Here is a 57,671-nt window from a genome sequence, read left to right as displayed (position 1 = left end):
GAACATGAAAGAATGCGCCAAAGGCCGGGTCCCGGTCGTACTGATCCATGGCTGGAACAGTCATCCCGGTATCTGGAACCGCCTCGATCCGCTCCTTGCGGGTGTTTCCATACCCGTCTGGAAATTTGATCATTCCGCTATGAGAGAGTCCGCGGTACCTGAAATTGCGGAAGCCCTTGAGAGTTTTATCAGGGCGATGCGGAACCGGGAAGGATATGGTGGACCGGTTGATATTGTCTGTCATTCCATTGGGAGCTGTATTGCCCGGTACTTCCTTGAAGTGCAGGACGGTACCGTGAAAGGGGAGTCGGTAAGGCAACTCATCTGTCTTGGCCCGCCCAACAATGGCTCAGCCCTTGCCGAACTCTTCAACGATCCGTGCCGCAAAGAGGAGATCATCGGGCAATTGTCAGAGATATTTGTCCCCGTGGGATACGATCCGGGTTCTGACCCCCTTGTCCAGGATGTCCGGCCGGGAAGCACGGTCATGCAGCACCTGAGGGCCGCAGGTACCCGGCCCGATATCATCTACCGGATTATCGTGACCACCAATATCCACGAGGACCCGGCATTCTTTCCCTGGTTTTTGGGAAAGACATGGGAGTACGCCGGCGGGGAAACCTACCGGACAACGTTTGCCGGTGACGGTATCGTTGCTCACACAGAGTCCTGCCTGCCGGGAATATCCCCCGTTGTGATCACCAGCGGAAAGGAAAACCAGAACCCTGCGCTTTCCCCTGCCCGGTACTGCCATATCAACCTGCCCAGGAACCCTGCCGTTATGGAACGAATCCTGCAGTACCTTGTGATGCCCGGCACATGATTCCATAACAGGGTAACGGCAGCGCGGGATGATTTTTTTATGCCGGCAGGCGCCGGCTCTTTTTGCAGTCTTCAGAAAAAATACTTAACTGTTCACCATCCAAATGGGCTGTATATAAAACTGCCGGGTCCTGTATGTACACTGTTCTCTACGTAGATGACGAGCCGGATTTGCTGGAGCTGGGAAAAATATATCTTGAGATGTCCGGTGAGTTCAGCGTAGACACGGCACTCTCTGTTGAGGAGGCCCACCGGATCCTCGCGAAGGCATCATTCAACGCAATTATCTCGGACTACCATATGGCAGGAGAAGACGGGATCGCTTTTCTCAAGCAGGTCCGGTCGACCATCGGCGACATTCCGTTTATCCTTTTTACCGGGAGGGGGCGGGAAGAGGTGGTCATCGATGCAATCAATAATGGCGCGGATTTTTACCTGCAGAAGGGAGGTGATGCCAGTGCGCAGTTTGCTGAACTCATGCACAAGATCGGGCAGGCGATTGAACGCCACCATGCCGTCGATGCCCTGAAAGATTCTGAGCAGCGCCTGACCGATATCATCAATTTCCTGCCGGATGCAACGTTTGCAACCGATGCCGGCGGGAAGGTGATCGCGTGGAACCGGGAGATTGAAGAGGTGACCGGCGTTCCCGCACAGGAAATGCTGGGGAAAGGCCAGTACGAGTATGCACTCCCCTTTTACGGGGACCGGCGCCCGCTCCTCATCGATCTTATCCGGGCACCGGATGAAGATATCAGGCAGCGGCATTATTCCATTGTGAAAAAGGAACGGGGCATCCTGATCGCTGAAACCACCAGTGCCCACCCAAAAAATACCCCGAAAAGTTTTCTCTGCAAGGCGTCCCTGCTCATGGACAAGAAAGGAAATGTGATCGGCGCGATCGAGTCGATACGTGATATCACGCAGCAGAAACTTGATGAGAGCAGACTGAGGGATGCCTGCGGGACCATCGCGTCGTCAGAAGAAGAACTGCAGGAGCAGCTGGATGATCTGGCGGCAGGCCGTGAAGCCCTTGAAAAAGCTGAGCTGCGGTTCAGTAATATTATAAAAAATGCTCCCTTCGGCATGCATTTCTTTGAACTGAAACCTGACGGCAGACTCATTTTTTCCGGCGCGAACCCGCAGGCCGATGCATTCCTTTCCCTTGATCACAGCCACCTTATCGGCAGATCTATTGAGGAGGCATTTCCCGGGATCGGGAAAACAACACTCCCGGACACCTACCGGAAGGTTGCATCCGATGGCAATCCCTGGCACGCCGACCAGGTAGAATTCCAGAGCGGGCAGGTCTCCCGCACGTATTCCGTGTGGGCGTTCCAGACGATCCCCGGCACCATGGTTGCAATGTTCGTGGATATCACCGACCAGAAGCAGCGCGAAGATGAACTCAGGAGCGTGAATGAACGCCTTATCTCCGTAGGCTGTCAGCTCAGCGAGCAATATACTGCGGTTGCAGAGAATCACGCAACACTCCAAGAGATTACCCGGGAACGGAACAAATTTTTCGATCTCTCTTTGGATCTTCTCTGCATCGCGACAACGGACGGTACATTTATCCGTCTCAACCCGGAATGGGAACGGACACTCGGATACCAGCTGGATGAACTGGAGGGAAAACGCTTCCTGGATTTTGTTCATCCCGATGATATGCAGGCAACACTGGACACGATCAAAACCCTTGCCGGGAATACTGAAGTTACCAATTTTGTCAACCGTTACCGGTGCAGGGATGGGACATACCGCTGGATCGAATGGCGATCGTCCCCGTACGAAGGCAAACTGATCTATGCAGCAGCGCGGGATATCACGGAACACAAGAGGACCGAGGAAGCACTCAGGGAGAGCGAGATGCGGTTCCGGAAGATCTTCGAGTATGCCCAGATCGGGATGGCACTTTCGACACCGGATTTCCTCTACCAGTACGTGAACCCGGAATTCTGCCAGATGCTCGGGTATCCGGAGGACGAACTTCTCCGCATGACCTTTGGCAACATCACGCACCCGGACCATCTTGTGGCGGATCGCGAGAATATACGCATGCTTCGTGACGGTGAGATTCCGATCTATTCCACGGAGAAACGCTATATCCGAAAAGATCGCGGGATCATCTGGGCATCTCTTACTATCTCACCAATACGGGATGAACACGGCAGGCTCCTCAATTATCTTGCCCTTGTCGAGGATATCACGGAAAGGAAAGCCTACCACGATGCCCTTGAACAGGTCAACAAGAAACTGAACCTGCTCTCGGGTATCACCCGCCATGATATCCTGAACCAGCTGACGGCACTCACCGGGTATCTCACCCTGTCGCAACAGTCTGAAGATGATCCGGAGAAGATCCACGGGTATCTCGAAAAAGAGCTGCAGGCAGTAGCCACGATTGAACGCCAGATCAGCTTCACCCGGGATTATGAACAGATGGGTGTCAATGCACCGGCCTGGCAGGATGTACGGGGGTGCATCTCACGGGCTGTTGCATCCCTGCCCATGAGAGAGACGGTTGTCCATTGTAACGGAACAGATATTGAAGTCCTGGCAGACCCGCTCTTTGAGAAAGTCTTTTACAACCTGATCGACAATGCCCTGAAATACGGCGGGGAAGAATTGTCGGAGATGGTAATATCAGCCAGGAACGAGAACGGAGATCTTCTCATTGCGTGCGAGGACAATGGTGCCGGGATCTCTGAACAGGATAAAAAAAGATTATTTGAACGGGGATTCGGGAAGCATATCGGGTTTGGCCTTTTCTTAACCAGGGAGATTCTTTCCATTACCGGTATCGCCATCAGGGAAGGCGGTGTTCCCGGAAAAGGGGCCCGTTTCGAGATCATTGTGCCCAAAGGGGAGTTCCGGCCTGCCGGGAAAAAATGACGGGTGTGTGAGGTTAACACTACACCGCAGCATACATGGGTAACAGATTCGGATTCATGCTCTTCTCCCCCAACAGCACTTTTTACAGGTTCCGGGTTTATCCCCGGCCCCCAAAAAGGAGCCGGAAGATGATCGCAAGGATACCCCTGCCAGAACTGCCTGCACCCGGTTTCACCTCATGGCCTCCCGGGATCTTCGTTTCCCGGCCGCGGGTGCTTGTATCCGGGATATTCACAGGAGGGATATCTTTTTCCAATGGACAGGTACCCTGTAACAAGGGAACATCGCTATCCGGAGGGAATCCGTGAGGGGCCTGACAGGCATGCCCGGCAGTGACGTGGTCCGGGCGGGGTTCTGACTCAAAAAGCTCTTCAGGATCGAACGGGACTTTTGCAGGAGTATGTTCCTCCGCAGGATTATCGCCAGCGGCACCATAGGGATCCACTACCGTGTCTGTATCAGCGGAAACTCCCGGGAAAGGATCCGGGCTTCTGGGTATGTCGCCATCAGGATTCCGGGGATCAGATCCCTGTGGAAGATTTGAGTCATCAGGAAATTCTCCTCTGGGATCCTGTGGGGGATTATTCTCATCCCGGGATAGCAGATCATCAACAGGTGTTTCGGGTTCAGATCCGGGAATTGGAAGGTTTCCAAAAGCCATATTCTTCTCTGGCTGTGGAGGGGTCATCAATTCCACAGAATCTGCAGCCGGTGCCATGGAGATCCCGACGTGGTCTTCTGCTTCATTCCTGCCGGGATCGTTCTCAGGGATTCCCGACGCAGAGATCCCGGCGGGCAGATTCCCGGTATCCGCTTCACGGGGTAATGAGGGGGTTTCACACGGGGGTGTTCCGATCATCGCAGCGGGCAGTTCAGGAGGATCGGAATCGCAGGGAAGGGATATGCCGGTATCGTGGAAAAATGACTCTATCAGCGATCCGGTACTGCGGATCCTCTCCTCAAGGACCAGAACCGACGAGGCAAGATCTTCACGTCTCAGTTCCGTAATCGAGGGATGGGCCAGCTGTTTTTTCATGACCGCCAGCAGGCTTGTGTCTATCTCGGAATTTGAAGAGAGGGTAAGGTATTCGTCGATCTTTTCCGGGGGGACGCCACGGGCAGTCCAGCAGGAGAGGGTACGTTTCTTCCGGTCCTGCCGCTCCAGTATCCTTGCAACAGCGGACAGGAGCTCTTTTGGATTGACCGGTTTTGTCAGAAAATCGTCAATCCTGATCCGGTGTGCCTCTGCTTCTTCAAAACTGATCTTTTTTGCCGAGAACATCAGGACCGGAATATTCCGGGTCCGGGGATTATCCTTGATCCGGGACAGGGTTTCCCACCCGTCCATGGGCTCCATCATGATATCGAGAATGATAACGGAGGGTTTCTCGGTCAGGAGGATCTGGAGACATTCTTCTCCGCCAAATGAGGGAATTGCGCGATAGGTTTTTTTGAGCAGGGCTACGAGACCCTCAACAATGAATGTGCTGTCGTCAACGACAAGAACGGTATCAGTCACACGAGCCCTGTCTCCCGGCAGTATGATGATCAGATGTTCCCGGTGATCAGGCCCTTGTACATACCGGAGCCTGGATTACTTCGGAAAACATTCGGATTTTTCCTTCTTATGTATATATTACAAAATGCTGATTAAGTAACCTGCTTCGCTTCATGGGAATCCTCCGGCCCGAAGAGACAGATCTCCCCGGGACAGGTTGATGCGTGAGCGGTAAAAAGAACGGCATCTCCCACTCCCGGCCGTTATGACCGGAAAATCCCATAATTGTTCACAAAAATCCTTCATGCTGACGAAAGGTCCGGGATCTTCAAAATGTTAAAATATTAGTATACCGTGTATTGATTTGAGTGGGGAGCTGAATGATGGCACCATCCGGTAGTTTTGAACTCAGGAAATTCGTTGCACCGGAATTTGTGATCGGGACTGATGCCCGCCTGCTGGCAGGCAGGTATGCAAAAAACCTTGGTGCACGGCATGTACTCGTGGTAACCGGTCCCAATTTAATCCGGGAAGGATGGGTAAAAGGTGTTACTGACTGTCTGGAGGAAGAGGAGATCGATTATACCATTTTTTCCGGTGTCTCTCCCAACCCACGCGATGAAGAGGTTATGAAGGGGGCACAGACCTTCACGGAATCCAGGTGTGACTCCATCGTGGCAGTCGGTGGCGGGAGTCCCATCGATTGTGCCAAGGGGATCGGGATTGTCTCCTCAAATGGGAAGCACATCCTGGAATTTGAAGGTGTGGATAATATCCCCGTTCCTGCCCCACCGCTCATCTGCATCCCAACAACGGCCGGCACCGGAGCTGACGTTTCCCAGTTCGCCATCATCAATGACACCAAAAGACGCGTGAAAATTGCGATTATCAGCAAGAAGATTGTTCCGGATATTGCATTGATCGATCCCCTCCCCCTCACGACCCTGACTCCCGAACTGACGGCACACACCGGCATGGATGCCATCACCCACAGTGTTGAAGCCTATGTCTCCAATGCGAGTTCACCGGTTACTGACATCAACGCCCTCGAATCGATCCGGCTGATGCATGCACATCTTCCCCTGGCCAAAAAAAATCCAAAGAACCTTGAACACCGGTACCAGACGATGCTCGGGAGCCTGCTTGCCGGCCTTGCATTCTCCAACGCCAGTCTGGGCGCAGTCCATGCCATGGCTCACAGTCTTGGAGGTTTCTCGGATCTCCCCCACGGGGAATGCAATGCCCTGCTGCTGCAGCACGTCATGGCATTTAATTTTCCATCGTGCCCGAAACGGTACGAAGATATCGGGAATGCACTGGGCATTGATCTTTCCGGCCTCAGCCTGACGGATAAAAAAGAGAAGATCATCTCCGGTATTACGGCAATGCGCAACACGCTCGGAGTGACGGAGACACTGGGAGATCTTGGTGTCAAAAAACAGGATATTCCGTCACTCGCACAAAATGCGATGCACGATCCCTGCATGGCCACCAACCCGAGACAGCCGACCCGGAAGGATATCGAACGGATTTATGAAGAAGCACTCTGATGAAACATCCGACTGGCAGGGTCAGAGAAACAAGATCATCGGACTCGGAGAGTCGTCCATCCGGAAGAGTTACTATCCCGAGCTCCAGCAGAAGATGGCAGAGCTGGAGAAGAAAAACGAGGCCTTAAATGCGGCATACGAAGAACTGACTTCCAGTGAGGAGGAACTGCGGCAGAATTACGAAGAGCTCAGTGCCAGGGAACACGAACTCCGGGAGAGCGAGGAGAAATACCGCAACCTTATCGAAAATACGTTTGACGGCGTGATCCTACACCGGGACCAGAAAATCGTCTATGCCAACAGGACAGCGGCCAGGCTTTTCGGCAGTACCGGATCTGAGGAGCTGATCGGGCTCTCGATTCTTGATGTAGTTCATCCGGACTATCTTGCCATAATAAGAGAACATGCCACACAGGCGCTGGAAACCACCCAGTTGCCCCGCCACGAGAAATTCCTTCATCGAGACGGAACGGAATATGACGTAGAAGTTGTTGCAACACCAACAACGTGGGAAGGGTTACCGGCAGTCCAGGTAGCATTCCGGGATCTTACTAACCAGAAGCGGGCTGAAGAGGCATTAAAGGAATCTGAAATTTTTTACCGGACATTGTTTGAGACCACGGGGGCTGCTTCGATCATCATTAATGAGGATGCGACGGTCAGCAGGGCCAATGAAGGTTATGCAAGGATAACGGGATATTCCCGCGAAGAGATAGAGGGAAAACGAAACTGGAGGGAGTTTGTTGTCCAGGAAGATCTGGAGCGGATGAACCGCTATCATAGCGAACGACGTACCAACCCATCACAGGTCCCGGAGGTATACGAGTTCGGCTTCCGGGACCGGAATGGAAACATCCGGCGCTGTATCGTCAGTGTATCCATGATTCCCGGTACAACAAAGAGCGTCGCCTCATTTGTTGATATCACGGACCGTGTTACTGCCCAGCAGGAACTGGAGAGGAGGAACAGGGAACTCCATACTGCGTATGAAGAGCAGACAGCAAGCGAGGAGGAACTTAAACAGAACTACGAGGAACTCAGCAAAACTGAGAGAGATCTCCGCAGTGCCAAGGCATTCCTTCAGGCTATTTATGAAGGTTCCCCGGATATGATCATGGTCCACAGCAAAGAGGGGCGAATCGTTGATATGAACGAGAACGCTGTCAAAGGGTACGGTTATTCGCTCGAAGAGATGGCCGGTTTACGACCGGAGATTGCGAGCGGAAGAGGCTGCACTTCCGAGATGGCGATGGCCCGGATACAACAGGCATTCGAACAGGGAGCGACCGATTTTGCATGGGTTGGCAGGAGGAGAAACGGTGAAGAGTTCCCGGTTGAAGTCCGGCTCCGCAGGATAGAATTGGAAACAGAAGCGGGTGTACGCGAACAACGTGTCCTCGCTATCGTCAGGGATATTACCGAACGCCATATGGCAGAAAATGCACTGGAGCAGGCACGGAAAAAACTGGGGCTGCTCAACACCGTCATATTCCAGGATATCCAGAGCACCATTTTTGCCCTGTCGGCATATATGCAGCTGGCAAACAGTGAACGGGAGAGTAGCAAAGCCAAATCCTATGCGGAAAAAGAGGAGTTCCTTGTCCATAAGATCATCAGTTCATTGAATTTTGCCAAGAATTATCAGGAACTGGGGGTTCAGCCATCCCGCTGGCAGAATGTCAACCGGGTATTCCTGTACGCTATCTCGCACCTTGATTCACTGAAAATCGCCCGGAAGATCCAGCTGAACGGTCTGGAAATCTACGCCGACCCTCTCCTGGAAAAAGTCTTTTTCAACCTGATAGAGAACATCTTCCTGCACGGGCAGAAGGTAACGGAGCTCACGTTCACGTTCCGGGAAGAAGCGCCAGGACTTCTCCTGATCTTCCAGGATAACGGTGTGGGAATTCCCGTGGATGAAAAGAAAAAGATTTTCGAGAGAGGGTATGGTAAGAATACCGGTCTTGGCCTCTTCCTTGTCAGGGAAATCCTTTCCATTACCGGAATGTCGATCCAGGAAACGGGGATTGCGGGGGAGGGAGCACGATTTGAGATCCTCGTCCCGAAGGGTGCATACCGGTTTTCCACAATAACGTAAAATCCACTGAACAAAATTTCCGACACACCTCCGGTAAAAAAACCGGGGAACTATGAAATTGGATAAATCCGCGGAACACGGTTTTTTTAAAAAACAATCACAGTTAAACTGTTAATTATTTATTTATAGTCGAAGAATCCAATATGCATTTATGTCAAAATTACAGGAATTTTTAGCTGATTATGATAACCCCTCAACACGGCCTGGTTACCAGTCGGCAGTGTATGCATTCATCAAGTACGTAAACCGTATCAAGTCTACGGGAAACAAGAGAACCACGCCAGAAGAAAAAGAGAGGTATGAGGAGATGATTGATACGTACCTCTCAGAAACGCGCGACAACAAGAAGGATCTGATGGATTTCCGAACCAGTATGAAAGGCCGTCCTCCGCTGTCACAGCGTCAAATTATCAATCTCGTCCATGAATTTTTGGCGTGTAACAAGATAATCATCGATCATGCCGATCTAAAGCGCATACGGCGAAAAATTAAGGGAGGTGTTGTCACAGCCGAGAAGGAATTTGATATTGAAACAATCCGCGCGATATTGCGATACATGGATATCAAAGGTCGAAGCCTCACCCTTACTCTCCTGAGTTCAGGAATGAGAATCGGTGAAACCCTCCAACTCCGGGATAGTGATATTAACCTTAAATCAGTGCCAGCAAAGATTTCCATAAGGGCGGAATATACAAAAACCCAACAGGCACGGATTACGTTCATCACACCGCAAGCCGTGGATGCCCTCAAAGAATGGCTGAGTGTTCGTGAGGACTACCTGAAATCATCGAACGGGAAGAACCTGGGACTTGTCAAGGCTGGTAAATCGAAAGAGCGGGAAAGCAACGGCGATCACATCTTCCCGTTCAGCCCGAACGTTGCCAACCAAATGTTTGAAAATGCCGTCGTCAATGCCGGGCTTATGACGAAAGATGAGAGGACCAAACGGTCACAGATCCATCTTCACATGACGAGAAAATTTTTCATAAGTCAAATGGCACTGCTGGCAAGCTCAAAAGAAATTCCTGAAACTTTAGCTGGTCACGGCGGAAACATGACCGCAGCATATCGGAGATACCCCGTCAAACAATTGGCAGAAGAATATTTGAAAGTCCAACATCTCTTGACTATCACCGAAGAACAGGAATTAAAAGCGATTGAGGCTGGGTTTAAAATTACGTTACAAAAGCACGATGGTGCACTGGCTCATATTGCTGTTGAGAATGAGGAGCTGCGTAAAAACCAGGATGCGCTCCAGCAGGAAAATGCAGCACTCACGATGCGATTGCAACAGATCGAGCAGGCAGCAGAGGAACAGCGCGAAGCCATGGATAAACTCAACAGCCTTGCCAAGAACCTGACCCCCCAACAGGTCGCAGCAATTGCAAAAGTCCTTGCACAAAAAAAGGGTAGCTGCTGAGTGAGATACCTGCGATACTATTACGCTAAAGGGTGGACCCCTTATTCTCCTGCCCCCTCGTCGCAATCTTATTGATAAGTCCCTGATAGTCAATATTACCCTTTTCATCTCTAAATTCCTGAATGAGATTCGGTTCTAGGGCCGCAGAGCACGATGGTTTCTTCTTTCTCTGGTGTTTAAACCGTTCAATAATTATCTCATGAGGATTTGGGCATCCGTTTTCCATTAAAAGTTTCTGGGCGATTATGAGTTGTTCAATTAAGTCATGAATACACGCCATCCTTTCAGCGTAAGCAGACTCCAATCCATCCCGTGAAAATATCCATTCACGCCGGTATTTGGACAATGTTCGGTAAAATGTGGCCTGACGACCTTTTTCGTGAGGCATCGGTTGAGTCTGCTTATCAATAATGAGATCCTGCGATAGATCGGCAATCAGCCTGTAAAATGTTGTTCCGTTTTTAATGAGTTTGCCCTCTCCCACGAACTCACCAAGAAGATCCTTGACCCGGACCCATCCAACCTCTCGTTCTGGTTTTTTTCTGTCAGTATCTTTTTTCCTGACATTCTCCAGGTATTCAATTATCTTCTCGACATATTGTCTTGTATCGGGATTACGGCGACCTTGAAGAAATTTTTGTATTTTTAGGCGAGCCTCGTCTTCTCTGCGCCCCAGATCCCCCTTTTTATCAGACGTCATATGAAGTAATAGGAATTACACACATTTAAATTGTGTGTTAATACTCACATTTGTTAGATATACGTGTACTATTTATCCCGGCAGCAACATAGGACAAACTGTTAGTGAGTGCAGCTCCGTCTGAGCAGCGGCCTGACACGGGATAACAATATGACGAGAACTAATGCCCGGGGCTCCGCAAAGGGCCAACAGCGATACGGAAAAAGCGACGGCATAGAAAAACCGGTCAGCCCGGTCAAAATCCCTCGCCGAGTCGTAGCTGGTCTTCCTTTGCTCTACCGGGCATTGTGCGAAGTCATGGTCCGTGACGGCCTCGTCCAGCTCGTGTCCGAAGATACACTCTCTGACGAAAAAGAACAGTAATGGTGGGAAACTATGGAGATTTTTTCTTCGGGTAAGCAAGATGCGCCCAAAACCCCAGCAGGGGCAACCTCTCCTGTTCATCAGGATAGGACAGTACCGCAAGAGAATACCGACGGAGATCTTCACCTGACGTGCAGGCTAGACCCTGATCACCCCGGTGAATGGCGTTGCACACAAGTTCCCGAGCCGGTCGTACCAAAAGCTAACAATTCCGTGTCCATGCTTTCGGCTGATGCACTTCCAGGTAAGTCCGGCGAGGGGAGTTCATGTACCTCGGATAGTGACGGTGTTGAGGTCTGGAGCCGGAACAACGGCGAGACCATGCGCGTCAAGCGGGTCGAGCATGAAGGGGGTGTGCTCTTCCTGCCCGTCGCTACAACCCCGCAACCGCAACCTGTAGATCCCCAGACTCCCCAAGTGAAGACTGCAAGGCAGGATCATACAGTTGGACGAACCCAGATGTCCCGATGTGGGAGTGGCAGCAAAGGCTCCTGCAAGCTAACTGGAATGAGATCTTCTACCAGTGCAAAGACTAACAGCCAGCCTAGTGGGGGGCCCTGAAGTTTTCCCTTTTTTTCTCAGGAAGTGTGTGGTAATGTCAAGTATAAACCTTAGATCCCTGGATGCCCAGATGTATCAGATCGGTCGGGTCATAACCGTATTTGATCGTCAAGAACCGTGTCTTGCTTTAACGATTTTTAGCATAGGAGAGGTAGGGACAACAAAGGCAATGCACGGCGTGTCTACAGCCATTACCCGCCCCACAAGGAAGAGATACAAAATCACAGCTTCCCAGTATAGATTGTCTTATATCGATTTCCATGCAGATGGCAGTAGAGTTTACGATAGCGATGCAACTGACGATTGCAATACAGCTTGTAAAACGCAACACCGCGTTTTGAATTCGGGAGGGCTATCATGACCAAGAAGGAGTATCCATCACAAGCACGATATCGGCAAAATCATCCGGCAATAACGTTTAGACTGAAGAAAGATGATAAGGAACGGCTTGATACAATCATCAAGGCCACGGGCAAATCCCTCGCGCGATATATGACTGATTTTATTCAAAATGACCTTGATCATGAGGAGGAAATGTCTGAATTAGCTATTATGAATAATACCTTTAAAGAATGGGGATTTGAACTGGAGGCTAAATACAAGGAATTGGAAATGAAAATCAAGGATTTAAAAAATGAAGAGAAGTTTATTCTACCCTGTTCAATTTGCGGAAAACCTATGACCATATCATCCAAGAATGCTAACTGGCAGACGGAGATTTCTCCAAAATTGAAAGACCTGTTTGGCAAACGATATCATATAAAATGCAAGTCCAGTAATTCTCCATCATCGATTAACACAATCAATTCGAAGGAAGACTCGAATGCTCAGTATTCCCCCTAGTTCTGATAACTTGGTGCTCCGACAACAGCTCCAGTACTCTTGCACGAACCTGTTTGTACTAATACTCTGAAGGGGATCGTCTGTAAATTGCGATAGAATTTTTCAGCAGTCCGGGTGCAGGATATTCTCCGAAATTTTCTCGTTTAATTGTAATTAAAGGAACGACGTGAAGTCCAAAGTTCTGGTATTCTCCGGCATCCCAGATCGCCGGAAAAATCGGACCGTAAACCAGGTGGGATAACACTGGCGATAAGTGAATAAAAGAATGGTGATTATTCGGGAGAGAGAAATTATTTTCCTTTCACATAGGATTGTCTCCAAAAAACACAAATCACGACAAGGGCAAAAACTGGTAATAGTATTGGTAATGGAGATAGTTGTTGCAAAAGGGGAAGTCCCTCCCGTGGGGTCACATTTATGAAAAGTGTTGAATTTGGGGTGCATATGAATGAACCTTGTGTCCCGATTACGGTAAGGGAAAATGAATACTTTCCCGGTGACAGGTTGGGATCTGCATGAACCTTGATCATTCCAGGATATTGGCGATAGTTAGGGGTTGTAATAAATTCTGATGGTACGGTAACATTCAGTGGGGTATCTGATACGGTATAGGATACATTACCTGTTCCATAGTCATAAAAGCAATAAGGGCGGTAAAAGTCGATCATTATATCCTGTTCTTCACCAGCTTTTAGATCAAATATCGTATTGTTGAGAAATACAAGTCTATCTGAACACACACCCGGCTGACCTGGGTTTACGAGTCCGTTCTCACCACCATTGACGGCATTCGCAACTCCGCATAAAAAAAGGAGTGAAAACACTACGCAAATCAGAATATAACTTGTTTTTTTCATGAAAACATCACATCTCCCACATCATTTTTGAGTTATCAATTGAACATCCGATGGATTGGTTACGATATTTACATCCAGATGATCTCTTATCGCATTTATCGTACACAAAACATTTTTTGATAACGAGATTGGGACAGAATTGCCGTTTAAATATTTATATGACATATCGTAAAATTCACTGTCATGAATCATCGTTGCTTTACTTGAAATATTATAAGCTTCATACACGCCACCGTATACCATTAAACTCTTATTTGAATTGACCATGTCCGTAGTTATCCTTGAGTTCTTCGAAGTATCATTTTGATCAATTGTTACTATCTCCCACCACTGGTACTTATCGCTCCAAGATATAATACCAATAATAACATCTCCTTCATTTACGGAATACGTAGAACCATAAAGGTAGTCTCCCGCAGGATTATAGGGGCCTGCAACCGATTGGATAGTCCACTGATTGAGATGTCCCCCCTGGCTCCATTCGAGAACTGGTTGAAGTATAGATACATCATCTTTATGGATCGCTTGGGGCCCTTGGAATGCATTGAATAGGAACTGGGTGCGGTACGTAGTGGAAGTTCCTTTGATATCCGGTTTGGAAGGTACTTTCCAATAAGCCGTAAAATTGTCGACCTGATTAGTGTACCCACTTGTTATTGTATTCGCATCTTCCACCCAGCCATTCCATTCTCCAGGAAGGTTCGAACCAAGATTTGTTCGGATCATTCCCTCGGAATGCAAAGTATTTGGCTCGTAAGAAGAAACTTGCGAAGATCCATTTATGGTTAAAATTTTTTCATCATCTAAGTAGACCGTTAAATTTTCGGCTCCGGCTTTTGCAAACGAATCTGAGGGTACCTGAGAAATATGCGTCGCAGGGACGATTGCCCCTGCGGGAACAGGCAACATAGTCGCATCCAGGTCATTTGCCTGATATTGCGAAAACCCACTTGAATTATACACGATTGTCATGGGCACATTCCATTCATCTATAACGTGTTCAATAGTTCCGCCATAGGGAACTGCATTTTTCACCTTCGCCGCACTGGTTAAGTTTCCCGGTTCCATCAGGCTCAGCGGCCCGGTCACCACAATTTCCGGTACCGTCAGCCCGTCCTGCGACAATGGCTGAGTATCAACCTGATCCGGTCCGTTCTCACCTGAAATGCCCGAAAACAGCTTGTACGACGGAGATGATGTGAAGGAGACAGTAGCATTTGCGAAAAATGGTGAGGTGATATTCGAAACATCCCAGACCGCCGGTACGAAATCGCCGGTGACCGTACAGGTAGTCCCGGACGTGCAGGTCGTTGGTTCGCCGGTGAACATCAGCTCATCGCCGGCGGGGGTTATCTTGTAAATTCTCGGAGTTATGGAAATATTCGGTCCTGCAACGGAAGAAATCCCGGGGATATTGTAAGTCCCGGTGATATTATAATGGAGGGCCGCATCCCCGCCAATAACTTCCGCCTTCGCCGTCAGGGCCGCGTTTTGTCCCGAGGTCGTACTGAAGACGTTAAACGTGAGTCCCTGGTTCGGGTTAACCAGGGTCTTATCCAATTGTATGGAAGTAGTATCCGCCGGGTTGGTCGAGCCATTTATGCTAACCGTAACGATATGTGATCCGTCGGACATCTGCTGGACCGACAAGCCCGGGATACCAGTGCTGGTAATTACCGCGGGAGGTAACGGGGAGCTCAGGAAATATTCATTGTTCGTAGTTACTCCCGCACTGCATCCCCCCGAGGGCACATAAACGCCCATCAGTTGCGAGGAGTTGTCAACTTTATTTACGTTTTTGTTGATAGTTTTCAGGACCGTAGTATTGGTTGAGGGATTGGTTACATCGACCCGACCGGCCTCACCCGGTACTGGAGTTACCTGAGAAGCGGAAGGAACGATATATACAAACGATGCCATGATCCTGCCGCCAGTCGAGACATTATAACTCACCGATTCCCAGTCGTTTCCCCACCCGAGTTCCGATCCATCCGGCCGGTAAATGTGGAAATCACCTGGAGTATGGGTGATAGTTGAGCCAAACGGCAGGAACAACTGGTCTGCGGGTATCGTTGCGTTTTCCCGGCAGGGAACCTGTTGACCCGGAGTGAACGGGCCGGTGATCTGAAGGTACGGGCCATCTGGTGTCTCAACGGTAAACGCATTCGGCAGTACAGCGGTGAGTCCGTTCGGGTTGATAACGACGACATTGTACTGGCCGGCGGTCGTGTTAACCAAGTTAAACATACACGTGATATTCCCGCTTGAACTCACGGTTACGTTGGTTCCGGTGATATCAAAGAGACCGGTCTGGTTCAGTATTACTGTAGTCGTACCGGTGGTCTGGAAGTTCGTACCGGTGATATTTGTTGTTATTAGCGGTGTCGTGTTTAAACCGACGGAGGGTGTGATACCGGTCACGGTCGGGGCTGGTGTTGGTGCTGCTATATAGGTGAACTGGTCAGCTGGTGAGGTCGCGGATGTGCCGCCGCCAAACGTGCCATACGTGGTGGTAACGGTGATATTAACGGTTCCTGTTCCGCCTGGTGAAGCCATGGTGATTGACGTTTCATTAATATTATAAAAGTCCATTGTTGGTGCCGTGCCGCCAAAGTTTACTGCAGTGCCGCCAAAGTTTACTGCAGTGTATCCGGGAATAAAGTTCGTCCCGGTGATAGTTACCACGGTCCCACCACTATGAGGGCCGGATGCAGGCGAGACGCCGGTCACGGTCGGGGGTAGTATTCCGGGCGAATAAGATTTTCCGTTTAAATAGATCGAGCCGGGTAGGAGGTTCAATATTGTTGCGTCGTCGTAGTTGAGAATCTTCGCGGCATCATTGATCGCAGTGCCTTTGTCTGCCGAGCAGGCGTTGAATTCTGAATTGCTGATAGTGAGCGTCTTTTCGGTGTAGATTCCGCCACCTGCGGCATATGCCGAGCAGTCGGTGAATATTGAGTTTTCGACGGTGGTCGGCATATCCGCGGTATAGATCGCGCCGCCTGCACTGTTAAGCCTACCAGTTGCCTGGCAGTTGTTGAATGTGGAGCCGGATACGGTGAGGGAGTTATGGAAGGAGTCGACCGCTCCGCCCCATTTTGCATTACAATTGGTGAATTTGGAGTTCTCGATGATGCCGCCACAGTCAGTGAAGATAGCGCCGCCCTGGAATGCCGAGCAGTTGGTGAATGATGAGTTTTCGACCGTGAGCGTTCCCCAGGCATAGATCGCGCCGCCGCCAACGGCACCAGATGCTTTGCAGTTAGTTACGATGCATGAGGTTACGATGACATTTTTGACATTGATCGCGCTGCCTTTGCCACCCTGCGCGTTCTCCAGCGTCAGATTGTCGACAGTGAGACTGTTGCTGCCCGCAAACATCCAATTTTGTTGTGCATCGATGATCGTGTTTGCCGGGCTGCCACCGGCTGACGCGTTTGCTTCGAGGGTAATATCCTTTGAGACCGTGATCTCGTTTTGGTAATACGTCCCCGGGTTGAGAATAATAATATCGCCAGAGGAAGCACCTTTGATCGTTTTTGAGATCGAATCGCTCGAATCGTCAGGATTGACCGTCCACGTGTGTGACGCCGATACCGGTGCTACGACCGTTGACAATGCCGGGGCAGAGACCGGCTTCGGTGAGATTGTAGCTTGAGGAGTACTCGTAACAACCGGGCTGACCACCGGGCTTTCAGCACTCTTATCCCCAAGGGCTGGTTCCTGAATCGCTGGGGTTGTATTGTCAATGAAAGCCAAAGACACACTTGTCGGTGTGGCTGTCGGTACGGATGTGACACTCACGGCCGGGGTACTGTTGCCAGCGGTATCGTTCCCAAGGGAATTCCCCTCCGGGGCTGAGGCCAAAGTATTCTTGACCGTACTATTGTGTGTATCCGCTGCACTGACCGGGCTCATCGCAAAGATCATCAGAGCGATCATACTCAGGAAACAGATCTTCAGGAATACCGAAGTGTTTCCGGAATGAGCGTTTCCGCTTGATAGTGATGTATCCAAATTCATTATTGTGGCCTCATATGCGAAGTAAATACAGGCGGGCGATGCATTCCCGGGAGAGCCGCGGTTACATCGCATCAGAGTCCAGGGAGTCTGCCCGGAAATCCTGAATGCATCTGCATGCATTAAAATGCAGAATGAGGGGTAATAAGCACGTCGTTAACTGAAAAAAAATTGCAGTTATCACCTTGTTTTGTGGGCTCTGTCAAGTCTTCGGGAGGGGGCAAATATTTTTCGACGTAGTATTTGTCATAACTCCCGAAGATTTGACAGAACCAAAAAAATCTCTAAAATTTTGTGTTTTGGGTTTTTTCTTTAATTAGAATTAAAAGAAAAAGCACACATGCCAACGGCTTTGTACCTAAAGTCATTTTTTTGACCCGACATTAGATGCAACTTTATTATCTCACACTTCCACTCAATTTTATGAGCTACAGAAATTCAGTTACAAGCGTTCCCGGTTTTTGGGAACTTGTGCTCGGTTTAGGGATTCTTTTATTTTCCACAATGTATGTTGGTTTTGAAACCGGCGGTATAATTGGAAGTATATCTGCGGGGTTACACGCAATATATAACATCATTTACGGCTGTATCTTTGTAACTTATCTTTGGATGATTATTGCATGGATTTTCGATAAATGGGAGATAATAACCGCAATCGGAATTCCAATTACCTTATTTATTTTGAGCGTTGTATACCATAAAAGAAGATAGATTAGAGCCATTTTGGTCGTTGTTGCGCTCGTTGATCAGTTAAAAAATTGGGCTAAATATTGGAACGAATACCATTAATAGGCTCTGTCGAAATCCTCGAAGAAGCACAATTCCTTCTTCACAATCTCCGGCAAATACCTCTCCCCGGTATTAAAAAAAGATTAATTCCCGTTTTTCCGGAACAGGAAGATCGCACCGCAAACGACAAGTGCTCCCACTACCGGAATAGTGTCAAGCCCGGCCCGGGGTGTCGTCGTAGTAACCGGTATCGGGGTCGGCGTTTGTGTAAGTGACAAGGGAGCAAATGTCGGGGGTTCAGTTGCCGGTGATCCCGCAAGGTCACCGATGGTCAGCACGGTTGGTGAAGGTGTCGGATCCGGTGAACCTGCAGACCGGGTGGCATTTCCGGTGATCGCAAACCGGGAGAACCCGGGGGTCGTAGCAGTGAAATAATCTTCGCCATTTTCGCTTTTAACAAAACTTGTCACAAGTGCCTGCCACCCATTCCCGGTATTATGGTACAGTACGATATCCTGCGGGGTGAACTTGTTCTCATCCAGCCATGACTGCGGTACGGTAAAGGAGACCTGTGCCCCGGTGATCGTGCCGTACGCTGCCGGCGTGATATCCATGTACTCATAGACCGTTCCGGGCGGCAGGGGAACTCCGGTGCCGGGTCCATCAGCCTGCGTGGAGGTTACGACCAGGTCACCGAGCCCGGTCCCGGTGACTGATGCCGAGGAAATGGGCGTTGTGCCGCCGACATTTACCGAGACGGTGCTTAGCTGACCCTGTATAACAGGTGGCGGGCTGTTGTCTCCTCCGGAGATCGCTCCCGTGGCAGTTGTCGGGATTGCGGTTGGAACGATAACCGGGACTGCATTCACGGTAATATACCCGGCCCGGGTGAGTGTATAGGGCGTTCCCCCGAGGGTCACGGTCAGGCTCACGGTGAAGGTCCCGGCACCGGCATAGGTATGAACCGGGTTTGTGGTAACAGTATTATTGGACCACTGGCCGTCGCCAAACGACCAGTTCCACATCGTGGGCGATCCGGTCGAGGCATCGGTAAATGTGACAGGGAGCGGAGCCGTCCCGCTGGTCGGGCTGCCCGTGAAGGCCGGACCGGTTACCGTGACCGGCACGGAAACGGTCTGCCCGTCAACAGTTGCGGAGATCGTGCTGGTCCCTCCACCTGATGGTGTGAACAGGGTCGTGTTCGCTGCGGATACCATGGACCCGGAGGTAGGCGCAACGGCGCCGCTCGTGGATGAGAATATAACCGGTATGCCGTCCGGGACTACACTCCCCGGCGCCGGGATATGATGAGTCCCTCCCGAATCATACGTCAGGTTGGCGTCGATTGCTGAGTTCTGGGCCGTGGTGATGGATACGGGGGTGGCGCTGGTGCCCAGCATGAGCCACGGGGTGTAGTCCGATGAGGGGCCATGATAATATGCCGACGGCTCGGCATTCGTGCCCCACCAGTTGTTTTTTATGTCAAATGTTCCAATACCAAAATTATTCACCGCGATCCCGGCATTACAATTTACTATACGGCAGAAATGCATACTGGCTGAAAAAGGCAACGGCTCAATATCAATCGCGCCGCCCTGATTTGCCGAGCAGCCGGTGAATGTGGAGGATGTGATGGTCAGGGATGTGCCAGAATTATTGATCGCGCCGCCATAAGTTGCCGTGCATCCGGAGAACGTGGAGGATGTGATGGTCAGGGATGTGCCAGAAGTTTCGATCGCGCCTCCCATATCAGTTGCCGTACATCCGGAGAAGGTTGTGGATGAGATGGATGTGATCGTGCCGCGATTCTCGATCGCCCCTCCGCTGGGATTGCTGGCGATCGAACCTGTTGCCGTACATAATGAGAAAGTGGAGGATGAGATGGATATGATCAAGCCGGTGTTATAATTTTCGATCGCGCCGCCATGAGTTGCCGTGCATCCGGAGAACGTGGAGGACGTGATACCGGTGATGGTGCCGGAATTTTCGATCGCGCCTCCATAGTTTGTTGCCGTGCATCCGGAGAACATGGAGGACGTGATGGTCAGGGTGCCGGAATTGTGGATTGCCGCACCATTCACGGCATTCCCATTCTGCAGGGTCAGGTTGTCGATGGTGAGGGTGACCCCGCCATTCACGGTCATGATCCCTGCTGCGTTCCCACCATCAATTATCGTATCAGTTGCGCTGTGGCCGTACGAGGTGTTGGCCCGGATGATAATGTTCCTGTCCACCGTGATCCCGTTCTGGTAGTACGTCCCGGGGTTCAGGATCAGGGTGTCACCGGGACTGGCAAGCGAAATGTTTGCCTGGATAGAATCAGTCGGGTTGAGTGTCCAGTCCGTTGCCGCAACCGGCGCCGCCAGCGCAATAAGCAACAATCCTACAAGAACCAGACCGTATCGTTTCAGACCTATCATTGCCAACCCCGTTCACTCCTCAACAACAACCCGGGGTGACGCATAATTCCTGCGGATGCGGTGTGCTAATCCAAAAAGCCTGCACACCCCGATTGAAAAGATATTGGGAAAGTAACGTGATAAATATTGGTAAAAATATTTGACAATTCGTCAGATCTGTCGAAACCCTGAACTAAACTAGTGTTGTACCGGCGACCGAAAGAGCTAAGGTACAGTGCCTCCTTACATTGTTATGCTGACAACCATAATGGAGACGGGATAATGCCAGCAAACCGGTATGTCAGGTTTGTTGAATTGTCGTCAGGACTGATCAGAGATTCCCGAATCCCCCTATTCTCGTCGAAATTCTCACGCCAAACCTATACTCAGCACCAGTTACTCATTCTGCTCCTTTTAAAAGAGTACCTATCCGAAGATTACCGGGACACGGTCGAGCTTACCGAGATCATGGACTCTCTCCGGGAGAAAATCCATCTCGACGAAGTGCCTCATTTCACGACGATCCATAAGTTCTGTCAACGGATTCGGTCCTCGACCTTCTCCCGGCTACTCAACCGGCTCATTAAACAATTCTACGATTGGGGGGAAAGAATCTCTTGTACCGCGATCGATTCGTCGGGGTTTACCAGCTCCTATGCCAGTTCGTATTATTCCTGGAGAACCGGGAAAACCCGAAAACGATTCCTGAAAACCTCGATCTCAGTCGATACTGACCGGCAGATCATCACCGGGTTCAAGATCTCCCAGCAACCTGTTCATGATATCCCTCACGCTGAAAAACTCCTCGTTCAATGTCATAGAACGAGAAAGTCTGATACCTACGTCCTCGATAAAGGATACGATTCGGAAGATATTCACCGATTGATCAGAGATGACTTGAACGCGTATTCGCTTATCCCGGTCAGGACCAGAAAACGAAAACGGATATTCGGGGCCTATCGACGAGAACTCGTCGTGTCTTTCGATCTGTCCGCCTATCATCAACGTAATAAGGTTGAAACTGTATTCTCCGTCCTTAAAAGAAAGTTCGGGGAAGCCCTGAAAGCACGTAAATTCCAAGCACAGGTTAAAGAACTCAAAATCAAGTTGATCCTCTACAACATCTCGAAAATTATTCGCTCCATCGTTGTCCGGATCGGTTACTGAGGAATTCTACAGAGCCCATTAATAGGACATTCATGGCGGAAAATGGTTGAAATAAATCAAGATGCGGGGTTAAAGGCAGCTATTGTGGGTTTTTGCTTGGTTTTTGCAGGGGGACTCATTGTAATTATTTGTCAATCATATCAAGTGCTTCAGGAGTTCAATTCGATTGGTTATGGTATTATCGTAATTGGATTGGGTGCAATCGCTGTTGGACTGGTCGCTCTGGGTATCCATTATAGTGGACAAATAGATTGACCGTTGAATACCAGATTTATTCGTGCACCGCTTCATTATATTCGTCCTATTGAACAAGATGTGAATAATAAGATAAAATGCATTTTTCCGACGAAAGCTTTATGAAAAGTTGTTCAGATGTAGGTACTGAGCGAGCTAACAAATGCCGCTCAGGAAAAGAAACTATGTTTGTCGCAATTGAGGCAATCGAATTCCTAATAGAAATATCTGGTATTGTTTTTGGGTTCAAAGTAATTTTCAAATAAGGATATTATTCTCCATATCAAAATTATAGGATTTCAAAATTTAACGATTAGCCGCTAGACATAGCATAGCGGCTAATCGACTTTAGGTGCAAGTAGGGGGTTTAGGTGCAAAGCCCATGCCAACACATCCTTTAAATATAACAAATCATTTCATTTTCAGTCTTCGCTTTCCGTCACTTTATAAGGACTGATTCCTAATGGAGATTAGTGCATTTTGGACTGAATGTAAATGCGAAGATAAAAAAGAACAAAGGAAGATTATAGTTATCAATCTATTCGAAGATAAGCGAATATTTCAGGGATTAATATGGGAAAAAAATATTCCAATGAGTTAGTAAAAATTGATCAAACACTCAACTGGGCTTTAAATGAGCCTATTGATTTTTTGGAAAGTTTTTTTGATAGATCCTATAATTCTCCTCTAATTACTATTGGTTCTGGAGGTTCATATTCAGCCGCATGTATGGCAGCATTACTACACCAGAATTATGGAAATATGGGAATTTGGGTATCCCCATTGGAATTTACTCATGCAAAAAAGACCGTAGACTCTTCAAATGTGTTGGTAATTAGCTCTGAGGGGCATAATACTGATATTTTATCTATTTTTGAGTATGCCGCAAAGATGGAACCCCTTCAATTAACAGCACTTTGCATGAAGAAGAAAAGTCCTCTTGCAGATTTATGTAAAAAATATCAATTTTCTGAATATTGTGGTTTTGATATCCCTTCACAAAAAGATGGTTTCTTAGCAACGAATTCTTTGTTAGCAACGATGATTTTGTTAATCCGATGCTATCAGAATATTTTCCAGAACATTCCAAAATTTACAAATAATATCCATTTATCCGAAGAAAAACTAAAAAAAATCCATGCGGACTCTCAAAAGATATTAAATCGAGATACCTTGGTTGTTCTATACAGTGGCTGGGGTTACCCAGCTGCCATCGATTTAGAATCCAAATCTACAGAAGGAGCGATAGTAAATGTTCAACTTGCTGATTACCGAAATTTCGCTCACGGAAGACATAATTGGTTAGCAAAGAATGGTGGCAATTCTGGTATTATTGCATTAATTACACCAGATGATCTCGAACTCGCCGAAAAGACATTATCTTTGATCCCTGATGAAATTCCTATCTTACGGATAACCACTCAAGAAAATGGGCCTACTGGAACGATTGAGATTTTAATTAAAATTTTTCATCTCGTTCAAATACTGGGCCAGTCTAAAAAAATTGACCCTGGAATGCCAAAAATACCAATTTTTGGTCGAAAAATTTACCACTTAAAATCAAAAGGCTACATGTGGGAGAAACAATTTCCAAAAGCTGTTGATCCGTTGATGGCTATTGCAATAATTAGAAAAAATGGGTGCGCTTCTTTTGGGGAAATTGTCGATTTGAATTATTGGAAAAATGCGTATAAACAATACAGGGAAAGAATTGAATCAACATCCTACGGATCATTGGTTTTTGATTACGATGGAACATTATGCGATGCCAAAGAAAGATACTGTGGCCCTTCGAATGAAATTTCATCAATGTTAAATTATTTGTTAGAGAGAAATGTAACTATTGGTATTGCAACTGGAAGAGGTAAATCTGTACGAACAGATTTACAAAAAATTATTCAAAAGAAATATTGGGATAAAGTAGTTATTGGATATTACAACGGATCGGATATTGCCCTTTTAAATAACAATAATCATCCGGATTTAGATCGAAAAGGCTCGAACGAAATCGAAGAACTTACTGATTTGATTAAAAAGCAGGATAAATTATTAACAATTTCAAACATTAAATTCCGTCCTCATCAAATTTCTATCGAGCCAAAAAAGAAAATATATTGGGCCCGAATATCGCAAATAATAAATCAATATATCAGTTCATACCGGAAGTTCAATTTACGTCTCTTCGAATCAAGTCATTCTTTTGATATTGTCGACAACTCTGTTTCCAAAATTAACTTAGTAGATGAATGCAAGAAGATAGCTGGTAAAAAAAGTCATTCGGAAAACGTGCTTTGTATTGGTGATAAAGGTAAATGGCCAGGAAATGATTTTGAATTGTTATCCACACCATATTCTCTTAGTGTTCATACCGTTTCTTTAGATCCTACAATCTGTTGGAATCTAAGTCCACCCGGATGTAGGGGTATTCAATCAACGTTGTATTATACAAAATTAATTAAAATAAATGAAAGTGGGGAATTTGAATTATTTTTTAATAAACAACCGGGAGTTGTATAGTAATGCAGACAAATTTGGCCGAACAGTTATTCTCTAAAATAATGACTTGGTCTGCTGAAGATTTAACTCGTGAAATGCCTAAAATCGAGGCATTGGCCTTATTTAAGTATGATCAGTATGAGCAATATTTTTCTGGAATGAAATACATCGAAAGTCTCGCGCGATGGCTAGATCAGTTTAAAACGCAAGATGAAAAAATTAAAGCATTTGAATTTATTAAAAAACATCTTATTTTTATATCTTCTACGGAATTAAGCCATTTTGTAGCAATTTCTTTTCCTGATGTGATTCGACCGTTTATTATTAAAAAAGCTGCAGTTCAAAATGGCATTCCGGAATATAATGTAAATACCATCATAAAGTCTCAAGAATACCAGACTCTACTAAGGCAAAGTTTATTTCTTGGTCTTAGTGATGGAGCACATACAGATATTTTCCGTCGATTTAACCCAGAAATTAGTAATGAACAAATCTATCAGTCATACGAAATCACAGAAAAAAAAGCAAAAGATATGCTCAAAAAGTTAAACCGCGGATTATCAGATCTTCACGACGGAAAAAAATATTCTGATGACCAAAACAGATTTCGTCTTCTCTTTTTATTAGATGATTTTTCTGCAAGTGGAATAAGCTATTTGAGATACGAAGATGGAGACAAAGATTACGACGGTAAAATTTTTAGATTTTATAAAAATATTACCGATCCGAAAAATCCCATGTATCAGTTGATTGATCACTCCAACTGCCACATTTGTGTAATATTGTATATCGCGACGAATCAAGCGATTGACCATATTCAAGAAATGATAACGAAAATCTTTGACCCAGCGAAGATAAAATGTGATATTTTCTGTGTTTATCGATTGAATAATTCTAATATCTCAAGTTTTGCTGCCGATCCGGAATTAATTAAAATTCTTGAACATTATTTTGATGAAGATATCATCGATGAGCATTATGAGAAAGGGAAATGTACTCGTCCTTATTTAGGCTTTGATGAATGTGCATTACCATTGATTCTGAGCCATAATACTCCAAATAATTCAATACCACTATTATGGTTTGAAGAAAATCGAAAGTATTGGGGCTTATTTCCGCGTGTCAGTAGGCATGGAGGTGTAAAAAATGGAAATAAAAAATCCCTATAGATTGCGCACCTCGGAAAAAATCATCGATGATGATTTCTTTTTACGCCTTTTTGGTATAGATGCTTTAAATTCATTACCTAAGGATGATTTATGGAGATCAATTCAACCATTCCGGAGTTCTCCTGGTGCGGGGAAAACAACATTATTCCGACTTTTCACTCCGAAGACACTATCTACACTCTATCAAATGAGAGCGGATGAGGATATCAAACCATTATTTGACGCATTGAAAGAAATTGATGCGATATCCGATAAAGGCCCAAAGGTCTTGGGAATTTATCTGTCTTGTGCAAAGAATTATGCAAATCTTGAAGATATTAATCTGCAAAGACCTCAAAAAAACCGACTTTTTTTCGCTTTAATCAATGCAAGAATAATTATCGCATCATTGAGAAATGCATTGTATCTGAAAGGACTCGATTATCCGAATGATTTAGAAAAATTGCAGATAACCAAATGTTATGATCGTGACATTTCTCCGATATTGCCCATTCCTTGTGACGCTGGGAAGTTGAACGATTGGGCATCAAAAATTGAAGTTGAAGTAAGCGCAGCAATTGATAGTTTTTCTTCTGAACCAATAGATTCACTATCTGGTCATGATACTCTTTATTGTTTGAATATTTTAAATCCTAAAGGACTGTTGGTTGATGGGCAACCCATTGCAAATCATATATTATTGATGTTAGACGATCTTCATTCGCTTTCTCCAATTCAAAGAAAGAATTTGTATGGTTCCTTATCGGAATTTCGTTTACCATTAGGTGTATGGGTGGGCGAACGTTTATCCGCTTTGAAACCCAGTGAATTTTTCAATCCTGGTGACATCATTGGAAGAGATTACAACCGGCCAATAAACCTAGAAATTTTTTGGAGAGAGTTTAAAAAATTTGAAAAAGCGATGGATAATATTGCAAACCTTCGATTGAAATCAGCGAAGGATGTTCAAAGTGCAACATTAGCTTCTTTATTAGAAAATTCTCTTGATGGCATGAATTGGTACGAACCATATTCTACTGCGTGTAATGTTATTTCAGAACGAGTGAAAAAAAAGGCAGCTTCAAGTAAACTCTATGATGAATGGATTAGCACTAACGAAAAACTTCAAGGAACCCCACGAGAAAATGCAATTAAATGGAAAAAACTTGAAATTTTGATTGAACGTGATAAAATAAGAGGACAACAGAGGTTATTTGAAGACCTACCAATTCCGGAAGAGACCCTTGAAAAACAAGAATCTGGGGCCGTAAAATCGGCAGCAGAATTTTTTATTTCAAAGGAATTCAATATACCTTACGTTTACGGTTTCTCAAATTTATCGACGCTGGCATCAAATAATATTGAACAGTTCCTCGAATTAACGGGAGATTTATTTGATGAGATTATCTATTCAAAAAGACTCAAAAAAACTGGATACTTAGAAGCAAAGAGACAAGAGGCAATTCTAAAAAAGAGTGCAAGTAAGCGTTGGAATGAGATTCCGCGTCGAGTTTCAAATAATCAAGATGTAATAAATTTTTTAAAAGCATTTCATCAAATGGCGACTGATGAAACTTTTAAACCGAATGCCCCATACGCACCAGGTATCACCGGAATCGGAATATCCGACGAAGATTTTCAAAAAATTGTCTTATCTGACACCGAAAAAAACAATGAAAAATTTCAACCATTAGCTAAAGTGATTTATGTCTGTATTTCACTGAATTTGCTCGAAGATTTTACAGAAATCAATCAAGGGAAAATAAATCATACGTGGAAGGTATTGTATTTAAATCGATTACTCTGCTTACATTTTGATTTACCTCTTCAGAAGGGTGGCTGGAAACCAAAAAAAATCGATGAATTAGTTGAATGGATTGAACGTGGGATACCAAGACCCGCGAAGAAACGAAGTGGGAGGAGATGAAATCAATGTTCAACCCTTCTAATCTTCACTGGTCAAATTATTTTTTGAAGAAGGGGGAGGATTTTCAACCCTTTTGGAAATTGTATTTGGAAGAAAAAGAGAGAAAATTATTGTACGTAATCGGAATTGGATTTGATTTAAGAATGTGTTTAGGTTTAGATGCACTTGTAAACTCAACTCCTTCCATAAATTGTGATTGCATTTCCATTGAGTATCACGAGGGTGCATCTTCTCCGTCAAAAAAACACGCTGATAAACTTGAACATAACAGGGGAAAATTAAATGTTCTATTAAAAAAATGTCGAAAACATACCCCTAAAAAAATATCAATGTGGTCTGATGATGGAAGACCTATTGGGGATATAAAATCTAAAGATATTATATCCAACATTGGTGAATTGTTAGATTATACTGATATTATTGTCGACATTAGTGCTTTACCGAAAAATGTCTATTTCCCATTAATTGGAAAAATTCTCTATTTAATAGATGATTATCGAAAAGATGACTCCACAAAAAAAGTTCCAAATTTCCATATTATTGTCGCCGAGAGCGCAATTATAGATCGAAAAATAATTGAAGTGGATCTGATCACGGATGCTTTTTTCTTACGTGGATTTACATCAGGTTTAGAGAACGAATCAGCACAAAATATTCCAACTATCTGGATACCGATTCTTGGTGAACAAAGAAAAGAGCATTTAAAAGGGATACTTAAAAAAGTCACCCCCGATGAAATCTGGCCTGTTTTGCCATCCCCATCAATAGATCCCCGACGGGGCGATAATCTCCTATTAGAATACCGTGATTTTTTATTTGATCAAGAAAACGTTGAGCCTAGAAACATAATCTATGCTTCTGAAAAAAATCCGTTTGATTTGTATCGCCAAATACACCGTATTATCCATTATAATAACGAAGCGTTAAGGCCATTAGGTGGTTGTAAAGTAGCGATCTCCCCCTTGTCAAGTAAATTATTATCAATCGGTGCACTTCTAGCAGTTTATGAATTGAAAAAAAGTGAGAATAATGTGGCAATAGCACTTATTGTACCACAAGGGTACAATATTGAAGAGATCTCTGAAGAGGAGTCAAATCAGATTGAAATTTTTTCTCTGTTATTGATTGGTGTTTAAATGCAGAAAATTAAAAAAGTGAATAAATCCGCCTCGCCAGTGTGTATCGGATCGGGATATTTTGCACTCGATGTTGTGTTTAATGATATCCTCGGGGATTCACCAAATTATTGGGCTGGGGGGTCATGTGGAAATGTCCTTACAATTCTTGCCTATTGGGGTTGGGAAGCATTTCCGATTTCTCGCTTAGGAAAAGATCTTGCTTCCAAATATATTTTGAAGGATATCAAGTCTTGGGGTGTCAAAACAAAATATATTTTTAATGAAGAGGATGTTGATACTCCAATTGTTATTGAAAGAATAAAAAAGCAAAAAACGGGAAAATTAAATCATAAATTTGAATGGACATGTCCATTTTGCGGATCGAGATTACCACATTATCGGCCACTTCAACAAAAAGATGCTTCAATAATTGTGAATACTCTACCAAGAGCGAATGTATTTTATTTTGACCGGATCTCAAAAAGCACATTTGATATAGCAACCCACTTAAAACGCCAAGGAAGTATAATATTTTTTGAACCCTCTAGTGTTAAGAAAAGTGAATTGTTTGAAAGATGCATAGCCATCTCTGATATTGTCAAATATTCAGATGAAAGAATTGACAATTTTCCGGATGATCGAAATTACCAAATCCCACTAGAAATCCAAACCTTGGGGGAAAAAGGAATCCGATATCGACAAAGTTCTGTTAAATCTGGTGTGAAAAAATGGTCTGTCATAGATGCATATGAGATTGACAATTTTATTGATTCTACAGGTTCTGGTGATTGGTGTACTGCCGGAATTATTCACCAATTAGGAAGATCTAATTTATCCGGATTGAAAAAATTTTCAAAAACTCAAATAAACATGGCATTAAATTATGGTCAAGCTTATGCTGCTTTAAATTGCAACTTCGAAGGTGCAAGAGGACTCATGTATTCGAATCTATCGCAAACAGATATTGAAAAAATTATTGAAAAGATAATGAAAAAACAACAAATCACAAAAGAATTTGAGAATTACGAAAACAATTGTACCAAATTATTTGAAAAAGAAATTTGTAAGAATTGCATTCACTAGGCTCGTAAAATCCTCGTGAATGAAAAATTCTCCTCGTGAATATTCTCTTCAATCATTTTTTTGTATTATTCGAAATTCACCAACATATATTTTCCAATAAGATCCGTATCTTTCTGTTATTATCCTGGATAAAAAAATACGTAATAATTTAACACATTTTCTCCCTCTAATTATTCTGGGGTGTCTTCGAAATTTTACAACTGATTTTCATTAATTACCGATGATTTCCAAAATTCTCGTCGGCAACTCTACCTCGGATTTTTTTAATTGGAACTAACGAGAAAATAATTCGGTTATACCCCGTTTTCTTTTGTTTACATAAAAGGAAAAATTGCAGCAGATTGTTCAACTCAAAGTAGTTTGAATTTTTTAATTCTGATTAAAAGTTGTCCTAGCGAATTATCTGCCAGGACTAGCGATACATCTTACTTCCAAGAAATCCGAGGTATAAACCGCCGGCTATTACGGTTAATGAGGTAAAGCCCGCAAGAAGAACTGCGAACCATATTATTCCTCCGCCAATTATTTCTAACTCATTTTTTATCTGCTCATCCATGTGAGAAGAACCACCATTTAGAATATTCCATTAATGTTATTTGTTCCACTATATATTATGATAATTGGTATAGTTAGATCAATTCAAAAATCGTCACAAAATAAAACCGGAATGCATTTAACGCTATAAAAATACAAAATTAGATTAATCCGAGATAATCTGGTGTGGCCATGAAACAGGAAAGCGTCCAATATTTTACTGAACAGGAAGAAGAATTCGCCAATTTGTTGATCGAAATTGGAACGAAGAAAAACGTTGCAACGGTGCTGGTGTTCCTTGCGAGCACACCGGAAGCAACCTCCCGGGCAATCGAGCGCGGGACTGATATGCGGCAGCCCGAAGTCAGCATTGCCATGAAGTACCTGATTGATCAGGGTTGGATCAGAAGTCGCGAGAACTCCACCAAGAACAAAGGTCGACCGATGAAGGTCTACGAGCTGGCAAAACCCATAACTGCAATAATGGATAATATCGAAAGGGAAAAGAAAAAAGAAGCCAATAATCAACTCGCTCTCATCAGGAAATTACAGAATTATCTTCCCTGATACCGTCTAAACCCCCCAGCGTGGGTACCATTAAACCCGACCTTTTTTTATTTGCCACTTGCCACTTATACGATCATCACCCATGAGATCCGCCACCAGACGCGTAATAACGAGTACTGCCATCAATGTTGGACAGGAGATCGCCAAGTAGCAGCCTTCCAGGATACAACACTCTTTTTCACGGCCATGATGATAGCATGCCTATGTTTTAGTAAAAGGGGATGGTCTTCAAAAGATTTCGCCAATAACATTCGGAGTTCATTTTCCTGTTCCAACACTATTGAGCACTAGGGTGAAATTAAATTGAACCTTTTACGACGTCAATCTTTATGTGAATAAATTTTCCAGAAATGTATTGAAAATTTGACCCACGTTTATTTATCAAACCTATGGAATGTCATTGGGAGATGGATAGTTTCCAACTAATTTTATAAAATGCCGAATCGGAGCCAAATACAGGCTCCGATGGCACTAGTAGGTTGACCAAATTCATAAATTAGCACCGAATTGAGGAAATTCTGACCCAATGCAACGAGCAATTGGTTTTTGCTCAAAACGCGAAACAGGCGAACAACTTTAACCCTTTCAAAAAAATCAAATTGATTCGACCAAGCATTGTGCTAGGATTTCCTCATCTCCTTCTAAAACTCAGCGATTTAAGGATTTTCTAAAATTAAAGTTTGTCTAAAGTGGTGTAATTTTGAAAACGGAGCCCAATTCGTTGAGAGAAAATCGGACGTATATATAATCCCCAAATCACGTTTTAAAGACCAATTTGAGACTTAACCTCGAAAAAACCTTTAAAATCGTTCCAAAACAAAATTTAGATAAATTTATTGACACATATCCTCGTGAAAAAACGGTGGACGTCATATGTTCGACATTTTACGCCAGGATTGATTTGAATCAGAATTAAAAAAAAAGCATACATCAAAATCTCCAGGGCGTGATTTGAAAAAATTTACAAGGTGAAATAATTGGCGATCAACCGTATATGCAACAACATCCAATCATGGTATAAAACATTACAATTCCGTTTTCCGGGATTTTTTATACAACCCAGCGGGAATGTGTATCTCGAACCGGGCTCCCGTTCCATAGTTTCCCGTTTCCTTTATCGAGGATTTTGTCATGGCAAGGATCTCGCGTATCAGAAAGAGACCATAACCGGTATGTTCTCCGAACCCACGCTCGAATATCCGTTCTTTATCTTCCATTTTCACGCCAGCGCCATCATCTTCATACAGGATTACGAGATCCTTGGACCTGAATTCACAACGGATTCTTATCTCCGATACGTTTTTTCCGTGTCGCAGGGAATTATCGATGAGATTATGAAATACCTTGATGAGAAGGGGATCCGAAAAAACCCTGATATTCCTGCAAAGAGGATCCCGGATTATCCTGATGTTTTTCATTTCAATGGAGGAACATGATTCGAGGAACACCTCGTCCAGATTTTGCCAGACCGGGGATTTGATGCCAATATCCTGGTATTCCCGGGTGAATTGCACGACCCGCTGGATTCTTTCGGTCGTTGCCAGAAGTTTTTTCACCATCGTATCTGCTGAAGGCGAGAGCGATGACTCTGCAAGAAGGGCGAGGTATCCGGAATAAACGGCCAGCATATTGTTTATATCATGTCTGGTCACGCTGTTAAGGAGGTTCATTTTTTTGTTTGCTTCCCGGATCGCGTCTTCTGACTGTTTACGCTCGGTGACGTCCCGGAGGATACCCCCGGTCAGAAATCCCTGCAGGGTCGGTACCGAGAAAAGGCTGGCTTCAATGTATCGTACGCTCCTGTCATTCCGTCGTATCGAAAATTCCTGAACCGAACTGAGCAAAGGCGATAACCCCGTTCTGGAGAGCTGTGCGTACTGATCCTCAGGAAATACTGGTATTTTCTCGGGTGAATCGGGTCCGGGCGCCAGCCGGTTTAAGGAAAGATCCCAGAGAAAAACCGCAACCGCATCAGATCGCCGAATGCCTGTCATCAGCTCCAGCGAAAGGTTCCATTCGATAATCCGTCCGGATTCGTCGAGAAGAAAAATCCCGTCCTTTGATTTCTCAACAATAATCCGGACTTTTTCTTCGCTTTCAGAGAGTTCTTCTTCAACTCGCTTCCAAGTGCTGATATCACCTATAAGCCCGGTTATCCCGGTTACTTCGCCATTATGATAGACTGGACTCGATATTGACCGTACATGAACAATTCTCCCGTCCTTATGGACAAGCCGGTAATCCGTGGGCCGAATGTTACCGCCCATCACTGCCCGTACGCGCTGGCAGATATATTCCCGTTCATCGGGAGCTACATAGTCGGAAATGCATTTCCCAATCAGTTCACCGGGAGTATATCCGAGCATCGGTTCGACCGCCGGGCTGATGTAGGTCATCCGGGAATATTTGTCAGTTTCAAAAACAACTTGGTTGATGCCTTCAATCAGCATCCGGTATTTTTCTTCCGAAACTTGAGAGGTTGTCTCCTGAACAGGTTCCTGCATACAATCACCATGGTGCCGGCAGGGGATGGGACTATTAGCAAAAAAACCCGAGGAGCCGGATCTGATTATAACAAATAATGACCGTAGTTCAGGATAAATCATTCTTTTTTGGCTCTACTGAATTTCTGACGATAATCATTTTCACTAGAAATTGTTGGGGATACAAAGCCTCTTTAATTCTAATTAAAAGCATCATTACTGGGCCAGAAAATAAGATTGTTTGTTGGTAAAAAACCTGCAAGCTTCGCCTATTAATTTCTTGAATATCCAAGACAATTAACTAATTAAATTCATTTCACAATATTTATAAACGAACTAAAACAAAAATAATTCTGTTGTAAAGATTCAATCTTTACTATATCGGCAAAAAGCAGAATGGACTTCAATAATAATCTGGGTTATTTATTGGTTCTCGCTGTTTTTAGGTCGGAGTGGACATATTATGATTGGAAAAAAAATTCATCAATTTGCATGTGTGCTGCTTGTTTTGGCAATGGTTGCAATTACAATGTCACCAGTATTGGCAGCAGATTCCGGGAACAGCAGCGCGAACGCAACGAGCGGATCCAATGCTCTAAAAGTATTAACGAGCAGTCCGCCTCCCGATAACAAGACGCTTATCTCTCAAGGTGGCCTTTCGCAGGTTTCGCACAAGGCGCACCTGGCAACTGCTGCGTCGGCATCCGGTTCCTGCGTTGGAGATGGCTATAACCAGGGCCTCATGGAAATCCACGCTCCTCTGGGTTCGGGATGGGCAGCAGGGGGACCCTGGGGATGGTTCCATGGTATTGCCAATGGAATTCCAATTTTCACTCCGACAGATCTGAGTGGAGTGACATGCGTTGCGGTGGATGTGTGTGGATGGATCGGCTCACAATGGCAGATCGGGGTCATGTTGCCTGACGGGACTCCACAATATAGTCCGATATTTGATTTCTCCCAATATGCGGCGCCTCCAGGCAAGAATGCGCAATGTTATTACTTATATGATGCAACGTTAGGTTTGCCCTCGATAAATGTACAGTCATTGTTTGGCTCATCCAGCCAGTATTCCAGATCTTCCAATGAGCCGATTAATCTGGCAACAGGAAATTATTTTTACCAACATCAGGACCTGTCCATCCCGGGTCGCGGGTTACCCCTGACAGTTGCCCGTAATTACAATTCCCTGGATTCCTATAGCGGGCCTTTTGGCACTGGCTGGACGTTCAATTACAATATGAACCTGACTGTCATCGCCGGCAATGGAAATATACTGGTGAAAAGAGAAGACGGCCGGAGGGATCTGTATATTCTTAATCCCGATGGTACATATTCTCCCCCGCCGAGTGTGTATGATACGCTAACCAAGAATGCAGATGGTTCCTATACCCTTGAAATGAAAAATCACATTACGTATCATTTCACACCTGCCGGTCAACTGACCGGTATCGTGGATAACAATGGAAATACCATAAGTCTCACCTATACCGGTAATTATCTTACTCAGGTGACGGATTCTTCCGGCAGGAAACTGACCTTTACCTACGATGCAGCAGGACATATCATTTCAATCGCCGATCCAACAGGCCGGACTTCGAAGTATACCTATGATACAAATGGCAACCTGGTCCAGTTTTCCGATGCCATGGGCGGGGAATACAGCTATACGTACGATAACAACCACTGGATGACCTCAATAACGAATCCAAACGGAATCCAGATCATGCATAATACCTATGATGGAAACGGCCGCGTGATCAATCAGAGCAACGCCCTGAATGCTGTATATAACTTCAATTATGATATCAATAACCGGATAACAACCCAAACCGATCCTTTAGGCAGGAAGACAGTTTACACTTTTGACAATAATGGTTGGGAACTCAGTGAGACTGATGATCTGGGCAACACCATCTCGTACGCGTATGATAAGGGAAACAGAATCAGCTCAACTGATGCGAATGGCCATACATCACATTTCACCTACGATGCAGTTGGAAATATAATCCAGGTTGTTGATCCATCGGGGTCTAGCACGAGTCTGACTTATGACTCAAATAATAACCTCGTCAGCGGGACAGATGCATTAGGACGTCAGATAACATTCACCTATGATGCAAACAGCAACCCGGTTAAGGTTACCAATGCAATAGGATCAGTTACAACGTTTGCTTATGACCCCTATGGACAGGTGATTAGTAATAAAGATGCCAACGGGCATGGTACCAGCCTTGCATATGACAACAATGGCAACCCGACTGCCATAACCGATGCCCTTGGTAATAACATCATGCTCTCGTATGATGGTGTCGGGCGCCTGGTTGGCACAGTTGACGCCAAGGGCGGCGTCAGCACATTCAGCTATGATGCACTTGATCATCTGGTTACTGTTGTTGATCCGTTAGGTCAAAGCGCGAGATTTAGCTACGACGCTGCTGGTAACCGGATCAGTTCTACTGATGCTCTTGGGAGAACAACGAGCTATTCATATAATTCCCTGAACCAGCTCACGAAAGTCACTGATGCCTCGGGTGGAACCGTGAATTATGCCTATGACACGGTGTTTAATCTCATAACAATGACCGATGCAAACGGCCATACTACAAATTACGCCTATGATCCATTGAACCGTCTGACCACCATTACCGACCCATTGGGACACAGTACCAGTTACCGCTACGACGCAGTTGGCAATACGCTCAGTATGACGGACAATAATGGAAATACCACCAGTTTCACGTATGATGCGTTAAACCGGCTCACCGGCATATCATACCCTGACAAAACATCGGTGAGTTACACCTACGATGCCATTGGTAACCGGGTGTCGATGGCTGATGGTTCGGGGACAACGAGTTATGCGTATGACGGGATTAATCAGCTGACAAGCGTTGCCAATCCCGGCGGCCGAACGGTAACCTATGGCTACGATGCAGTTGGCAATACCCTCAGGATGACCTATCCTGATGGAAAGGCCGTCTCGTACACCTATGATGGCCTCAACAGGATCAGTGGCGTAACTGACTGGACCGGTAATGTCACAAGTTATGTGTACGATGCGAACAGCAACCTGGCAGGGATGACGTATCCCAACGGGATTAACACCGAATACAGTTATGACAAGGATAACCGGTTGATCAACCTGGTCAATAAGGATAGAGAGGGGATAGTCTCCAGTTATGAGTATACGCGGGATGCTGTCGGGAATCGCGTTAACGTCAATGAAAAGTTTGATCAGAAACATTCTGAAGAATCGCCAGAACAAGGAATTGATAAATCAGAAATCGGATTAAATAACGCATCAAAACAGAACGATAAAGGATCAGACAAAGACAATTCTTTAGTTACCACCTACGGATATGACAACCTTAACCGCCTGAACAAAGTGACCTACCCTCTTGGTAACACAGTGACATATACGTATGATCCCATGGGTAACCGCCTGAGTATGGTTACCGGTGTTGGTAAATCGAGCTCAACAATCAACTACAATTACGATGCAGGTGATGAGTTGTTGCAGGCGGGCAGGACCACGTATACCTATGACAATGACGGGAATCTTATTAAAAAGAGTGAACCGGAATGGACAACCTCCTATAGGTATGATGCTGCCAACAGATTGAGCACGGTATCTATCTCATCCACGTCTCCCATACACGAGCCTGATTCCAAAGATTCCCTGAATGGGAAAGATGCAGATATTGCCAGGAATTCTTCATACGATAAAAATGAAAGTCTCATTGTTCAATTTGCCTATGACGGAGATGGTAACCGTATCGGCAAATCCGTAACCCTTGATAAAAGAACAGACTCTACCCAATACCTGTGGGATGTCAACATGGGTCTGCCACAGGTTCTTACCGAATCTGAGGGAAAAGAAACAGCTCTTTACACGTATGGCCTACAACGAATCTCCACGACTGATCCAGATTCTCGCGGAGGACAGATCTATTATCTGTACGATGGACTGGGAAGTATAGGCAGTTTGAGTGACCGCAAAGGGAACAGTGGAGCCGCGTATTCTTATGATGCATTTGGCGAGCTAAATCCTGCATCAGATCATAATGATCATGATTTCTATTTCAGTGCGGATGATCACTCTGATAATGATTTCCTTTACCGGGCTGAGCAACAGGACCCCGAGACTGGATTGATATTCTTACGAGAGAGGTACTATGATCCCAGTATTGGACGTTTCATTACCAGGGATTCATTCCCGGCTGACAAATATATAACTCATGATATCAACAAATACGTCTATACGGGAAATAATCCTGTGAACCGGATTGATCCAACAGGCAGAATTGAGGGGGACGATGATCTGGCGGTTCTGATCGCAGGAGGCATTGGGGGTTTAACTGGCGCATATATAAACGACCTTAGTGATAATAATCAGGCAGGAAAAACTGGTTTGAATGTATTAATGCCGACTTCGAGTCCGGTGGTTTACGGAGTAGATATAGTAGGTAATGCTGTATCTGCAGACTTAGGATACAATGCCGGACTCATATCAGCAGAATTTCTAGGAGCCTATGGAGGATTCGCAGAGGGAAGTTCAGTTGCAATTGAAGGTACTACTTTCACAAATGTTGGTGCCGAATATTTAGGAGGAAAGCCGATCAATTGGAATGTGGCTGCATGGGACGCTACCATTAGTGTAGCGAGCGATAGGCTCTGGAGTGGAATACCAACAGGCTCCCCCGGGATTACCAGTCAATCAATACAATCAATAGGTAGTACTTTCACGAGCTATGGTGTAGGGCAGGTGGGTTTTTCAAACTATAATTCAAATAATAACCAAAATGCGTGCATGTATTAATAAAATAAATAAAATGTGCTTAATTTTTTATTTATCTAAGAAATTTACGAAAAATACCAGCGAATATGATAAAATTCAGATCCTATCTGAGCGTGGGGAAAATTCGTGTCACACCACATTCAGTTGTAGGATGTATATGTTTTTTACTGAATGTTTAAGGAGAATTTATTAGATCTCTAAATTAATTTATCTCTATGAGTTATCTTACAGAAAAATACAAAGTAATACTTGAAAAAGAGTTTGAAAAAAGTGTTAATCTTTTACCTAACGAGAATATTGAATTTAAAAATAGAGGCATCCTTTTTCGAGGAAAATTAATTGTACAATCTCCTGGTATTGTTGTTTTGACCAATAAAAGAATAATTTTTTTTATTCATTCTTCTTTTGGTCCAAGCGAATTTTTATACATTCCACTAAACGCAATATCAAGAATGAATTTCAAAACCCTCGGGTTCCTTAGAAGCGGTCAAAGAGCAATAAGCCTTGAATATGACAACAAATCAATTTTATTTTCTATAACTTATGTTCAAAAATATTTGACAAGCATTGGTGGACCAAAAGAAACATTAAAATTTTATATGTTGTTAAAGGAAAAACTACCCGAATTCATTGTTGATGAGACTAATATTTCGATAAAAGCCTGGGATCATTATTTGCTTTTGGCGGGGCTTCTGGCTGGGGGGTTGATTGGATGTTTTTTTGCCGGAATTGGTGGAATTTTGTTTAGCTTGCCAAGCGCCGGATTCGGATTTTTACTCGGTAAAATAATCAATAAACTAACAAAATAGGAATATCTCTGCCGAGCTCTTTTTTGCTTCACTGACTCGGTTTTCTTTTAAAAAAATTTTACTATGCCCTCCCTGCTCCCGATCACCATCTCGCCTCGTCGGTCCCGCAAATCTCCAGGTGTGCCGTGCCCGTTATCGATCCCCGGTCCCGGCCACAGCCACGGCGCCGGTGGGGATGCGGTGTCGGCCCAGGTCGCGGGGAGCCGGGCCGTCCTTACCCGGGAGAAAGTGGGGCTCGGGAAATGCCTGGCGCCGGATGAAACGAGTATAAATTCACACAATGAAAAAAAATTTTATTATTGGACCGCAGCACCCTGCTGGATTTCCCCCTGCTCGTACACAAGGGTAAAGTATCGGTCTGTAAGGATGAGGAAGAATGGATTGATAATCATGATAAGAATCCAGCCTACAAACGGGATAATAGACAGGCACGCACGGATAATCCAGAAGGCCGCATAGAGTACCACAAGAACGATGAGCGCGGTGATATATGAGAGCCACCCCATCGTCCTGATAACCTCCGAGATCTTCGAAAATCGTATTCCCTCCCGGATACTTCCGGTTCGGGCGAATCGTATCGATCCCAGAACTGCATAAAGGAAAAAAACAATAAGAAAAACAAAGGCAAGGAGGATCATCAGGATCATGGTGATTACCGAAACTACAGCAACAATACCGGTCGAGCCTTTCGCTATCTCTGTATCAAAGAAAATAATCCCAAGTCCGGCGAGTATTGTGGCAATAATGGGCAGGAACCAGAGGAGTGTGACGATGCTCATTTTCAGCCCATCAATAAAGAGCTTTTTCCAGTTGTCAAACTCCGGAGCTGGTTTTATGCCCCGGTAAATCCGGACCTCGTATCCGGCGAAGAAAATCATAAGAAGCAACCCGGCGACAATGAGGATTGCAATCTGATCCCAGTGGACGAGCTCCCAATGGAACGTTTTCGTTGTCTTGTCAATGATCTTTTGGGGATCAAATACAAAATTAATCAGAGCGAAGGGAAGGCTGATAAGGATGAAGATCATCCAGCGACCCCACTTTCCCACAAGAGCCTCTTTTGCGTATTCGAACGAATCCGTTATCATCGCGCCGTAATCCATGTAATCACTAAAATAATCTTAACTGCAAATATATTAAATGATTTAAAACAAATTGTGCTATCTCTTCTTTTGTTTACCTAATAGCGATTTCCATGATTATGTAACGCAAGAGAAAGCGATTTTTCTACTTTAATCACAATTAACAATATATTAGTTTCCTTTAATTACAATTAACGGAAAGACCAAATTGGGGAAATTGACCCCTTGAAGGAATTGGTTTTCGCTATCGTTAGCCCCACATAAGAAGACTGTCCGATGCAAATAGACATTGGAAAAATTTTGATGAACTGAAATATTGGTCATATAGACCTCTGTCAAGTTGTCGGCAATTCTTGAGAAAGTTATCCCGAAGAAAATGGGTTGGCTGCCGAAGAATTGACAGAACCGTAAAAATCTGCGAATTGAGATAACTTTTTTATTTTTTCTTCGCTGCGATCCTTTTCAAAATTGTCTCTATATATTGCTCTCCGTCATCGGATTTGAGCCATTCAACGACCTGATCTTTCGGGGTTTTATCGCGGTTATCAAAGTAGAAAGTAATTGCAGTATTGATTAAGGCTGAAATTGACGATGCTTCTCCGGCTTTAACTGAGTCATGCATTTTTTTGAAGGGGGCAGGATCACAACTAAAACTGACCCTCTCCTTCGATTTTCCGGAGATTTTCGGCATGATAAATACAGAGTAGTGAATGCATATTTTGTTGGTTGGTTAAAGATACTGAATAGATACATACTTTTTTGTATTGTAAGGCGGAATTAAATCTATTGATAATAGTCATTGCATTTCGGTATCCGTTGGAGGAATAACTTGGCAAAATTTTGTCCCGAATGCGGCAATCCGATTGTAGAAAGTAATATGCCGTTCTGTCCTAAATGTGGAGCGAAACTTCCGATTCCTTCAAATGAATCGCAAATACCCGCAAATCAACCACCCCCCGTTCAGCAACTACCACAACTGATAGAGTACGTGCCACCGGTAAGCAACAATTCGTATGGTGCAAACCTCGCGAAAAAACCAACTCCAACTATCGCTGACAGACAGATTGCTACGTTCATCCTGTTGAAAGAACATGAAATTCGACTGCTGCAAGAAAAGTTCAGTAAGGAGAATTCCCATATCGGGCTAGACTTCCTTAAGATTGCGGGAGTTATTTTAGCATTTTTTTTCTGGATCGCAGCCGGTTACGGAACCCCGGGGTTTGTGATAGGTGTATTGATTTTTTGTAGTGCAAACATTTGGACCTACTTAAAATCCGAGGCAGCCAAGAAGACAGAAATTAAATTAAATTCAGCAAAAGCCGAATTGGAGAAGATGAAGAATGCGTAACGTAACCTGGCTAATTTTGATAACCTTGCTCCTCAGCGTAATCCTAGTTGCAGGATGTACAAGTCTTGTCGGTCATAAGTACGAAGTTCGAGGGCAATACTACGATTCCGACCCATCGGTTCCTTTAATACAACAAAATCCTGATGTAGTCGGCGCAATTATTCAATCGGGAGGAAATATCAAAAACTACAATGATTATCAAGATCTGTATAATCAGTATAATTATCAGTGTATTTCATTAAAAAATGAAGGAACTGCGGCGTTCACCACCGCCCAATCCGCTGCTGCTGGAACTTCTAGCACAGAACAATTACTTAATTACTACTCGATGGCAAAAGATGCAATTCAAAGAGAAGAGAATTGTCAGGCGTCAATTCGTGTTATTCAAGAAGATCAATTATCACTTGCCTTATATCAAAATATTCAGATCAATACCGATGAATTGAATCAGAACATGCAGATCAGTCAAAGTGACGAATCTAAAGAAATAGCTAATTATAACAGCATTGCTTCAAGTTTTAATAATGCAGTAATCAGTTGTCATAATGACAATCAAGTGCTTGGAAATGATGGTTTATGCCATGACATCCGTGAGGCACCGAATATTTATTTTGCGTGAAGTTTGTGAAAATGATATGCATCTTATTTTTTCCGTCTCAAGTAGCTAAATTCGGTTGGTATGAAAAACTCCAATAACGCCCGATCCCGGTACGGGTGCCTGCGTATCCTTGCAAGATCGATGGTTCGCGGTCACCATGCCCCCCAGTTTGGCGATCTCGGTCCAAACGTGTCAATGTATACCCAGGTCGAAAAGAACCTGCCTTTTGCCGTAGGGTAGTCCGCTGTCCCGACCAAGATGGGCAGTTATCATATCGATCTCCTCCGGCGATCCGGTCCGGAATTCTCTGGCGGTTTTGTCGGTATAAAATTTTCCAAAATTTTGTATTTTATGTCGTTCCTTTAATAATAATTAAAAGCTGTCCGCTAGGATTATCCGCTAGGATTGCCAAATCTGGCGTTTATTTGAACCCGGAAAAAATTGAGAAAATTTTCGTGGGAAAAAACCGGAACCGGAAACCGGAGATCCGGAACCGGATCGCCGGATAGGCAAGATCACAAAAAATATGCCCCCTTACGACAACTACAATATGTAAGAAAAAAAAGACTGAAATTTAACTATATACGACGCACTTATGCATATATCACAGTTAACTGTGATTGTTTTAAAAAAAATATTTGAAAAAATCAGGCTTTTTTTCCGCCACTCCTCTTTTCCTCCTTCCTGGTACTGCCGGGGCCCTCACTCTCATTCTCCATCTCAGCCTTTGCCTTGAGCAATGCCTCTTTCTCTTCCGAAGTGACTGTCGGGTATGCCAGATGAAGGCGGTCAAGTGTCCGATGAATTACGGAAACGACGGCAAGCCGGGTGAACCATTTATGATCGGCGGGGATGATGTACCAGGGAGCGTGGATGGTACTTGTATGGTTGAACATATCCTCATAGGAATCCATATAGTCTTCAAAGCAGGCCCGCTCACGGATATCTGCGGCCGAAAATTTCCAGTTCTTATCCGGTTCATCGACACGCTGGAGAAACCGTTTCTTCTGTTCCTCTTTTGAAACATACAGGAAGAATTTCAGTACGATGATCCCGTTATCCGCCAGGTATTTTTCAAAGTTATTGATCTCTTCAAACCGCCGGGTCCAGATATTCCGGTCACGGAGTTGCGGGGGCAGATGCTGGCGATCAAGAAATTCCGGGTGGACCCGGACGACAAGGACTTCCTCGTAATATGACCGGTTGAAAATGCCGATATCGCCCCGGCGGGGGAGGGCAATACAATTCCTCCAGAGATAATCGTGATCGAGTTCCTCAACGCTCGGGACCTTGAAGCTGGTGACCTGGACACCCTGAGGGTTCACACCGGACATCACGTGTTTTATCGTGCTGTCTTTCCCGGCAGCATCCATGGCCTGGAATATAATCAGCAGCGCGTACGTATCCTGCGCATACAGCTTATCCTGCTGGAGGGACAGGAGAGATATACCTGCAGCAATAGCTTCCCCGGCATCTTCCTTTGACATGAAATGGCCGATATGGCCGGGATCATAGTCGTTCCGGAGATCAATCTGTTTCCCCGGGGGAACGATAAGGGAGTCCAGAAGGTTATCCATCTTTTTTGTCACGGTATGCACGCTCAGTTTTGATCATTGTCAGTAATCCCGAATGAAACCTCCGGCTTGATCCTCCGTCCATCGATCCTGAATGGTCCCAAACCGGGGATCGCCATCACTATCTTTTCATGCCAGGTATCACGACAGTAATTGTCACACAACACACCGGAAACGGACGTACAACGCAGCATCAGGATTCCCGTAACAACAGAAATATGCCATTACTGGAGACTGACAAACCATACCTGCTCCTGAAGGGATCTGATCAGACGGAGCAGGAATGCCCGCTTGTTCATACAATACGTTTATGTGGGGCAGCGCACGAACTCCATTACAGGTTATAGCACCCTGAACGGGGATCCGGGTCAGGGGTACTGGGGGTCTGATATGAATTCATATGAGATATCTGCACAAGAGGGAACTCATGCGGATTTTATTTACAGAATCCTCACAATCGCTTGTGGAACAGGAACCGCACTGATTGGTATTCTCGGTATTGCCGGCATAATTCTCACGTTCCCGCTGGTTCCCGCGATCGGTTCAATAAACCTGCAGATAACCTTCAGTGCGGCACTCACCTGGCTCTTTCTGGGAAGTGTTCTTGCATTCCATGCACACCGGCCACTTCAGGGAGGAATACGTGCAGCCGGTGCGGCGGTTCTTGGCTTTCTGGCGATCGGGGCCGCTCTCGAATTTCCCTATGCATTAGCCGGGAGCCACTTTATTTTTGGGGACATATTGGGACAGGTGGGTTCCCTGATCTCCGGATACCAGGTCACTCCATTATCACCGGTGACGGTGGGACTCATTATCCCTGTTTCTGTTATCTTACTTGTCCTTCTTTTCGTGCCCGATCTTTCCGACAGGCATCACAATCTCCGTGACCTCGTCGGGATCATTGGTATAATCACGTCATTCATCAGCATCGTCTTCATCCTCTCCTACCTCTACCAGGCCCCGATATTTTCCGGCTCGTCGATCAGTCCGATCACATTTCTCTCAGCCTGCGCTCTCTTTCTCATCGGATTCGGCCTGATGACAGCCGTCGGGCCCTCCGCTGCTCCCCAGGCATATCTTACCGGAAACTCGACCAAGGCCCGGCTTCTTCGTACATTCATTCCCCTCACCCTGATCATCATCCTTTCCACAGAACTGCTCCAGATTTATTTCACTTCAATCATCAGGACCAGCAGTGCCATCGGGCTTGCATTGATCATCCTTGTCTTCACGCTTCTCACCGCATTTGTCGTGGGAAGCATCTCCGGCAGCGTAAGTACTGAGATCGATCGGGCAGAACAGAAACGAATGGAGGCCGAGGAAGAACTCCGGAAGACCTATAACCAGCTCGTGGCAAGGGAAGAAGAACTCCGGCAGAAATATGAGGAACTTCGCAGGGCGGGATTTGAGCTCAGCACGAATGAGAAGGAGTACCAGTCAATTCTCAGGACGGCAATGGACGGGTTCGGCGTTGTCGATATAAAAGGGGGATCGTTTGTCGATGTCAACGATACATTCTGCAGGATGCTGGGGTATACCCGGGACGAAATGCTGCATATGTCACTCCATTCCATTGAGGCTCAGGAGACCGCGGAGGAAATTTCCCGTCATACCCGGGAAATTCTCGAACGGGGATTCGATCGGTTCGAGACAAAATACCGGTGCAGGGACGGCAGGATCATCGATGTGGAAGTCAGCGTAGTATATGCAGGGCCCCAGGTCGGCCAGTTAATCACGTTCCACCGGGATATAACCGAGCGAAACACGCGGGATAATGCTCTGGAACAGGCAAAAAAGAAACTCAGTCTCCTCAACACCGTGACCTTTTCCGATATCCAGAATGCACTCTTCACCCTTATGGCCTACCGCCAGATGATAAGAGAGAAAGTAACCGATGAAAAGATCGTTTCCCTTATGGGGAAGGAAGAAATTTCAGTCCAGAGGATCTCCGATTCACTGAATTTTGCAAAAAGTTACCAGGACATTGGGATCAAACCACCTCAATGGCAGAATGTCAGCCATGTGTTCCTTCTTGCCATATCCCATCTGGATTTCCTCAGGATACGGCATACAATACAGCTGGACGGGCTTGAGGTTTTTGCTGATCCGCTGATGGAGCAGGTTTTCCAGGTGCTTGCCGATAACATTCTGAAACATGGCGTGACGGCAACAGAGGTCACGCTCCGGTATCGGGTAATCGACCACAAGCTGATGCTCGTTGTCGAAGATAACGGCATGGGTATTCCGGAGAACCTGAAAACTACCATTTTTGAAAGGGAGTTCCAGAAAAAACGGGGACACTCCTTGTATCTTGCAAGGGAAATTCTGGGCATAACCGGTATGACTATCCAGGAAACAGGGGAGCCGGGAAGAGGTGCACGATTCGAGATTCTGGTTCCCGGTAATGGTTACCGGTACAGCAAACCCTAGCTGAAGGGTTGACAGAATTCCCGAATACCCGGAGGGCCCGCATTCCTTCCGATCCGGTTAATTATTTTTAATCACTCCGTATCAGAATCCCTGAAGTAAATTAACAATGCTTATCACGAATTGCTGATAATTTCCCCTTATCGGATCACCCCGGGGATTCCTGATGTATAAAATCCTGTATGTGGATGACGAACCTGATCTGCTCGAGCTGGGACGGATATATCTTGAATCCTGGGAAGATTTCACGGTCGATACCCGCACATCTGTATCAGACAGCCTTCCCCTATTGGGTGATATGCAGTACGATGCAATCATCTCCGATTACCAGATGCCTGGAACAGACGGTCTTGAATTCTTAAAAAAAGTCCGGGCGGACTACGGAGATCTTCCGTTTATCCTGTTCACCGGCCGGGGCCGCGAGGAAGTGATCATTGAGGCCATCGATAACGGTGTTGATTTTTACGTCCAGAAAGGTGGGGAACCACAGGCCCAGTTCAGGGAACTGGCCCATAAAACGAGAAAGGCGCTTGAACGCTGGCGGGCGATGGATGCCCAGAAAAAGGCTCATGAGATCATTCATGCCCTGTTGAATACCCCCCCGGAGGTTTCCCTGCTCATTGACACCAACGGGAAAATCCTTGGTCTCAACACTGCAGCGACAATCCGTTTTGGCAAGAGTGAAGAAGAGCTTGTCGGATCCGATGCTTACAATCTGTTTTCAACAGGCCTTGCGCAATTCAGGCGCGAGAACGTCCAGGAGGCGATCCGTGCAAAAAAGCCACTCGTATTTTACGATGGCCGGACAGGACGAATGTACGAGAATCATATCTTCCCTATTATCAGTCCTGAGGGGGAAGTACGTTCGGTTGCCATCTATTCGAGGGATACAACAGAAGCGCAGCAGTCCCAGAATGAACTGAGATCTGCCTACGATCAGCTCGCCGCTGCACAGGAGGAACTGCGATCCCGGTATGACGAGCTCAGGCAAAACCGCGACAATCTCAAGGAAAGCGAGGAAAAATACCGGATACTTGTCGAACATACTCAGGATGGTGTATTCATTGCACAAGATGGGAGACTTGCATTCGTCAACGGTTCATTGGCGCAGATCATCGGGTATACCGAGGAAGATCTGGCCGGTCGGCCTATAACGGATGTGATCGCCCCTGATGACCGGGAACGGGTTCTTACACGGCACCGGGGAAGGATAAGGGGGAAATTCCTGCCGGAAACCTACGAGTTTTCCCTGTTGCACAAGGATAACAATACCCGTATACGGGTCAGAATGAACGTCGGGACCGGTACATACCTGGGCGGTCCGTCGACTATCGGTACCGTCCATGATCTGACGGCAGAGAGAGCGCGGGAAGAAGAACTCCGGGAGAGCGAGAGGAGGTTCCGGAAGATTGCCGATGCCACGGTGGAAGGCCTCCTGATGCACAGAGAGGGAATTATTCAGGAAGTAAATGCAAGCGCATGTGCCCTCTCGGGATACACACGGCAGGAGTTGATCGGTAAGAATATCATGGATCTCTTTGCGCCGGAATCCAGAGAACTCGTAACAGAAAGGCGTCTCTCGCGATCGGAAGAACCGTACGAGGCGTTTGCAGAGCGCAAGGACGGGAGCAGGTTTCTCGGGGAGATGCGATCGCAGAATATCATATACCATAAAGTGGCGATCCGGCTCACATCAATCCGGGATATCACCGCACAACGACAAGCCGGGAATTCCCTGCGGGAGATCAATAAGAAGCTCCATCTCCTGTCCGGGATCACGCGCCACGATATCAAGAACAAGCTGACCTCGCTCCTTGCCCTGCTCGATCTCGCCCGGAATGCGAACGATAACCGGAAGATGCGGGAATATATCGATCGACTGATCTCCATCACCGAGACGATCGACAACCAGGTAGAATTCACCCGCGATTACCAGGAACTGGGAATCCTGCAGCCGGCCTGGGCGAACGTACACGAACTGGTCAGAACTGCGGCAGCGGGTGTGGATCGGGGAAAGATCCGCCTGATCAATACACGGGACAACCTGGAGATTTTTGCCGATCCGTTAATCGAGAAAGTCTTTTACAACCTGCTCGATAATGCAGTGAATTACGGGGATACTCTCACCCGTGTCACCATCCATTCAGAAGAGATGCCTGACGGGTTCAGGATTATTGTGGAAGACGACGGGATTGGGATAAAGGACAAGGAAAAGGACCGGATCTTTGAACGTGGGTTTGGGATGAATACCGGATTTGGCCTGTTCCTGACACGGGAAATTCTTGCCATCACCGGCATGACCATCAGGGAAACCGGTATACACACGCAGGGAGCACGATTTGAGATCAGCGTACCAAAAGCGGCCTGCAGGGTAAAATCTGCCAGGAAAAAACCAGGAAAGAAAAAACCCTGACAGGAGAAAAACCTGATTCTCTTCAGGGTGAACTGGTTCTGCATGCAGGACAGTTCAGCCCGTAATCATGGTAGATCTCTTCCCAGGGTGCAAATCCGATACATACCGCTGGTTTGGTATTGTGAATCCGACAGTACACCTTCCCATCTCCGTTCCTGAAATAAAACGGACAGTGGTGCAGGGTACGGCCTTCCGGATCCACCCAATATGAGATCTGAATAACATCCGGGAGATCATCAAGCGATATCTCCGGGACATTCCTCCCGCGGCACTGCCTGCCATCGCGAAACCGGATTGCTACGTGCTGGAGGATATCGGAGCGCCGGGCAATGATCCAGGGAACAAGGTCTTCAACAATCCCCTTCTGGTCCCATCCCCACTTCTCGCAGCATGTGCCGCACAGCGGGCATTCCTGATCCCCGCCCATGGCTTCTCTTCCGGGAATATTGGCCCGGGAGGAGTATTAGATTTTGGTCAGGATCAGCGGGAACGGGGAAGGTGAAAAACACTGATCGCGGATACGCAGGAAACGTGCAGACCCGGAGAGATCCGGGGGCGGGTATTTTTAGCAGGATTTTCCTATCCCTGAAGTTTTCCTGCGATATTGAATGAGATACAGATTTCACGTGGTAAGATCAGAAAGCATATATAACAAAATGTCAAATAAACTTTACAAATACTTGTGCCGAATGGCACAGGTATTGCAGTACAGCATAGAGAACAACAGAACACGAGCAGCAAGAACACCTGTGAAACACCGGTTGCGGGATGCACACCCGCAACCGGGTATTTTAGAAATGTCCACCCTCCAAAGGATATGGCAGGGCAATCCTCATACCAACCCGGACCGGTCCGTGCGGAATCACGTGCGGGCCGGTTTTTCATCACTTCCTGTCGGGCAGACCGGTGTCGGCATATGATGCCCGAAGGTCGCGGATTTTGCACCAGGCTCAAAGAGATATGGCCGTGAGTCCAGAGACGGTCCTGCGCGATCTCTGAAAAATCCCCGGGATATTATCCAGCCGGATTTTTTTGTTTTTTGTTTTTTTGTTATTGATAGATCCCGGGGAAAAATCATATTGATTATATATCCTCAGTATAAACAACAATTATAATTTTTTCACTCACAGGTAATACCATACCAGAATGTATGCCATATGATGCAGGATTACCAGCATGTACTCGGGCAGATCAGGGAACTGCTCAAGAAAGACCCGGATGGCATGAGTGTAACCGATCTCTCAAAAGCCCTCGGGAAGAATAAGAATACCGTTGGGAGATACCTGGACATCCTGCTCATCTCCGGCCAGGTGGATATGAGAACCTACGGAATGGCCAAAGTGTACACCCTGTCGCAGAGAGTCCCGCTCTCGGCCATGCTCAGTTATTCCCGAGAATTGATCATGGTACTCGACGCAGACTCCCGTATCGTGGATATCAATGATAATTTCCTGAAACTGTTGCACCTTTCCCGACAGAATACCGTAGGAAAAAACCTCTCGTACATCAGTCCCCCGGATGTCGATGTGCACGAGATGCTTGAAACGCTTTCTACCGGGTTTCCGGAACATGACCACCAGATCACCTTCAGTCTTAAGGGGAAAGGGGAGCGGTTCTTCCGGCAGAAATCCGTCCCGACGGTCTTTGAAGACGGACGCAAAGGCCTCACCGTCATATTGGAAGATATCACCGGGCGGATCATCGCTGACCGGGATATCCGGGAGAGCGAGGAGCGGTTCAGGATGATGGCAGAGAACATCCAGGACGGCCTCCTGATCATCGAGAATGACAGGCACATCTTTTCCAATAACCGGATCACCGAGATCACCGGTTATTCATTTGAGGAACTGAAGACGATGGAGCCCCTTGCCATCGTGGCACCCGAATGCAAGGAAAACGCCGAAAGCCAGATTAAAAACCTGAAGGAAAATCCTGAACGATGCGGTGAACTCCAGATGTGGATCATTACAAAAGCGGGTGAGCGCAGGTTTGCCTATGTGCGGGTCACTGCGGTCCGTCACCACGAAACCTATTACCATTTCATTATTTTTACCGACCTCACCGAGCTCAAGCAGCAGGAAGTCCGGCTGCGGGAGAGCGAACAGCGATTCAGGATGATGGCAGAGAACATTTCAGACGGCCTCGTTGTTGCGGAAAACGGGAACGTGGTATTTGCAAACCGGCGCATCTCCGAGATCACGGGGTACTCCCACGAAGATCTCATCAGGATGAAATCCACAGATCTCGTGACACCGGAAGATTACGAACGTCTTGATGAGATCATCCACAATACGCGTCCTGATTCAGGGACACCCTCGCAGTTTACGGTATGGATTAAATGTAAGGACGGTAGTCGCCGCTGTATCCTGGGAAGGGTCACTGCTGCATGGCAGGAATCGATCATGAGTACCTATATCACCATGACCGATATTACGGAGTCCACAGAGCGCGAACAAGCCCTGCGGGATCGTCTTGCCGCACTCCAGCAGCTCCTCACGTGATTTTGTGAGTTTTCGTCCACCCTTTTTTGCAGATGGTTATTTTCTGACACCCGCTAATAACGTAAAAATCCCCAGGATTCCCGGTTATTAAACTTCAGTATGCCGGTCCGGTTATCTGTAATAATTATGTATAATCAATAAAACAGAAGTTTACAGATTTGTCTGCCACGTCATACCAGAAGAATCCCTGCTATGGACAAGGCAAACCGGAATGAAAAAATGATCTCATGCGATCAACCGGGCAGCTGACCGCCGTGATTTTGATGATATGGATCCTGGAGTGTAATGGATCAAAAAATGCATTGTCGGCTGAGTTACATAAATAATATTTTATCCACATTGAACAGGGAGAAAATACCCATGATGTGGAAGACCATAGTAAAAAGCGCAAGGCTAAAAATGACTAATAATTCGCAGATTCCCGATCACGGCCGCGGAAAATCCGATTGCGAGAGGGGAAGATTTGTATGATTACCCATCAGATAACATCGCAACCATGATTCCTGCGGATATGTCACGGACTGAGAGGATGCTCCTGATCGTTGCGCTCCTTTTCATCATTGTCATTGCAGTGAAAATGACCTCTTATATTGTCAGCCTCTTCCTGATGGCGTTTGTCATAACAATGCTCGCCCTGCCGACGATGAACTGGCTGAAATCAAAGGGGTTTTCCGATTTCTTATCGGTGATGGTAATCACGCTTCTGGCCTGTCTCATTGTCATCGCTTTCATTGCCCTCACTGCTCTGTCATTTCATACCCTGATCACTGATCTCCCCCAGTACCAGAGCGACCTCAACATGCGTCTGGCAGATATAACGAAACTCCTCGCTTCTGTGGGTTTTGCAAATGCGATGAGCACTCTCCCGACATTCAATATAAGCGATATAATGAACATGGGGATCTCCGGTGCCATGAGCATTGCCGACACACTCATGTTCCTCTTCTTTGTGGGAGTGACGTCGTTTTTTATGCTCCTTGAAGCCCCCCGGCTGACGCAGCGCGTTGAAGAGAAGTTCGGCAGGGATTCAGAAACCGTAAAGAAACTCTCCCGTATGACGGGTTATGTTGCCGACTTTATCGTCGTGAGAACAGAAACGAATTTCATTCACGGATTCCTGTTTGGAGGTTTCCTTGGGATAATGGGAGTCCACGGTGCTATATTATGGGGCGTCCTGACATTCCTGCTTGGCTACATACCGTACTTCGGCCTCATTGTCGCTGCAGTCCCGGCTCTCTTTTTCGCATGGCTCCAGTTTGGTGTGCCGGGAGCAGTTGCGGTTATTGTCGCAGTCGGGTTCCTCAACCTTGTCGTGGAGAACCCGGTCTACTCATTCCTTACCGCCAGGAAATTCGAGATGCCGGCGCTGATCGTGATCCTGTCCGTGATCATCTGGGGCTGGCTGCTGGGTCTCGTCGGTATGCTCTTTGCCATCCCGTTCACCCTCATGCTTCTCCTCACTTTTGAGCTCAGTGAAGATCTCCGCTGGATCAATGTAACGCTGGGTGTCAGCCACCTGTTCGAAGATGGATATACATCAAAAAACCAGGAAACATAGTTCCTTAAAAAACAAAAAATTTACTGGATTTCCTTGACGGCTACTGCAAAATCGCCATCCCAGGCAAGAGTTACCTGCGAAGTCCCGAGAACTGTACCGGTATCGGGATCCTTTGCCACGACCGTGATGATGACCGGCGCAGCCGTCGAAGCGGATTTATCGGTGAAGGACCAGTAGAGTTCTTCCCCATGGTTTGTTACCGGGTTCTTCAGCGGATTGACTTTATAATCCGGGGCATTCCATGAGAGAAATTCACCATATGTCGCATTCCAGGAGAATATCGCATCCGCAGCAGTAAATCCGGATGTTGTTATGGTCAGGCCGACACCGGGAGTAGAGGACATCAGCGGGCTGTAGCGCTGAGGTGTGGCCGTGATGTGGATGGAGGTTGCATTCCCGGGTGATGGATGAGCAGACGGGGCCGAAACAATGCTGCAGGTGCCATGGACACATCCGCAGCTGCCTGCCCCGCAATCCAGCGGCCCGGCACAATTCATGGTACACATTTCATTACATACGCCCTTGTTCTCTGTGCTGGTGCAGCCGGTGGGATGGCAGCACTGGGCGGGCACGCAGTCTTCGTCCCGCGTACAGCCCGACACTGCCGGGGGTGGGACTGTGGTAGTACTTATAACAGGTGGCGGCGGGGCACCGGATGCCGGGGCGGTGCTCCCCACGGGCTGTTGCTGTACGGTACAGCCAGCGATCATTACTGCAGCGATGCAGACCAGAATGAGGGCTGGAAATCTCTGATCCATGAGAGAACCTTGGTGAATGAAATAATAAAGCCAGCGATGGGTGCGAAAACTTTTGGAGTCAAAGATATTTTATTACCCTCGTGGAAGTAATCTATCTATCATGAAAGTCCCACCCCAATGGCAGAAGAACACCATGATTGTTGCCGGGCTTCTGGTTATCATGGCATTCCTCCTGGTTGCCACCGGTTGCACGCAACAGGCCCCGTCCACGACAACGACAACACCGGTGCCGGTAAGCTCATCGACAGCGGTTGTTCCGGGCACTACTATCCAGCAGACACTACCCGCATCAGATGGGGGAAAAATGGTCACATTTACAGAATCAGATAACGGCGCAACAAAAGAGATTGCAGCCCCGTCACAATTTGCGATCCAGCTCATGGAAAATCCGACCACCGGGTTCTCATGGAATGCAACAGCCAGCCCGGGCCTTGAGATCCTCTCTTCTGATTACAAGGAAAATTCCCATCCGGATGGCATGGTAGGTGTTGGCGGAACCCATACCTGGATCCTTATATCGAACGATTCAGGGACATACACATTCAATGCGGTCTACAAGCGGCCATGGGAAGCCACGACCGGCAATGAGAGCGGATACAATCTTACCATCAACGTGGTTCACGCTTAACACCATCTCCCAATTTTTTAGTTCGCGGATTTACAAAAAAAAGGGGGGGGTTCCCACCAACCTCACCCTGCCCGTATGGCAGGATACCACGATCAGGGCAAAAAGTCCGCATCGGTCCGGTAATGTCCGGAACAATCCCCATCAAGCGTTGTATCGAACGTCCGGGATTCCCCGGGCCCGATCGCGCCGACATACAACGTCTTTGCGTCCCGGATCGATCCTGTATCCGTATCGATAAGGGAAAGACTAAGACTGACCGTATCCCGTGTCGTATTGCCTGAATTATATGCATACCCGGAGACACGTTCGTAACAACCAAGTCCGACCGAGAGATCATCAGAGGATGAGTAATGCGCATGGAGATCTCCGGAAACGCTGTCCCGTACGACCGTATCCACGCAGCCGGAGCCCAGCAGGAAAGCTGCCGTGAGAACAAGAGCCACAATACCGTATGATTTCATAGGACTGTATCCCGCCGGGAACACCGGCAGTATTTTATAAACAGATTTGTCCCCCCGACGATTCAATGGTTTCCATCCCATCAAGATGGTCGGGAGGATCGATTGGCATCGTTCGCTATTCCGGTAACTATGGTTTTTATGTGACCTCGATGAAACAGGGAAATACCCTGGCATCCATCCCTTCGAGAAGTAATGTTAATACAATCCGGCACCGAACGCTTAAACATATGAAATATATTCCTGTCACAATACCGCATTATGCTTGTGCGCTCTGCCTCTGTGTTGTACTTGGCCTGATGATCATTGCCTGCGGGTGTACCCAGCAACAGTCCTCTCCGGCCCAGAACACATCTGGAGTGACGGTCACCAAGCCGGATAATACCCATATCACCGTTGCGTTCGTAGGTGCACCCGGGATGGACAGCCTTCTTGAACTGGAGATGACGGTAACGGACAGCAATGGAAAAAGTGTGACCATGTCGAAGGGGTCCCGGCTTGCTACAACACCTATCCAGATCCACGCGACCCAGACATTCACGGGATCCTATAGTGGAAAGAATCACGTATTCATCACGGGATACTTTTCCAACGGTACCCACAGCGTAGTCGTTGACCAGGACATCTGAAGCCCGGCCAATTCTTTTTTATCTTCCGGTTTTTTTCACAGGGGGGTTTTCTCGGTATCAATAACCTCGTCGACAAACGTTGTCAGCTGGAGGAGGACATCCGGGTCAAGTCCCTTTTCCACGGCAAGGAAAACCCCGGAAAAATGCATCAGGCGCAACCTGTTTGTTATGAAATGGATGAATTTTGTGATGTTCTGCGAGGAGATGTAGATCAGCATGGAATTTACCGAATCCAGTAACACACACATCTCCTTTCCCTGCAGTTCTTTGAGAGTTTCGGTGATCGCAATCCCGATATCAGTCAGGTTTGCCGGATTGTTCACAAAACGGCAGTTTTTCACCGGCTCCGGGTCATGGCCCAGAGCATATTTTGTCACGGCATCCACGATATAGACATTATCGATGGCAATCCCGTTTTTTTCATAGTTTTTTCTCAGGATATCGGACAACTGGTTGGTTGTGATAACCAGCACATAATAATTCTCATCGGTGAGATTTTTTATGAGCTCGATATTCCGGTGCCGGATCTCCGCAGGCGAAGACATGATCAGAAACAATTCTTTTTCCTTTAGGTTTTTCAGGGAGAATGTCACTGGTTCTCACCTATTCCGTGAGGAATTTTTTCGTCGACGCCGGAACATCCCCCAGGCCTTCAACGATAGTCTTGTTAAGATGAATGATATTGTGCCGGATCTGGTCGAGATTCTTAATCTGGAGCATGAGCGGGGGGACCACATGATCCCGGTTTACCTCTCCACCCTCGATATCACCTACAATGACCGAAAGATTTTCACTCACTACCTCCACAGGTGTCTTCAGCCTCATGGCAGCTTCCTTGATGTATGACAGGTACCGTTCGTGGCTTGTCTTCACTTCGGCCTCAGCTCTCTTGAGGTCAGAGATATCTACGAGGGTTTCGACAGCACCAATAAGGGTTCCCCGCTGATCACGCACCGGTGTGGCAGTGAAAAAAAGGTACGTCCCGCCTTTCAACATCTCCGGGAAAAAGTCAACCGCCTCGTAGGCTCCTTCGACAAGTTTGGATTTCCGGATCTTTCCTTCATACCATTCAGGCAGTTTCTCAATTGCGCCATCAACAAGGAGATCGGCAAGGCACGGGCGTTCCTTGGAATAGAAGCCTTTCCAATGATGAGATGTTCCGACAACATCCTGTTCCTTCACCCCGCTATATTGTTCAAGTACACGATTCCAGGAGATCACCCGGTGGTTTGTATCAATCACAAATTGCAATACCGGCAACCCATGGATGATCGAGTTCAACTGAGCCTCGCTCTTCCCGACTGCGGCCTGAGCTTCCCGTAATGCCCTGAGGGGGAAGAACGAAATGAATACTGCACTTATACCCGCAGCGAGGATAGTTACCAGGATCGATTTCCAGATCCCGATACCTGACAGGAATACCAGATTAATGAGTTCGAATATCGCCATGAGCGAGAACATCCCCATAAAGACGAGGACCAGTGCAATCACCGGATTCTCGCTGAAGTTCTTATGCAGCAGAATCGTATTCATTTTTCCCCCGTAATCGGTTCATTGACCAACGTGAAGTGCTGATTATGAAGGTAAATATATTTTGATGGAAGATTTCCAAAAACCTCACAGCTAATACCTCTGTGGCAGCATGAGGCAGGATTTATTCCCGCACATATCCCATGGATAAAAGAGCGTATTACCGCGATCTCACAAGGGGATTCATTATTTCTTCTTTGACGCTCTTTTCTTTCCATCCCCGCCAGGCGCGGCTTTCTTTCTCAGTAACCGGTTGTACGAGATGGCGAACCGGTGCGCTTCATCCCGGATCTCTTGTACGTAACGGAGCGCCATGCCTTTCTCATCCAGCCGCCGGGGCAGCGTCTCCCCCACCACAAAGATCTCTTCTTCCCGTTTGGCAATCGCAACGACCGGGATCGTAAGATCGAGTTCACGAAGGATCTCATCGGCCGCAGAGAGCTGCCCCTTTCCGCCATCGATGATGATCAGGTCCGGAAGCGCGGTATCCTCGCGGATGAGCCGGTTATACCTGCGCTTAACTATCTCTGCGATTGACGCAAAGTCGTCAATCCCGGTCACGGTCTTGATCTTGAATCTCCGGTAATTCTTTTTGTCCGGCACCCCGTTGCGGAACTGTACCATGGAACCGACCATCGCGGTGCCGGAAAGATGCGAGATGTCAAAACATTCGATCACTTCGGGAAGGTCCACAAGGTCAAGCGATGCCTGGAGATCCTTCACTTTCAGTTCGTTTTTTAAGAACGCATATTCGATATTCTTCTCGACCAGTTCGAGCAGCTTCTTCTTCTCGCCGATCCGGGGCACCGTCACCTGGACAGCTTTGCCCTTGCGCTCCCCAAGGTATTCCGACATGGCTTCACCTACCTCTGCCGGTACGATCAGCTCTGACGGGGGAGTACGATCCGCGTAATACTGCACGAGGAATTCCTCAAAGAAATCTTCGCCATTGTCAAACGAATATTCCTGTTTGCCGGCCAGGAGCCCTTTCTCTACCGAGAAGACCATCAGGTACACCGTATCATCGGAGATGGTGTAAGCGATC

Annotated in this window: 46 protein-coding genes (2 of these 46 cut by a window edge); 30 read left to right on the top strand and 16 right to left on the bottom strand. The window is 46.4% G+C overall.

Annotation, left to right across the window (positions count from 1 at the left end; all coding sequences use genetic code 11):
- The 3 genes from ABSE13_RS03745 to ABSE13_RS03735 form a co-directional block, all read left to right on the top strand.
- On the top strand, positions 1-2 hold a 2-nt sliver of the coding sequence (locus ABSE13_RS03745; RefSeq protein WP_424027153.1) for a PAS domain-containing sensor histidine kinase. 2,683 nt of this gene lie to the left of the window's left edge; only 2 of the gene's 2,685 nt are visible here; its start codon lies off the left edge, out of view; the stop codon is cut by the window's left edge — 2 of its three bases fall inside, at positions 1-2.
- 2 nt (positions 3-4) lie between these two features.
- Complete coding sequence (locus ABSE13_RS03740; protein ID WP_424027152.1) at positions 5-823, top strand: esterase/lipase family protein; 819 nt, start codon at positions 5-7, stop codon at positions 821-823.
- A gap of 134 nt (positions 824-957) precedes the next feature.
- Positions 958-3,717, top strand: a complete 2,760-nt coding sequence (locus ABSE13_RS03735) for a PAS domain-containing protein (RefSeq protein WP_424027151.1) — start codon at positions 958-960, stop codon at positions 3,715-3,717.
- Positions 3,718-3,814: 97 nt separating this feature from the next.
- Here the strand turns inward: ABSE13_RS03735 and ABSE13_RS03730 are convergent, their stop codons facing one another.
- A complete protein-coding gene (locus ABSE13_RS03730) occupies positions 3,815-5,236 on the bottom strand; it encodes a response regulator (RefSeq protein ID WP_424027150.1) in 1,422 nt (473 codons plus the stop codon).
- A gap of 359 nt (positions 5,237-5,595) precedes the next feature.
- Here ABSE13_RS03730 and ercA point away from each other — a divergent pair, with 359 nt between their 5' ends.
- The 3 genes from ercA to ABSE13_RS03715 all read left to right on the top strand — a co-directional run bounded on the left by ercA (position 5,596) and on the right by ABSE13_RS03715 (position 10,283).
- On the top strand, positions 5,596-6,765 hold the full coding sequence (gene ercA / locus ABSE13_RS03725) for an alcohol dehydrogenase-like regulatory protein ErcA (RefSeq protein WP_424027149.1): 1,170 nt from the start codon (positions 5,596-5,598) through the stop codon (positions 6,763-6,765).
- The gene (locus tag ABSE13_RS03720) at positions 6,749-8,863 is read left to right on the top strand and encodes a PAS domain-containing protein (RefSeq protein ID WP_424027148.1); all 2,115 of its coding nucleotides are present in this window, start codon (positions 6,749-6,751) and stop codon (positions 8,861-8,863) included. The genes ercA and ABSE13_RS03720 overlap by 17 nt, the downstream gene beginning before the upstream one ends.
- A gap of 151 nt (positions 8,864-9,014) precedes the next feature.
- Entirely contained in the window at positions 9,015-10,283 is a 1,269-nt protein-coding gene (locus ABSE13_RS03715) for a site-specific integrase (RefSeq protein ID WP_424027147.1), read from the top strand.
- Between the two features lie 25 nt (positions 10,284-10,308).
- On the opposite strand, the gene ABSE13_RS03710 is transcribed toward ABSE13_RS03715, so the two are convergent.
- Complete coding sequence (locus tag ABSE13_RS03710; RefSeq protein ID WP_424027146.1) at positions 10,309-10,983, bottom strand: hypothetical protein; 675 nt, start codon at positions 10,981-10,983, stop codon at positions 10,309-10,311.
- 150 nt (positions 10,984-11,133) lie between these two features.
- On the opposite strand from ABSE13_RS03710, the gene ABSE13_RS03705 reads away from it, so the two are divergent.
- Positions 11,134-11,346, top strand: coding sequence for a hypothetical protein (locus ABSE13_RS03705; RefSeq protein ID WP_424027145.1), 213 nt, complete (start codon positions 11,134-11,136; stop codon positions 11,344-11,346).
- Positions 11,347-12,264: 918 nt separating this feature from the next.
- On the top strand, positions 12,265-12,750 hold the full coding sequence (locus ABSE13_RS03700) for a hypothetical protein (protein WP_424027144.1): 486 nt from the start codon (positions 12,265-12,267) through the stop codon (positions 12,748-12,750).
- Between the two features lie 290 nt (positions 12,751-13,040).
- Here ABSE13_RS03700 and ABSE13_RS03695 read toward each other — a convergent pair whose 3' ends face one another.
- Positions 13,041-13,607 (bottom strand): hypothetical protein, encoded by a 567-nt coding sequence (locus ABSE13_RS03695; RefSeq protein WP_424027143.1) that lies wholly within the window; start codon positions 13,605-13,607, stop codon positions 13,041-13,043.
- 21 nt (positions 13,608-13,628) lie between these two features.
- The gene (locus ABSE13_RS03690; RefSeq protein ID WP_424027142.1) at positions 13,629-16,988 is read right to left on the bottom strand and encodes an IPT/TIG domain-containing protein; all 3,360 of its coding nucleotides are present in this window, start codon (positions 16,986-16,988) and stop codon (positions 13,629-13,631) included.
- A gap of 148 nt (positions 16,989-17,136) precedes the next feature.
- On the opposite strand from ABSE13_RS03690, the gene ABSE13_RS03685 reads away from it, so the two are divergent.
- From ABSE13_RS03685 to ABSE13_RS03675, 3 genes are all read left to right on the top strand, one after another.
- Positions 17,137-17,265 (top strand): hypothetical protein, encoded by a 129-nt coding sequence (locus ABSE13_RS03685; protein ID WP_424027141.1) that lies wholly within the window; start codon positions 17,137-17,139, stop codon positions 17,263-17,265.
- Between the two features lie 90 nt (positions 17,266-17,355).
- Positions 17,356-17,595 carry a hypothetical protein gene (locus tag ABSE13_RS03680; protein WP_424027140.1) on the top strand — a complete coding sequence of 80 codons (240 nt, stop codon included), beginning with the start codon at positions 17,356-17,358 and terminating at the stop codon, positions 17,593-17,595.
- Positions 17,596-18,050: 455 nt separating this feature from the next.
- On the top strand, positions 18,051-18,338 hold the full coding sequence (locus tag ABSE13_RS03675) for a hypothetical protein (protein ID WP_424027139.1): 288 nt from the start codon (positions 18,051-18,053) through the stop codon (positions 18,336-18,338).
- A gap of 161 nt (positions 18,339-18,499) precedes the next feature.
- Here the strand turns inward: ABSE13_RS03675 and ABSE13_RS03670 are convergent, their stop codons facing one another.
- Positions 18,500-20,776, bottom strand: a complete 2,277-nt coding sequence (locus ABSE13_RS03670; RefSeq protein WP_424027138.1) for a PGF-pre-PGF domain-containing protein — start codon at positions 20,774-20,776, stop codon at positions 18,500-18,502.
- 261 nt (positions 20,777-21,037) lie between these two features.
- Between ABSE13_RS03670 and ABSE13_RS03665 the strand changes: the two genes are divergently transcribed.
- The 7 genes from ABSE13_RS03665 (at position 21,038) to ABSE13_RS03635 (ending at position 29,928) form a co-directional block, all read left to right on the top strand.
- The gene (locus ABSE13_RS03665; RefSeq protein WP_424027137.1) at positions 21,038-21,922 is read left to right on the top strand and encodes an IS5 family transposase; all 885 of its coding nucleotides are present in this window, start codon (positions 21,038-21,040) and stop codon (positions 21,920-21,922) included.
- 42 nt (positions 21,923-21,964) lie between these two features.
- Complete coding sequence (locus ABSE13_RS03660) at positions 21,965-22,177, top strand: hypothetical protein (protein ID WP_424027136.1); 213 nt, start codon at positions 21,965-21,967, stop codon at positions 22,175-22,177.
- 552 nt (positions 22,178-22,729) lie between these two features.
- Positions 22,730-24,673, top strand: coding sequence for an HAD hydrolase family protein (locus ABSE13_RS03655; protein WP_424027135.1), 1,944 nt, complete (start codon positions 22,730-22,732; stop codon positions 24,671-24,673).
- A 2-nt stretch (positions 24,674-24,675) separates the two neighbouring features.
- Positions 24,676-25,821, top strand: coding sequence for a phosphoribosyltransferase-like protein (locus ABSE13_RS03650; protein WP_424027134.1), 1,146 nt, complete (start codon positions 24,676-24,678; stop codon positions 25,819-25,821).
- Positions 25,799-27,727: an ORC-CDC6 family AAA ATPase gene (locus tag ABSE13_RS03645; RefSeq protein WP_424027133.1), complete on the top strand. Its 1,929-nt coding sequence runs from the start codon at positions 25,799-25,801 to the stop codon at positions 27,725-27,727. Before ABSE13_RS03650 ends, ABSE13_RS03645 begins: the two co-directional genes overlap by 23 nt.
- The gene (locus ABSE13_RS03640; RefSeq protein ID WP_424027132.1) at positions 27,724-28,863 is read left to right on the top strand and encodes a hypothetical protein; all 1,140 of its coding nucleotides are present in this window, start codon (positions 27,724-27,726) and stop codon (positions 28,861-28,863) included. The genes ABSE13_RS03645 and ABSE13_RS03640 overlap by 4 nt, the downstream gene beginning before the upstream one ends.
- Complete coding sequence (locus tag ABSE13_RS03635; RefSeq protein ID WP_424027131.1) at positions 28,864-29,928, top strand: PfkB family carbohydrate kinase; 1,065 nt, start codon at positions 28,864-28,866, stop codon at positions 29,926-29,928. It abuts the gene before it with no gap.
- A 412-nt stretch (positions 29,929-30,340) separates the two neighbouring features.
- Here ABSE13_RS03635 and ABSE13_RS03630 read toward each other — a convergent pair whose 3' ends face one another.
- On the bottom strand, positions 30,341-30,484 hold the full coding sequence (locus ABSE13_RS03630) for a hypothetical protein (RefSeq protein ID WP_424027130.1): 144 nt from the start codon (positions 30,482-30,484) through the stop codon (positions 30,341-30,343).
- Positions 30,485-30,654: 170 nt separating this feature from the next.
- Here ABSE13_RS03630 and mreA point away from each other — a divergent pair, with 170 nt between their 5' ends.
- The gene (gene mreA, locus ABSE13_RS03625; RefSeq protein ID WP_424027129.1) at positions 30,655-31,029 is read left to right on the top strand and encodes an MreA family transcriptional regulator; all 375 of its coding nucleotides are present in this window, start codon (positions 30,655-30,657) and stop codon (positions 31,027-31,029) included.
- A gap of 1,025 nt (positions 31,030-32,054) precedes the next feature.
- Here mreA and ABSE13_RS03620 read toward each other — a convergent pair.
- Positions 32,055-33,533, bottom strand: a complete 1,479-nt coding sequence (locus tag ABSE13_RS03620; RefSeq protein ID WP_424027128.1) for a PAS domain-containing protein — start codon at positions 33,531-33,533, stop codon at positions 32,055-32,057.
- A 442-nt stretch (positions 33,534-33,975) separates the two neighbouring features.
- Between ABSE13_RS03620 and ABSE13_RS03615 the strand changes: the two genes are divergently transcribed.
- Together ABSE13_RS03615 and ABSE13_RS03610 are read left to right on the top strand one after the other, a co-directional pair.
- Entirely contained in the window at positions 33,976-38,334 is a 4,359-nt protein-coding gene (locus tag ABSE13_RS03615; protein ID WP_424027127.1) for a DUF6531 domain-containing protein, read from the top strand.
- A gap of 194 nt (positions 38,335-38,528) precedes the next feature.
- Positions 38,529-39,122: a PH domain-containing protein gene (locus ABSE13_RS03610; RefSeq protein WP_424027126.1), complete on the top strand. Its 594-nt coding sequence runs from the start codon at positions 38,529-38,531 to the stop codon at positions 39,120-39,122.
- A 296-nt stretch (positions 39,123-39,418) separates the two neighbouring features.
- Here the strand turns inward: ABSE13_RS03610 and ABSE13_RS03605 are convergent, their stop codons facing one another.
- Both ABSE13_RS03605 and ABSE13_RS03600 read right to left on the bottom strand, forming a co-directional pair.
- The gene (locus ABSE13_RS03605; RefSeq protein ID WP_424027125.1) at positions 39,419-40,225 is read right to left on the bottom strand and encodes a DUF4013 domain-containing protein; all 807 of its coding nucleotides are present in this window, start codon (positions 40,223-40,225) and stop codon (positions 39,419-39,421) included.
- A 415-nt stretch (positions 40,226-40,640) separates the two neighbouring features.
- Positions 40,641-40,895 (bottom strand): hypothetical protein, encoded by a 255-nt coding sequence (locus ABSE13_RS03600; protein WP_424027124.1) that lies wholly within the window; start codon positions 40,893-40,895, stop codon positions 40,641-40,643.
- A 138-nt stretch (positions 40,896-41,033) separates the two neighbouring features.
- On the opposite strand from ABSE13_RS03600, the gene ABSE13_RS03595 reads away from it, so the two are divergent.
- From ABSE13_RS03595 to ABSE13_RS03585, 3 genes are read left to right on the top strand one after another with little or no spacing between them, the layout of a single operon-like run.
- On the top strand, positions 41,034-41,552 hold the full coding sequence (locus ABSE13_RS03595; RefSeq protein WP_424027123.1) for a zinc ribbon domain-containing protein: 519 nt from the start codon (positions 41,034-41,036) through the stop codon (positions 41,550-41,552).
- Positions 41,545-42,171, top strand: a complete 627-nt coding sequence (locus ABSE13_RS03590; protein WP_424027122.1) for a hypothetical protein — start codon at positions 41,545-41,547, stop codon at positions 42,169-42,171. The genes ABSE13_RS03595 and ABSE13_RS03590 overlap by 8 nt, the downstream gene beginning before the upstream one ends.
- A gap of 60 nt (positions 42,172-42,231) precedes the next feature.
- Positions 42,232-42,390, top strand: a complete 159-nt coding sequence (locus ABSE13_RS03585; RefSeq protein ID WP_424027121.1) for a hypothetical protein — start codon at positions 42,232-42,234, stop codon at positions 42,388-42,390.
- A gap of 407 nt (positions 42,391-42,797) precedes the next feature.
- On the opposite strand, the gene ABSE13_RS03580 is transcribed toward ABSE13_RS03585, so the two are convergent.
- Positions 42,798-43,739, bottom strand: a complete 942-nt coding sequence (locus ABSE13_RS03580; RefSeq protein WP_424027120.1) for a polyphosphate kinase 2 family protein — start codon at positions 43,737-43,739, stop codon at positions 42,798-42,800.
- A gap of 375 nt (positions 43,740-44,114) precedes the next feature.
- Between ABSE13_RS03580 and ABSE13_RS03575 the strand changes: the two genes are divergently transcribed.
- Together ABSE13_RS03575 and ABSE13_RS03570 are read left to right on the top strand one after the other, a co-directional pair.
- Positions 44,115-46,154 (top strand): PAS domain S-box protein, encoded by a 2,040-nt coding sequence (locus tag ABSE13_RS03575; RefSeq protein ID WP_424027119.1) that lies wholly within the window; start codon positions 44,115-44,117, stop codon positions 46,152-46,154.
- A 163-nt stretch (positions 46,155-46,317) separates the two neighbouring features.
- Positions 46,318-48,564, top strand: coding sequence for a PAS domain-containing protein (locus ABSE13_RS03570; RefSeq protein WP_424027118.1), 2,247 nt, complete (start codon positions 46,318-46,320; stop codon positions 48,562-48,564).
- A 22-nt stretch (positions 48,565-48,586) separates the two neighbouring features.
- Here ABSE13_RS03570 and ABSE13_RS03565 read toward each other — a convergent pair whose 3' ends face one another.
- Positions 48,587-48,991: a hypothetical protein gene (locus ABSE13_RS03565; RefSeq protein ID WP_424027117.1), complete on the bottom strand. Its 405-nt coding sequence runs from the start codon at positions 48,989-48,991 to the stop codon at positions 48,587-48,589.
- Positions 48,992-49,721: 730 nt separating this feature from the next.
- Here ABSE13_RS03565 and ABSE13_RS03560 point away from each other — a divergent pair.
- The gene (locus tag ABSE13_RS03560; RefSeq protein WP_424027116.1) at positions 49,722-51,065 is read left to right on the top strand and encodes a PAS domain S-box protein; all 1,344 of its coding nucleotides are present in this window, start codon (positions 49,722-49,724) and stop codon (positions 51,063-51,065) included.
- A gap of 511 nt (positions 51,066-51,576) precedes the next feature.
- Positions 51,577-52,623, top strand: coding sequence for an AI-2E family transporter (locus tag ABSE13_RS03555; RefSeq protein ID WP_424027115.1), 1,047 nt, complete (start codon positions 51,577-51,579; stop codon positions 52,621-52,623).
- 20 nt (positions 52,624-52,643) lie between these two features.
- Here the strand turns inward: ABSE13_RS03555 and ABSE13_RS03550 are convergent, their stop codons facing one another.
- Entirely contained in the window at positions 52,644-53,381 is a 738-nt protein-coding gene (locus ABSE13_RS03550; protein WP_424027114.1) for a hypothetical protein, read from the bottom strand.
- A gap of 100 nt (positions 53,382-53,481) precedes the next feature.
- Here ABSE13_RS03550 and ABSE13_RS03545 point away from each other — a divergent pair, with 100 nt between their 5' ends.
- Positions 53,482-54,009, top strand: coding sequence for a protease inhibitor I42 family protein (locus tag ABSE13_RS03545; RefSeq protein WP_424027113.1), 528 nt, complete (start codon positions 53,482-53,484; stop codon positions 54,007-54,009).
- A 92-nt stretch (positions 54,010-54,101) separates the two neighbouring features.
- On the opposite strand, the gene ABSE13_RS03540 is transcribed toward ABSE13_RS03545, so the two are convergent.
- Complete coding sequence (locus ABSE13_RS03540) at positions 54,102-54,470, bottom strand: DUF7490 domain-containing protein (protein ID WP_424027112.1); 369 nt, start codon at positions 54,468-54,470, stop codon at positions 54,102-54,104.
- 227 nt (positions 54,471-54,697) lie between these two features.
- On the opposite strand from ABSE13_RS03540, the gene ABSE13_RS03535 reads away from it, so the two are divergent.
- The gene (locus tag ABSE13_RS03535) at positions 54,698-55,096 is read left to right on the top strand and encodes a hypothetical protein (protein WP_424027111.1); all 399 of its coding nucleotides are present in this window, start codon (positions 54,698-54,700) and stop codon (positions 55,094-55,096) included.
- A 35-nt stretch (positions 55,097-55,131) separates the two neighbouring features.
- On the opposite strand, the gene ABSE13_RS03530 is transcribed toward ABSE13_RS03535, so the two are convergent.
- The 3 genes from ABSE13_RS03530 to uvrC form a co-directional block, all read right to left on the bottom strand.
- Positions 55,132-55,641 carry a DUF7504 family protein gene (locus ABSE13_RS03530; RefSeq protein ID WP_424027110.1) on the bottom strand — a complete coding sequence of 170 codons (510 nt, stop codon included), beginning with the start codon at positions 55,639-55,641 and terminating at the stop codon, positions 55,132-55,134.
- 58 nt (positions 55,642-55,699) lie between these two features.
- On the bottom strand, positions 55,700-56,629 hold the full coding sequence (locus tag ABSE13_RS03525; RefSeq protein WP_424027109.1) for a PAS domain S-box protein: 930 nt from the start codon (positions 56,627-56,629) through the stop codon (positions 55,700-55,702).
- A gap of 183 nt (positions 56,630-56,812) precedes the next feature.
- Positions 56,813-57,671 carry the 3' portion of an excinuclease ABC subunit UvrC gene (gene uvrC, locus ABSE13_RS03520; protein WP_424027108.1) on the bottom strand. 731 nt of this gene lie beyond the right edge of the window, so 859 of the gene's 1,590 nt are visible here — the last part of the coding sequence; its start codon lies off the right edge, out of view; the stop codon is at positions 56,813-56,815.

The organism is Methanoregula sp., assembly GCF_049518935.1.
In the GTDB taxonomy this organism is placed as follows: Archaea; Halobacteriota; Methanomicrobia; order Methanomicrobiales; family Methanospirillaceae; genus Methanoregula.
Note: the sequence above shows the minus strand (reverse complement) of the source record. Positions and strands in the feature narration are given on the sequence as shown.

What these genes read in the sequence shown, in the direction of transcription:
- ABSE13_RS03555 (WP_424027115.1), top strand. Translation starts at nt 51,577, where the DNA reads ATGTCACGGACTGAGAGGATGCTCCTGATCGTTGCGCTCCTTTTCATC.
- ABSE13_RS03645 (WP_424027133.1), top strand. Translation starts at nt 25,799, where the DNA reads ATGGAAATAAAAAATCCCTATAGATTGCGCACCTCGGAAAAAATCATC.
- ABSE13_RS03575 (WP_424027119.1), top strand. Translation starts at nt 44,115, where the DNA reads ATGAATTCATATGAGATATCTGCACAAGAGGGAACTCATGCGGATTTT.
- ABSE13_RS03720 (WP_424027148.1), top strand. Translation starts at nt 6,749, where the DNA reads ATGAAGAAGCACTCTGATGAAACATCCGACTGGCAGGGTCAGAGAAAC.
- ABSE13_RS03585 (WP_424027121.1), top strand. Translation starts at nt 42,232, where the DNA reads ATGAAAAACTCCAATAACGCCCGATCCCGGTACGGGTGCCTGCGTATC.
- ABSE13_RS03560 (WP_424027116.1), top strand. Translation starts at nt 49,722, where the DNA reads ATGATGCAGGATTACCAGCATGTACTCGGGCAGATCAGGGAACTGCTC.
- ABSE13_RS03655 (WP_424027135.1), top strand. Translation starts at nt 22,730, where the DNA reads ATGGGAAAAAAATATTCCAATGAGTTAGTAAAAATTGATCAAACACTC.
- ABSE13_RS03675 (WP_424027139.1), top strand. Translation starts at nt 18,051, where the DNA reads ATGAGCTACAGAAATTCAGTTACAAGCGTTCCCGGTTTTTGGGAACTT.
- ABSE13_RS03700 (WP_424027144.1), top strand. Translation starts at nt 12,265, where the DNA reads ATGACCAAGAAGGAGTATCCATCACAAGCACGATATCGGCAAAATCAT.
- ABSE13_RS03620 (WP_424027128.1), bottom strand. Translation starts at nt 33,533, where the DNA reads ATGCAGGAACCTGTTCAGGAGACAACCTCTCAAGTTTCGGAAGAAAAA.
- ABSE13_RS03695 (WP_424027143.1), bottom strand. Translation starts at nt 13,607, where the DNA reads ATGAAAAAAACAAGTTATATTCTGATTTGCGTAGTGTTTTCACTCCTT.
- ABSE13_RS03660 (WP_424027136.1), top strand. Translation starts at nt 21,965, where the DNA reads ATGGTTGAAATAAATCAAGATGCGGGGTTAAAGGCAGCTATTGTGGGT.
- ABSE13_RS03715 (WP_424027147.1), top strand. Translation starts at nt 9,015, where the DNA reads ATGTCAAAATTACAGGAATTTTTAGCTGATTATGATAACCCCTCAACA.
- ABSE13_RS03540 (WP_424027112.1), bottom strand. Translation starts at nt 54,470, where the DNA reads ATGAAATCATACGGTATTGTGGCTCTTGTTCTCACGGCAGCTTTCCTG.
- ABSE13_RS03600 (WP_424027124.1), bottom strand. Translation starts at nt 40,895, where the DNA reads ATGCCGAAAATCTCCGGAAAATCGAAGGAGAGGGTCAGTTTTAGTTGT.
- ABSE13_RS03530 (WP_424027110.1), bottom strand. Translation starts at nt 55,641, where the DNA reads ATGTCTTCGCCTGCGGAGATCCGGCACCGGAATATCGAGCTCATAAAA.
- ABSE13_RS03680 (WP_424027140.1), top strand. Translation starts at nt 17,356, where the DNA reads ATGAAAGCCAAAGACACACTTGTCGGTGTGGCTGTCGGTACGGATGTG.
- ABSE13_RS03735 (WP_424027151.1), top strand. Translation starts at nt 958, where the DNA reads ATGTACACTGTTCTCTACGTAGATGACGAGCCGGATTTGCTGGAGCTG.
- ABSE13_RS03740 (WP_424027152.1), top strand. Translation starts at nt 5, where the DNA reads ATGAAAGAATGCGCCAAAGGCCGGGTCCCGGTCGTACTGATCCATGGC.
- ABSE13_RS03545 (WP_424027113.1), top strand. Translation starts at nt 53,482, where the DNA reads ATGAAAGTCCCACCCCAATGGCAGAAGAACACCATGATTGTTGCCGGG.
- ABSE13_RS03705 (WP_424027145.1), top strand. Translation starts at nt 11,134, where the DNA reads ATGACGAGAACTAATGCCCGGGGCTCCGCAAAGGGCCAACAGCGATAC.
- ABSE13_RS03690 (WP_424027142.1), bottom strand. Translation starts at nt 16,988, where the DNA reads ATGTTTGCGGGCAGCAACAGTCTCACTGTCGACAATCTGACGCTGGAG.
- ABSE13_RS03615 (WP_424027127.1), top strand. Translation starts at nt 33,976, where the DNA reads ATGATTGGAAAAAAAATTCATCAATTTGCATGTGTGCTGCTTGTTTTG.
- ABSE13_RS03630 (WP_424027130.1), bottom strand. Translation starts at nt 30,484, where the DNA reads ATGGATGAGCAGATAAAAAATGAGTTAGAAATAATTGGCGGAGGAATA.
- ABSE13_RS03650 (WP_424027134.1), top strand. Translation starts at nt 24,676, where the DNA reads ATGCAGACAAATTTGGCCGAACAGTTATTCTCTAAAATAATGACTTGG.
- ABSE13_RS03710 (WP_424027146.1), bottom strand. Translation starts at nt 10,983, where the DNA reads ATGACGTCTGATAAAAAGGGGGATCTGGGGCGCAGAGAAGACGAGGCT.
- ABSE13_RS03665 (WP_424027137.1), top strand. Translation starts at nt 21,038, where the DNA reads ATGCCAGCAAACCGGTATGTCAGGTTTGTTGAATTGTCGTCAGGACTG.
- ABSE13_RS03605 (WP_424027125.1), bottom strand. Translation starts at nt 40,225, where the DNA reads ATGGATTACGGCGCGATGATAACGGATTCGTTCGAATACGCAAAAGAG.
- ABSE13_RS03635 (WP_424027131.1), top strand. Translation starts at nt 28,864, where the DNA reads ATGCAGAAAATTAAAAAAGTGAATAAATCCGCCTCGCCAGTGTGTATC.
- ABSE13_RS03670 (WP_424027138.1), bottom strand. Translation starts at nt 20,776, where the DNA reads ATGATAGGTCTGAAACGATACGGTCTGGTTCTTGTAGGATTGTTGCTT.
- ABSE13_RS03535 (WP_424027111.1), top strand. Translation starts at nt 54,698, where the DNA reads ATGAAATATATTCCTGTCACAATACCGCATTATGCTTGTGCGCTCTGC.
- ABSE13_RS03570 (WP_424027118.1), top strand. Translation starts at nt 46,318, where the DNA reads ATGTATAAAATCCTGTATGTGGATGACGAACCTGATCTGCTCGAGCTG.
- ABSE13_RS03565 (WP_424027117.1), bottom strand. Translation starts at nt 48,991, where the DNA reads ATGGGCGGGGATCAGGAATGCCCGCTGTGCGGCACATGCTGCGAGAAG.
- ABSE13_RS03525 (WP_424027109.1), bottom strand. Translation starts at nt 56,629, where the DNA reads ATGAATACGATTCTGCTGCATAAGAACTTCAGCGAGAATCCGGTGATT.
- ABSE13_RS03640 (WP_424027132.1), top strand. Translation starts at nt 27,724, where the DNA reads ATGAAATCAATGTTCAACCCTTCTAATCTTCACTGGTCAAATTATTTT.
- ercA (WP_424027149.1), top strand. Translation starts at nt 5,596, where the DNA reads ATGATGGCACCATCCGGTAGTTTTGAACTCAGGAAATTCGTTGCACCG.
- ABSE13_RS03590 (WP_424027122.1), top strand. Translation starts at nt 41,545, where the DNA reads ATGCGTAACGTAACCTGGCTAATTTTGATAACCTTGCTCCTCAGCGTA.
- mreA (WP_424027129.1), top strand. Translation starts at nt 30,655, where the DNA reads ATGAAACAGGAAAGCGTCCAATATTTTACTGAACAGGAAGAAGAATTC.
- ABSE13_RS03550 (WP_424027114.1), bottom strand. Translation starts at nt 53,381, where the DNA reads ATGGATCAGAGATTTCCAGCCCTCATTCTGGTCTGCATCGCTGCAGTA.
- ABSE13_RS03610 (WP_424027126.1), top strand. Translation starts at nt 38,529, where the DNA reads ATGAGTTATCTTACAGAAAAATACAAAGTAATACTTGAAAAAGAGTTT.